53 protein-coding genes, 3 tRNA genes and 2 pseudogenes (1 of these 58 only partly in view) are annotated in these 56,265 nt (G+C 58.9%); 36 read left to right on the top strand and 22 right to left on the bottom strand.

All coding sequences use genetic code 11. From position 1 onward, the window contains the following. Positions 1–35, bottom strand: the start of a protein-coding gene (gene nhaR / locus CAG22_RS15045; RefSeq protein ID WP_085705695.1) for a transcriptional activator NhaR. 859 nt of this gene lie to the left of the window's left edge; only the first 35 of its 894 coding nucleotides appear in the window; its start codon is at positions 33–35; its stop codon lies off the left edge, out of view. 134 nt (positions 36–169) lie between these two features. Between nhaR and CAG22_RS15040 the strand changes: the two genes are divergently transcribed. Then, entirely contained in the window at positions 170–409 is a 240-nt protein-coding gene (locus tag CAG22_RS15040) for a hypothetical protein (RefSeq protein WP_025338519.1), read from the top strand. Between the two features lie 29 nt (positions 410–438). Beyond that, a complete protein-coding gene (locus CAG22_RS15035; protein ID WP_003260907.1) occupies positions 439–1,191 on the top strand; it encodes a TerC family protein in 753 nt (250 codons plus the stop codon). Positions 1,192–1,323: 132 nt separating this feature from the next. Here CAG22_RS15035 and CAG22_RS28520 read toward each other — a convergent pair whose 3' ends face one another. Beyond that, on the bottom strand, positions 1,324–1,500 hold the full coding sequence (locus CAG22_RS28520) for a hypothetical protein (RefSeq protein WP_170929309.1): 177 nt from the start codon (positions 1,498–1,500) through the stop codon (positions 1,324–1,326). Between the two features lie 165 nt (positions 1,501–1,665). Between CAG22_RS28520 and CAG22_RS15030 the strand changes: the two genes are divergently transcribed. Further along, a complete protein-coding gene (locus tag CAG22_RS15030; protein WP_025338520.1) occupies positions 1,666–2,400 on the top strand; it encodes a peptidase C39 family protein in 735 nt (244 codons plus the stop codon). Positions 2,401–2,511: 111 nt separating this feature from the next. Here the strand turns inward: CAG22_RS15030 and CAG22_RS15025 are convergent, their stop codons facing one another. Further along, positions 2,512–3,795: an FAD-binding oxidoreductase gene (locus tag CAG22_RS15025; protein WP_025338521.1), complete on the bottom strand. Its 1,284-nt coding sequence runs from the start codon at positions 3,793–3,795 to the stop codon at positions 2,512–2,514. A gap of 203 nt (positions 3,796–3,998) precedes the next feature. On the opposite strand from CAG22_RS15025, the gene CAG22_RS15020 reads away from it, so the two are divergent. From CAG22_RS15020 to CAG22_RS14990, 7 genes are all read left to right on the top strand, one after another. After that, positions 3,999–4,075, top strand: a tRNA-Val gene (locus CAG22_RS15020). 202 nt (positions 4,076–4,277) lie between these two features. Next, positions 4,278–4,354 (top strand) — tRNA-Val (locus tag CAG22_RS15015). Positions 4,355–4,522: 168 nt separating this feature from the next. Further along, complete coding sequence (locus tag CAG22_RS15010) at positions 4,523–5,893, top strand: oligosaccharide flippase family protein (protein ID WP_085692102.1); 1,371 nt, start codon at positions 4,523–4,525, stop codon at positions 5,891–5,893. Positions 5,894–6,249: 356 nt separating this feature from the next. Beyond that, entirely contained in the window at positions 6,250–7,392 is a 1,143-nt protein-coding gene (locus CAG22_RS15005) for a hypothetical protein (protein WP_085705694.1), read from the top strand. A 33-nt stretch (positions 7,393–7,425) separates the two neighbouring features. Further along, complete coding sequence (locus CAG22_RS15000; RefSeq protein WP_085692100.1) at positions 7,426–8,541, top strand: glycosyltransferase 61 family protein; 1,116 nt, start codon at positions 7,426–7,428, stop codon at positions 8,539–8,541. Positions 8,542–8,667: 126 nt separating this feature from the next. After that, entirely contained in the window at positions 8,668–9,237 is a 570-nt protein-coding gene (locus CAG22_RS14995; RefSeq protein ID WP_025338525.1) for an SPOR domain-containing protein, read from the top strand. A gap of 257 nt (positions 9,238–9,494) precedes the next feature. Further along, on the top strand, positions 9,495–9,920 hold the full coding sequence (locus CAG22_RS14990; protein WP_085592275.1) for an HD domain-containing protein: 426 nt from the start codon (positions 9,495–9,497) through the stop codon (positions 9,918–9,920). A gap of 14 nt (positions 9,921–9,934) precedes the next feature. Here the strand turns inward: CAG22_RS14990 and CAG22_RS14985 are convergent, their stop codons facing one another. Continuing rightward, on the bottom strand, positions 9,935–10,177 hold the full coding sequence (locus CAG22_RS14985; RefSeq protein WP_075044724.1) for a DUF1654 domain-containing protein: 243 nt from the start codon (positions 10,175–10,177) through the stop codon (positions 9,935–9,937). Positions 10,178–10,261: 84 nt separating this feature from the next. Next, positions 10,262–11,179 carry a LysR substrate-binding domain-containing protein gene (locus CAG22_RS14980; protein ID WP_085692099.1) on the bottom strand — a complete coding sequence of 306 codons (918 nt, stop codon included), beginning with the start codon at positions 11,177–11,179 and terminating at the stop codon, positions 10,262–10,264. A 226-nt stretch (positions 11,180–11,405) separates the two neighbouring features. On the opposite strand from CAG22_RS14980, the gene CAG22_RS14975 reads away from it, so the two are divergent. From CAG22_RS14975 to CAG22_RS14945, 5 genes are all read left to right on the top strand, one after another. Continuing rightward, complete coding sequence (locus CAG22_RS14975; protein WP_025338528.1) at positions 11,406–12,692, top strand: dicarboxylate/amino acid:cation symporter; 1,287 nt, start codon at positions 11,406–11,408, stop codon at positions 12,690–12,692. An 11-nt stretch (positions 12,693–12,703) separates the two neighbouring features. Further along, positions 12,704–14,176, top strand: a complete 1,473-nt coding sequence (locus CAG22_RS14970) for an aspartate/glutamate racemase family protein (RefSeq protein WP_085705693.1) — start codon at positions 12,704–12,706, stop codon at positions 14,174–14,176. Positions 14,177–14,634: 458 nt separating this feature from the next. Further along, the gene (locus tag CAG22_RS14960) at positions 14,635–16,017 is read left to right on the top strand and encodes an FAD-binding oxidoreductase (RefSeq protein ID WP_085705691.1); all 1,383 of its coding nucleotides are present in this window, start codon (positions 14,635–14,637) and stop codon (positions 16,015–16,017) included. Positions 16,018–16,031: 14 nt separating this feature from the next. Next, complete coding sequence (locus CAG22_RS14955) at positions 16,032–16,382, top strand: cupin domain-containing protein (RefSeq protein WP_085705690.1); 351 nt, start codon at positions 16,032–16,034, stop codon at positions 16,380–16,382. 177 nt (positions 16,383–16,559) lie between these two features. Beyond that, the gene (locus CAG22_RS14945; RefSeq protein ID WP_085592283.1) at positions 16,560–18,071 is read left to right on the top strand and encodes a CoA-acylating methylmalonate-semialdehyde dehydrogenase; all 1,512 of its coding nucleotides are present in this window, start codon (positions 16,560–16,562) and stop codon (positions 18,069–18,071) included. Between the two features lie 74 nt (positions 18,072–18,145). On the opposite strand, the gene CAG22_RS14940 is transcribed toward CAG22_RS14945, so the two are convergent. Further along, positions 18,146–19,234: an asparaginase gene (locus CAG22_RS14940; RefSeq protein ID WP_075044731.1), complete on the bottom strand. Its 1,089-nt coding sequence runs from the start codon at positions 19,232–19,234 to the stop codon at positions 18,146–18,148. Between the two features lie 404 nt (positions 19,235–19,638). Between CAG22_RS14940 and CAG22_RS14935 the strand changes: the two genes are divergently transcribed. The 7 genes from CAG22_RS14935 (at position 19,639) to CAG22_RS14905 (ending at position 26,666) form a co-directional block, all read left to right on the top strand. Further along, entirely contained in the window at positions 19,639–20,595 is a 957-nt protein-coding gene (locus CAG22_RS14935; protein WP_085592289.1) for a sugar ABC transporter substrate-binding protein, read from the top strand. Between the two features lie 21 nt (positions 20,596–20,616). Then, positions 20,617–22,170 carry a sugar ABC transporter ATP-binding protein gene (locus CAG22_RS14930; protein WP_025338535.1) on the top strand — a complete coding sequence of 518 codons (1,554 nt, stop codon included), beginning with the start codon at positions 20,617–20,619 and terminating at the stop codon, positions 22,168–22,170. Next, positions 22,167–23,162 (top strand): ABC transporter permease, encoded by a 996-nt coding sequence (locus tag CAG22_RS14925; protein WP_085705688.1) that lies wholly within the window; start codon positions 22,167–22,169, stop codon positions 23,160–23,162. The genes CAG22_RS14930 and CAG22_RS14925 overlap by 4 nt, the downstream gene beginning before the upstream one ends. 4 nt (positions 23,163–23,166) lie before the next feature. Next, positions 23,167–24,189, top strand: a complete 1,023-nt coding sequence (locus CAG22_RS14920) for a LacI family DNA-binding transcriptional regulator (RefSeq protein ID WP_075044736.1) — start codon at positions 23,167–23,169, stop codon at positions 24,187–24,189. Between the two features lie 15 nt (positions 24,190–24,204). Next, positions 24,205–25,113, top strand: coding sequence for a ribokinase (gene rbsK / locus CAG22_RS14915; RefSeq protein WP_085705687.1), 909 nt, complete (start codon positions 24,205–24,207; stop codon positions 25,111–25,113). Further along, positions 25,110–25,508, top strand: coding sequence for a D-ribose pyranase (rbsD, locus tag CAG22_RS14910; RefSeq protein WP_085705686.1), 399 nt, complete (start codon positions 25,110–25,112; stop codon positions 25,506–25,508). Before rbsK ends, rbsD begins: the two co-directional genes overlap by 4 nt. A 156-nt stretch (positions 25,509–25,664) precedes the next feature. Then, positions 25,665–26,666, top strand: coding sequence for a nucleoside hydrolase (locus tag CAG22_RS14905; RefSeq protein ID WP_085592297.1), 1,002 nt, complete (start codon positions 25,665–25,667; stop codon positions 26,664–26,666). Here the strand turns inward: CAG22_RS14905 and CAG22_RS14900 are convergent. Further along, a complete protein-coding gene (locus CAG22_RS14900; RefSeq protein WP_003260960.1) occupies positions 26,638–26,850 on the bottom strand; it encodes a hypothetical protein in 213 nt (70 codons plus the stop codon). The genes CAG22_RS14905 and CAG22_RS14900 overlap by 29 nt on opposite strands. A 276-nt stretch (positions 26,851–27,126) precedes the next feature. On the opposite strand from CAG22_RS14900, the gene CAG22_RS14895 reads away from it, so the two are divergent. Next, positions 27,127–27,447, top strand: a complete 321-nt coding sequence (locus tag CAG22_RS14895; RefSeq protein WP_003260961.1) for an I78 family peptidase inhibitor — start codon at positions 27,127–27,129, stop codon at positions 27,445–27,447. Between the two features lie 166 nt (positions 27,448–27,613). On the opposite strand, the gene CAG22_RS14890 is transcribed toward CAG22_RS14895, so the two are convergent. Together CAG22_RS14890 and CAG22_RS14885 are read right to left on the bottom strand one after the other, a co-directional pair. Beyond that, complete coding sequence (locus CAG22_RS14890; protein WP_003250656.1) at positions 27,614–27,826, bottom strand: cold-shock protein; 213 nt, start codon at positions 27,824–27,826, stop codon at positions 27,614–27,616. Positions 27,827–27,988: 162 nt separating this feature from the next. Continuing rightward, entirely contained in the window at positions 27,989–28,294 is a 306-nt protein-coding gene (locus tag CAG22_RS14885; RefSeq protein ID WP_025338540.1) for a hypothetical protein, read from the bottom strand. A gap of 338 nt (positions 28,295–28,632) precedes the next feature. On the opposite strand from CAG22_RS14885, the gene thrS reads away from it, so the two are divergent. From thrS to CAG22_RS14835, 9 genes are all read left to right on the top strand, one after another. Beyond that, positions 28,633–30,555, top strand: a complete 1,923-nt coding sequence (gene thrS / locus CAG22_RS14875) for a threonine--tRNA ligase (protein ID WP_013972004.1) — start codon at positions 28,633–28,635, stop codon at positions 30,553–30,555. Next, positions 30,555–31,106, top strand: coding sequence for a translation initiation factor IF-3 (gene infC, locus CAG22_RS14870; RefSeq protein WP_013972005.1), 552 nt, complete (start codon positions 30,555–30,557; stop codon positions 31,104–31,106). The genes thrS and infC overlap by 1 nt, the downstream gene beginning before the upstream one ends. 61 nt (positions 31,107–31,167) lie before the next feature. Further along, a complete protein-coding gene (gene rpmI / locus CAG22_RS14865; protein ID WP_003250667.1) occupies positions 31,168–31,362 on the top strand; it encodes a 50S ribosomal protein L35 in 195 nt (64 codons plus the stop codon). Between the two features lie 27 nt (positions 31,363–31,389). Next, positions 31,390–31,746 (top strand): 50S ribosomal protein L20, encoded by a 357-nt coding sequence (rplT, locus tag CAG22_RS14860; protein ID WP_003250671.1) that lies wholly within the window; start codon positions 31,390–31,392, stop codon positions 31,744–31,746. 109 nt (positions 31,747–31,855) lie between these two features. Continuing rightward, positions 31,856–32,872, top strand: coding sequence for a phenylalanine--tRNA ligase subunit alpha (pheS, locus tag CAG22_RS14855; RefSeq protein ID WP_013972006.1), 1,017 nt, complete (start codon positions 31,856–31,858; stop codon positions 32,870–32,872). A gap of 31 nt (positions 32,873–32,903) precedes the next feature. Beyond that, a complete protein-coding gene (gene pheT, locus CAG22_RS14850) occupies positions 32,904–35,285 on the top strand; it encodes a phenylalanine--tRNA ligase subunit beta (protein WP_085705685.1) in 2,382 nt (793 codons plus the stop codon). A 4-nt stretch (positions 35,286–35,289) separates the two neighbouring features. Beyond that, positions 35,290–35,592, top strand: a complete 303-nt coding sequence (gene ihfA, locus CAG22_RS14845) for an integration host factor subunit alpha (RefSeq protein ID WP_003250679.1) — start codon at positions 35,290–35,292, stop codon at positions 35,590–35,592. Continuing rightward, entirely contained in the window at positions 35,573–35,929 is a 357-nt protein-coding gene (locus CAG22_RS14840) for a MerR family transcriptional regulator (RefSeq protein WP_003250681.1), read from the top strand. The genes ihfA and CAG22_RS14840 overlap by 20 nt, the downstream gene beginning before the upstream one ends. A gap of 114 nt (positions 35,930–36,043) precedes the next feature. After that, positions 36,044–36,120, top strand: a tRNA-Pro gene (locus CAG22_RS14835). A 46-nt stretch (positions 36,121–36,166) separates the two neighbouring features. Here CAG22_RS14835 and CAG22_RS14830 read toward each other — a convergent pair. The 9 genes and pseudogenes from CAG22_RS14830 to CAG22_RS14795 all read right to left on the bottom strand — a co-directional run bounded on the left by CAG22_RS14830 (position 36,167) and on the right by CAG22_RS14795 (position 48,000). Beyond that, complete coding sequence (locus CAG22_RS14830) at positions 36,167–36,637, bottom strand: hypothetical protein (RefSeq protein ID WP_085705684.1); 471 nt, start codon at positions 36,635–36,637, stop codon at positions 36,167–36,169. Beyond that, the gene (locus tag CAG22_RS27765; RefSeq protein WP_139833466.1) at positions 36,637–37,518 is read right to left on the bottom strand and encodes a hypothetical protein; all 882 of its coding nucleotides are present in this window, start codon (positions 37,516–37,518) and stop codon (positions 36,637–36,639) included. The genes CAG22_RS14830 and CAG22_RS27765 overlap by 1 nt, the downstream gene beginning before the upstream one ends. 346 nt (positions 37,519–37,864) lie before the next feature. Beyond that, a pseudogene (locus tag CAG22_RS28750) lies at positions 37,865–38,259 on the bottom strand (transposase); the annotation flags it as partial. A gap of 599 nt (positions 38,260–38,858) precedes the next feature. Further along, positions 38,859–39,056 (bottom strand): annotated as a pseudogene (locus CAG22_RS28990) (IS5/IS1182 family transposase); the annotation flags it as partial. Positions 39,057–39,195: 139 nt separating this feature from the next. Further along, positions 39,196–41,004: an AIPR family protein gene (locus CAG22_RS14815; RefSeq protein WP_085705682.1), complete on the bottom strand. Its 1,809-nt coding sequence runs from the start codon at positions 41,002–41,004 to the stop codon at positions 39,196–39,198. Then, positions 41,004–42,008 (bottom strand): PD-(D/E)XK motif protein, encoded by a 1,005-nt coding sequence (locus CAG22_RS14810; protein WP_371916856.1) that lies wholly within the window; start codon positions 42,006–42,008, stop codon positions 41,004–41,006. Before CAG22_RS14810 ends, CAG22_RS14815 begins: the two co-directional genes overlap by 1 nt. Then, complete coding sequence (locus CAG22_RS14805; protein ID WP_085705751.1) at positions 42,001–44,832, bottom strand: Z1 domain-containing protein; 2,832 nt, start codon at positions 44,830–44,832, stop codon at positions 42,001–42,003. The genes CAG22_RS14810 and CAG22_RS14805 overlap by 8 nt, the downstream gene beginning before the upstream one ends. Before the next feature lie 17 nt (positions 44,833–44,849). Next, positions 44,850–46,295, bottom strand: a complete 1,446-nt coding sequence (locus tag CAG22_RS14800) for an ATP-binding protein (RefSeq protein WP_085705750.1) — start codon at positions 46,293–46,295, stop codon at positions 44,850–44,852. Positions 46,296–46,347: 52 nt separating this feature from the next. Then, entirely contained in the window at positions 46,348–48,000 is a 1,653-nt protein-coding gene (locus CAG22_RS14795; protein ID WP_085705680.1) for a DNA cytosine methyltransferase, read from the bottom strand. A gap of 29 nt (positions 48,001–48,029) precedes the next feature. On the opposite strand from CAG22_RS14795, the gene CAG22_RS14790 reads away from it, so the two are divergent. Next, on the top strand, positions 48,030–48,461 hold the full coding sequence (locus CAG22_RS14790; RefSeq protein ID WP_085705679.1) for a very short patch repair endonuclease: 432 nt from the start codon (positions 48,030–48,032) through the stop codon (positions 48,459–48,461). A 2-nt stretch (positions 48,462–48,463) separates the two neighbouring features. Here the strand turns inward: CAG22_RS14790 and CAG22_RS14785 are convergent, their stop codons facing one another. Continuing rightward, a complete protein-coding gene (locus tag CAG22_RS14785; RefSeq protein ID WP_085705678.1) occupies positions 48,464–49,537 on the bottom strand; it encodes a hypothetical protein in 1,074 nt (357 codons plus the stop codon). A gap of 322 nt (positions 49,538–49,859) precedes the next feature. Here CAG22_RS14785 and CAG22_RS14780 point away from each other — a divergent pair, with 322 nt between their 5' ends. Beyond that, a complete protein-coding gene (locus CAG22_RS14780) occupies positions 49,860–50,627 on the top strand; it encodes a hypothetical protein (protein WP_085705677.1) in 768 nt (255 codons plus the stop codon). A 114-nt stretch (positions 50,628–50,741) separates the two neighbouring features. Here CAG22_RS14780 and CAG22_RS14775 read toward each other — a convergent pair whose 3' ends face one another. Both CAG22_RS14775 and CAG22_RS28745 read right to left on the bottom strand, forming a co-directional pair. Then, complete coding sequence (locus CAG22_RS14775; protein WP_085705676.1) at positions 50,742–51,005, bottom strand: DUF3077 domain-containing protein; 264 nt, start codon at positions 51,003–51,005, stop codon at positions 50,742–50,744. A 165-nt stretch (positions 51,006–51,170) separates the two neighbouring features. Then, complete coding sequence (locus tag CAG22_RS28745) at positions 51,171–51,413, bottom strand: hypothetical protein (RefSeq protein WP_085705675.1); 243 nt, start codon at positions 51,411–51,413, stop codon at positions 51,171–51,173. Between the two features lie 530 nt (positions 51,414–51,943). On the opposite strand from CAG22_RS28745, the gene CAG22_RS14765 reads away from it, so the two are divergent. Next, positions 51,944–52,612 (top strand): HD domain-containing protein, encoded by a 669-nt coding sequence (locus CAG22_RS14765; protein ID WP_085705674.1) that lies wholly within the window; start codon positions 51,944–51,946, stop codon positions 52,610–52,612. Positions 52,613–53,379: 767 nt separating this feature from the next. Here CAG22_RS14765 and CAG22_RS14760 read toward each other — a convergent pair. Further along, on the bottom strand, positions 53,380–54,417 hold the full coding sequence (locus CAG22_RS14760; RefSeq protein ID WP_085705673.1) for a sensor domain-containing diguanylate cyclase: 1,038 nt from the start codon (positions 54,415–54,417) through the stop codon (positions 53,380–53,382). 213 nt (positions 54,418–54,630) lie between these two features. Between CAG22_RS14760 and glsB the strand changes: the two genes are divergently transcribed. Then, on the top strand, positions 54,631–55,539 hold the full coding sequence (gene glsB / locus CAG22_RS14755) for a glutaminase B (RefSeq protein WP_046614057.1): 909 nt from the start codon (positions 54,631–54,633) through the stop codon (positions 55,537–55,539). Positions 55,540–56,265 lie beyond the last annotated feature (726 nt).

Raw genomic sequence — 56,265 nt, 5'->3', positions numbered from 1 at the left:
GCCCAGAAGTAGTGCAACTGCCGATAGTTGAGCATCGGAATGTTTCCGGAATCGTAAAAACCGAAGTATAACCGCTGAAAATACGAATTTTCCGGATGTGTTGCGCTCTTTAGAATGCGACCCCATCAGGCGCCGTGTGCGCCGCCGGAACATGAAAAGCGAGGAACCCATGCTGCAACTCAAATCCATCGGCACGCCGCTGGTGCTGGCCTTGGCCCTGTTCACCCTGGCCGGTTGCGAGCAGGCCGAGAAATCCGCCCAGCAGATGCTCGACCAGGCCGCACAGTCGGCCAAGCAGGCCATCGACGACACCAACAAGGCCGCACAGCAGGCGTTGAGCGAGGCCATCGGCAGCGAAGGGCACAAGCCCAAGGACGCCGACAAGAAAGAAGACACCCAGGAAATCTGACCCCCAACCGCTGCTGCAGGATTTGAACAATGGAATACTTGCTGGAACTCGTCGCTAGCCCTACCGCCTGGGTTGCCCTGGCTACGCTGGTGGCCATGGAAGTCGTGCTGGGCATCGACAACCTGATCTTCATCTCCATCCTGACCAACAAGCTGCCGGTGGAGTACCGCTCCAAGGCGCGCCGTATCGGTATCAGCATGGCCTTGGTCATGCGCCTGGCCTTGCTCAGCACGGTGGCCTGGATCGTCCAGCTGACCGACCCGGTGTTCGAAGTGTTCGGCAATGCCTTCTCCTGGAAGGACGTGATCCTGATTGCCGGTGGCCTGTTCCTGCTGTGGAAGGCGACCAAGGAAATCCACGAGAACGTCGACCCGCACGGGGCCAAGGAAGAAGCCAAGGTGTCGTCGACGGTTACCCTGGGCTTTGCCGCGGCGATCTTCCAGATCCTGTTGCTGGACATCGTCTTCTCGGTCGACAGCATCATCACCGCCGTGGGCATGACCGAGCACCTGCCGATCATGATCATTGCCGTTATCACTGCCGTGATCGTCATGATGGTGGCCGCCGACCCGTTGGCCAACTTCATCAACGACAACCCGACCGTGGTGATGCTGGCCCTGGGCTTCCTGATCATGATCGGCATGACGCTGATCGCCGAAGGTTTCGGCGCCCATGTACCGAAGGGTTATGTGTACGCAGCCATGGCCTTCTCGACGGCGATCGAGATCCTCAACATCCTGGCCCGTCGGGCGCGGTTGAAGCGCGAAGCGGCTGAAGGTTGATGCAAGAAAAGCGGGGCGCTTGCGCCCCGTTCGCGGGCTTGCCCGCTCCCACAGGTGCCGCGTCAGCCGGATAGCTACGTGGTCCCTGTGGGAGCGGGCAAGCCCACGAAGGGGAGTAGGGAAAATCTGTAGTCAGTGCACCCCGGCATGCCGCCGCGCCCGGCGCACAGGCTGTGGCTTGGCGGGGGCTTGCGGTGGCAGGTGGTAGTGGGAATGACGCCGCACGATACGCAGTACACCCCATAGCATGGCGGCTGCAACGCTCAGCCACATGCCCACCAGCATGAGGATTGCCATGGTCAGGCTCATCTGTGCCTCCATCTCTACGGGCCACGCTCGGTCGCCGACGCTGGCCTTCCAGACACTGCTTTAGTCTAGTCTCTCGCCTGTGACGTTCCATTGACCAAAGGTCTATTGCTTGGTCCGATTTGCTCCTAACCGGTGTCGGACTATACCCGCGCCGCTGTCCGACCTATGATCGGTGGCCAGAGCCGGGCGCTGCCTGCCCGGCGTTGGAGCAAGCGAGTGTCCATGCAGCAACCTTCCTTCAAGACCATCCCTCGTCGGCTGCTGGCGGCCTGCCTGGTAGCGGCCAGCCTGGCCGGTTGTGCCAGCGCACCCTCCGCCAACCTCAAGGGTCTGCCGCAGCGGGTCGAGATCAGCAGCGTGCCGTTCTACCGTGGCAACGCCAACCACAGCGGGGCCATGGCATTGGCGGCGGTGCTGTCGCAACAGGGGGCTCCGATCACGCCGGGGCTGCTGGACAAGCCGCTGAACCTGCCCCAGGGCGCCGAGGCGCTGGACACCGGCATCCCCCGGGTGGCGCGCGACTACGGCATGGTGGTGTATCCGCTGGACAAGCAGCTGGACGCGCTGTTGACCCAGGTGGCGGCGGGCAACCCGGTGCTGCTGCGTTACGAGGATGGTTCGGCCTGGTGGAGCGAGCCACGCTATGCCGTGCTGATCGGCTACGACCGCTACAAGCAGCGGGTGCTGTTGCGTTCAGGCATGCACCGGCGGCAGCTGATGGCGTTCGATGACTTTGCCTCGGCGTGGGCGAAGCTTGGGAGTTGGGCGGTGCTGGTGCAGCCACCGCGGCAACTGCCGGCCCAGGTGGACCGCCAGCGCTGGTTGCAGGCTGCGGATGAACTGGCGCGGGCGGGGCAGGAGATTGCGGCGAAGCAGGCCGTGAGTAGCCTGAACAAATAGCTGTATCTGTACCGGCCCTTTCGCGGGCACGCCCGCTCCCACAGGGGCCGTGCAACCAGCACAAATCCTGTGGGAGCGGGTTTACCCGCGAAGAGGCCAGCCCTGCCTACATCAGAAGCCCAGGCGATCGCGCAGGCTGTAGTACCAGGCACCAATGGCGCTGAACGGCACGCGCAGCATCTGGCCACCCGGGAACGGGTAGTGCGGCAGGCCGGCGAAGGCGTCGAAGCGCTCGGCCTGGCCGCGCATGGCCTCGGCCAGCACCTTGCCCGCCAGGTGGGTGTAGGTCACGCCGTGACCCGAGCAGCCCTGGGAGTAGTAGATGTTGTCGCCGATACGGCCAACCTGCGGCAGGCGCGACAGGGTCAGCAGGAAGTTGCCGGTCCAGGCGTAGTCGATCTTCACGTTCTGCAGCTGCGGGAAGGCCTTGAGCATCTTCGGACGGATGATCGCCTCGATGTTGGCCGGGTCACGCGCGCCGTACACCACGCCACCACCGAAGATCAGGCGCTTGTCGCTGGTCAGGCGGTAGTAGTCGAGCAGGTAGTTGCAGTCCTCGACGCAGTAGTCCTGCGGCAGCAGGGTGCGCGCCAGTTCGTCGCCCAGCGGCTCGGTGGTGATCACCTGGGTGCCGCATGGCATGGACTTGCTGGCCAGTTCCGGCACCAGGTTGCCCAGGTAGGCGTTGCCGGCGACGATGATGAACTTGGCGCGGACCTTGCCCTGCGGGGTATGCACCACCGGGTTGGCGCCACGCTCGATGCGTACGGCCGGGGTTTGTTCATAGATGATGCCGCCCAGCGACTCGACCGCGGCGGCTTCGCCCAGGGCCAGGTTCAGCGGGTGGATGTGGCCGCCGCTCATGTCCAGCATGCCGCCCACATAGTTGTCGCAGGCGACCACTTCGCGGATGCGCTTCTGGTCCATCAGCTCCAGCTGGTTGTGACCGAAGCGTTCCCACAGGCGCTTTTGCGACTCCAGGTGACCCATCTGCTTGCTGGTGAGGGCAGCGAACACGCCACCGTCCTTCAGGTCGCACTGGATGTTGTACTTGGCCACGCGCTCACGAATGATGCGCCCGCCTTCGAAGGCCATCTGGCCCAGCAGCTGGGCCTGCTTGGGGCCGACGGTGCGTTCGATGACGTCGATGTCGCGGCTGTAGCTGTTGACGATCTGGCCACCGTTGCGGCCCGATGCGCCGAAGCCGACCTTGGCCGCTTCGACGATGCTCACCTTGAAGCCGTTCTCCAGCAGGAACAGGGCGCTGGACAGGCCGGTGTAGCCGGCGCCGATGATGCACACATCGGTTTCCACCTCACCCTGCAGCGCCGGACGTGGCGGCACCGGGTTGGCCGAGGCGGCGTAGTAGGACTGGGGGTAGGGGGTGTTAGCCATGCTGCAGGAACCTCGTGTTTTATATTTTTAACGAATGTACCGATGGTATCAATAATAATAAACACCCGCTAGTCGTCCGTTGAAAATCCTTTACTCGGTCCCCGTCAGCGCGCCTTTCTATAAAGAGTTTAAGATTCAGTAGGTTAGCGCGAAAAAAAATGTTGACAGGGTTTTTGGAATGGGTAGAATGCGCACCACACGACAGGCACATAGCTCAGTTGGTTAGAGCACCACCTTGACATGGTGGGGGTCGTTGGTTCGAGTCCAATTGTGCCTACCAAATCGAAGAAGGGGTGATCCGAAAGGGTCACCCCTTTTTTCATTGTGATTTTATGCGGCCAGGGGCTGGTGCGCAGCCCATCCGACCAGTGTCGTGCTCCGGCAAGGCGGCCCCATGTGTAGAAAACTCGAAAGTTTTTGATTTTTCTCAAAAAAACGCTTTACAGGTACGCATTCGATCACTAATATGCGCACCACACGACAGGCACATAGCTCAGTTGGTTAGAGCACCACCTTGACATGGTGGGGGTCGTTGGTTCGAGTCCAATTGTGCCTACCAAACAAAAGTCCCGGTTTCCGGGCATCAAAAGGGCGACCCCAAGGGGTCGCCCTTTTGTTTTTGTCGTGCCCAACGGAGGGCGATTTCACGCGCTGCAGTCTCGTCGGATAACCGCATAGCGAATTGCGACTATAGTGAGTCTCTAGCGATGGGGTCAGAGATGCGGCTATGCCTTCGATTGATGTGTCGCTTCCGTTGAGCCTGCGCAAACGAGCCATGTTGGCCAGTGCGTTGAACCTTCTCGCTGTCTTTGCTTCCCAGGTCATGCGGCTGGGCGGCAATCTGGTTATCACCCGCTTGCTCGTGCCGGAAATGTTCGGCGTGATGGCCATTGCCACCACTGTTGCAGTGGTGCTGCAACTGCTTTCCGATGTTGGACTGCGGCCGAACGTCATTCAGAGCTCGCGCGGCGACGAACCGCTGTTTCTCGATACCGTGTGGACGGTGCAAGTCATCCGTGGGTTTGTGCTGTTCCTTCTGACGTTGCTATTGGCCCTGGGGGCAAAATTCACGCAGTACATCGAACTGTGGCCGGCCCATTCCACCTACGCCGCTCCAGAGCTACCGATGGTGTTGGCGTTGTCTGGGTTCGCCGCGATCATCTATGGCTTCCAGTCGCCCAAGGTCGATGTGGCCATCCGTGTCTTCCAGCAGAAGAAGGTAGTGATCGCCGAACTGATTGCACAGTTTGTCGGTTTGATCGTGATGCTCGTGGCAGGCTATCTCACCCGCTCCATCTGGTCATTGGTGGCGGCGGGGCTGCTGAGCACACTGGTTTTCACCGTACTCAGTCACCTGGTCTTCCAGGGGCCGCGCAACCGCCTGCGATGGGACCCCGCCGCGCTGCGCGAGGTGTTCGATTACGGGCGCTGGATCTTGTTGTCATCCTCCGTAGGGGTGCTGGCGATGCAGGGTGACCGGATCTGGTTCGGCGGAAGTATGTCGGTCGCGGAACTAGGGGTCTATTCCATCGCTGTCGCCATCCTCGGGGCCATTCAGTCGGTGTTGCTGCGGCTGGCGGGGGCAGTCGCCTTGCCGGCCTTCAGTGAGGCAACGAGAAGTGGCGACAAAGAGCGGGTGCGCAGCCTTTACTACCGTTCCAGGGTGCTGTTCGATCTGACCTCGCTGTTCGCTTGCGGTTTTTTGCTGACTGCCAGCCCGCTGTTGATCAGTTGGCTGTACGACGACCGTTATGTCGGCGCCGGCAATACCATGGCCATTCTCTCGCTCTCTCTTTTCACCTTGCGCTTCACACTGGCACACCAGCTCTGGTTGGCCCTGGGGCTGACCAAATACGTGGCGATGGACAACATCATCCGGGTCGTTTCGCTGTTTATCCTGCTGCCGGTCCTCATGGCCATCGGTGGCGTGAGCTATGCCATCTGGGGTGTGGCGCTGCATACCTTCTTCACGCTTTTCCTGATTTTTCCTGTCAACCGCAAACTGGGACTGCTGGACCTCAAGCGCGAGGTTGTAGTCCTGCCTGCCCTGCTGATCGGCGTCTTTTTCGGTGAAATGATAACCAGCCTGTTCACCTGATTGGGCCGTGAAGGCGCAGGCCGGTGGGCGTGTGGTCGGTAGACACATGTGCCGCGAAAGGTTCCAGCGCCTGGGAGGGGAGGCTGCATCAGGCGGCCTCTGAGACCGCATGGTCAGGTATGCCGTTGTTATCTTTCGCCATATCCACAAGTAGAAAAAATGGCGCCATAAAACATACTGTTTTCACTGGCTAATCATTGAATAATCAATGATTAAGCGTGTCTTGACAGATCTTTTTCGCAGATCTTTAATCTTTTGGTATCTGGCAGCCTGAGGCGTTTAATTGCCAAAGGTTATTGCGTGTTTATTTGGCAGCGTTTATTACCTGTTAACTGGATGAGCTCCAAGGGCATGAAATGAGAAAGCACATACGAAAGCTCATAACGCCGTCGATGCGCTTCGAAATAAGAAAGTTCTTGGCTTGGGCCCAGGATATAATGGGGCGCGCGTGTTTGTGGCGCTGGGAGATTACCAGGTTTCAGCTGCAGACAAGTAACGACTACGAAGTCTTATATGTGGGTCGAAAGAGCCGCAAGGAAATGGCCAAGCTGCTCATCGGCGGTAAACCCGAGGCCGACACCAAGTCCGGCGATGGCACGCAACAGCCTGGCGCCGCGTCCCATAGGGTGTTGATCAGCGAGATGCCCAGTGCAGGTGCCCTGTACGTGCCCCATTATCTGAGTGCCATCATCCCCTTGGGGCGTCCGCTGGAAGAGATCGTCGCCCGCTACGACGGTGAACTGCGCCGCAACATCCGCAAGTGTCGGCCACTGTACCGCATGCAGCAGGTGCTGACGGACGAGGAGATTGGCAAGGCCGACCGGGAAATGTTGCAGCCTTATGCCCAGGCGCGGCATGGCCTGTATGCCAAACAGTTCGATTCCCAGGATGTGTTGCGCATCGCCAAGACCGTTGGCCGGCTCGACCTCGTGATGAAAGGCGACGAGGTTGTAGCCTGTCATTTCGGTTGTGTAATAACCCGGGCCGGCAAGCGCTATTGGAGCACGCTTCGCTTTGGCTACCCGGAGGCCGTCTTCAACGACCCAAAACGACTGCGCGAGGTCAACTCGATCACTACCTTCATGGCCCTGGAATGGGCCATCGAGCAGGGTTTCGATTATTACGATATCGGCCAATGTCTGGCACGTCCGGACGATGGGCTTTTGAAATGGAAGCGCCGGCGCGGCGGTGATGTGGATACCTTGGGCAACCAGGCTTACATGTTCGTCCGGCTGCCGAAGACCGGCATCGCCAAGTTTCTCTGGGAATTCCCGTTATTTGCCGTCGAGAACAGCAGGCTCACACTGCATCTGGGTTTGCCGGATGGGCCAAGTGACGACGAAGTTGTCGACCGCTATCGTGAAATGGTCTTCGGTGGATTATTCAAGATATACATTTACTGTGCGAAAGCGCCTGGCGAACTGCTGCTGGAGAACTTGCGTGATCGATATGCTCACTTCCAGTCCCCTCCCATTCTGGAAAAAGTAGTGTGCAACTGAGCGTGAAAGAGAGCCTTTCAATGAGAGCGCTGCATGATGAACGACATTTCGGATGTAGACACGAAGGGATCCGACCATAAAAGCTGGAGCTTGGCCGCATACAAGTACCTCGCAAGAAAGCGGCTGGTACGAAAGCCGTCGGAGAACCTGAAGAACCTTGCGGTCAGGACCTGGGATATCGCCCCGGTCGAGGTCACCCCAGCGCCTCCCGCTTTCTTTCTGCCGAATCAGTTGGAGCGAGTGACCGGCTGGGAAGCGAAACGTTTCTTTCCTTTCGAGCATCCGCGGCGGACCATGGAGGGGCTGGGCAGCGTCGCACAGGCCCCTACCAAGGGCTATCTGATCAAGGACGTCATTCTGATCGATGGCGCACTCTACAAGAACAATGCCAGCTTCTGGCTGTCTGACCGGCCCAACGGGTTGCCGCGAATCGTCGTGGAGCAAGAGATCGAGCGTGGGGCCGCTTATTGTTCACGTTACGGCAACCGTTGGTTTGGAACGTGGCTGGCCGAGGATTGCGTCACATATGCTTTGGCCCGTAACGAAGGCGTGCCGGTCACCACGGCACCCTCCGGCAGGTTCCCGCTTTTTTCCCAGGCTGCGCAGTACGAAGAATGGCTTGGCATGCATCCGCTTCGGCTGCACACGGCCTTTTTTCGAGAGTTGGTGCTGTTCGATGACTTCAGCCACAACACAAACCAGTCCGAGCGATACCGCGCCATGGGCCAAAAGTTGTTGTCGCGGGTAAATTACCAGTCCCACCCGGGGGTTTTCATCTTGCGGGGCGGTGATGGGGATCCGCGCCTGCTGCACAACGAACTGGAGATCGCCGAACATCTGCAAAAACATCGCGGCTTTCGCATCCTTGCCCCTTTGAAGTGCGACCTGGCAACCATCGTGGAAACCTGTGCCGGGGCGAGGGTAGTGGTGGGCGTCGAAGGCAGCCAGCTCATCCACGGTATGAATGTGCTGTCGCCCGGCGCTTCGGTGCTGACGCTGCAGCCACCTGATCGCTTTGTCTGCTTCTACAAGTACCTGACTGATCGCGATCAACAGCATTTCGGCTTTGTGGTCGGGATACCTGATGGCAGCGGCTTCCGCATCGACCTTGATGAGCTCGAACGGACCTTGGATCTGCTGCCGTCATGACGAGGCATGGCATGCCATGACTGCCTGGGGTGCATGGCCACTGGTTGCACGGTGTAACGTATGGTCGCGGTCCTTGCCCGGGGAGGGCGTGCTAGAATCCGCGCCTTCGAATCTGGAGGTACACGCGTGCGCAAACTGGCTGTGGTAATGGCAGTGCTCGCCCTGGCGGGCTGTGAGAACGAGGTCGAAGGCGTGCACAAACAGGTGGCCGAACACCTGCACAACCCCAAGACCGCCAAGTTCGGCAACGTGCGGATCGACACCCAGGGCACCATCTGCGGCCAGGTCCGCGGCAAGGATGATGCCGGGCAGTATGAAGCCTACCGCAGCTACGTGGCGATCAAGCGCGATGGCCAATACGAAATCATCGTCGACGACAGCGGCAACAACCTGCGCATCCGCGAGATGTGTGGCGGCGCCGAGCTGCAGCGTCGCGCCGAGGCCCTGGCTGGCCAGCCGGCCCCGCAAGGCTGGGATGTGGAAGTGATCCAGGGCGCTAACATGGGCGCGCTCAGCGACATGACCGCGCGCCTGATCGAAAAGGGCATCCCATCCTCGGTGGAGTACCGCGACGGCAAGCCGGTGGTGCTGATGGGGCCGTTCCCCAGCCGTGAGGAAGCCGAAGCACGCAAGGCCGAGGTGATGGCCAAGCTGGGTACCGATTCGGTGGTGATCCAGCACGGCGCAGCGCGCTAAACCCGGTTTCTGCAGGCGCGGCCTTTTGTGGGAGCGGCCTTGTGTCGCGAAAGGGCTGCGCAGCGGCCCCAGAATCTTGAACCCTGCACAGATTGCCGGGGCCGCTATGCGGCCCTTTCGCGACACAAGGCCGCTCCCACACGGCTTCCACAAGGCCGCTTGTGCAAGGTCGGCGCGGCACAGTCAAACGCGCGCTAGACATTGTCCGCACAGTTTTGGCTATGCTTGGCAGGAAGAAGCCGAACGGGGAGGGCCTCATGTCTACACTGGAGCGGGCCATTGCCGTGGCCGCCAGGGCGCATGAAGGGCAATACGACAAGGGTGGGGCTGCTTATATCCTCCACCCGCTACGCGTGATGATGCGGGTTTCCACAACCGAACAACGGATTGTCGCGGTGCTTCACGATGTGATCGAAGACACCCCGCTGACCCTGTCCGACCTGGCGCGCGAGGGTTTCGCGCTGAAAATCCTTGCCGCCTTGCTGGCGCTCAGCCGCCGTGAGGGCGAGGCCTACCAGGACTTCGTGGTGCGCCTGGGCGGTGACCCGCTGGCGCGCACCGTCAAGCTGGCCGACCTGGCCGACAACAGCGACCTTTCGCGCATCCCCTGCCCAGGCCCCACCGACCTGGAGCGGCTGGCGCGTTACCGCGAAGCCAGCGCCTACCTGCAGGCGTTGGCCTGAGGTTGAATACGCGGTCAGTCTTCCTTCGGCACAGTCCAGAAAATCTGCACACCGCCATCGTCGCGGTGGGCGAGGGTGACGTTATCGTTTTCGGCGATTTCCTCGAGCAGGGTTTCCCAGTCTTCCGGGGCTTCCTGTTCCAGGCGAAAGATCAGCGCCGCGCGGCTGCGCTGGGCAGTGGGGCTGTTGATGATCTTCTGGATGCGCATACCCAGTTGTTCATAGCTGCTCGGGGTGGCGGAGGCGGTGCTGGACACAAGTGTTTCCTTGTTTTTGCTGTATGCACATACAGTATTTCACTGTAAGTAATTTCGCAACAGCTTGTCAGGCGAAAACTGTGCTCAAGCCTTGGCCGATCCGTGCGCAGCGTTATCCAGGGTATTCCACAGGCTTCTCATTGTAGGGTTCTGATTCAACAGCGAGCAGTACGAGCGGATCTCCAGGCGCGTGCTCCATTCGGCGCCTCCAGCCTGTACGAGCAACCCTCTTTCCAGCTCGTCATTCACCGCACTGTGGGGCAGCCAGGCTACCCCATAGCCCTCGACAGCCATGCGAACCAGCAGCATCGCCATATCGGCCTCATAGCAGCGTTCCAGAGGGGCGACTTCAGGTGCGTTGCGAATGACGACGTCTGCCACCTTCCCCAGGAATGTCGTGGCCGTGTACGCCAGGTGCGGAATAGGCTTCTTGCCTGCGCAAAGCCGGAACATCGGCTTGCCCTGCGCGTCGGGCGCACACACGGGGATGAATGCATCATGGCCGAGCGCCAGGCTACCGAAGCGCTCAGGGTCCAGGGAGATGGGGGTGAGCGGATGATGGTAGACAATCATCAGGTCGCAGCTGCCTTCTTCAAGGGCGATGACGGCGTCATTGATGTTGGCCGCCACTACCCGGGCATTGAAGCGCTCGTTCTGCTGCTGGAACTGGCTGAGCCATTTCGGCAGGAACGTCATGGACAGGCTGTGGGCTGCCGTGATCTGGATCGAGCGCCCAGGCATCCGTTTCACATCCCTCAGGTCGGCGCGCAATGCCATCAATGCGGCGAGCGCCTGGCGGGCTTCAGCGCAGAAGGTCTGGCCGGCGGGCGTGAGCTGTACCGGGTAGGTGGCACGATCAACCAGTTCGACACCCACCCACTCTTCGAGCGAGCGGATTCTCCTGGAGAGCGCGGACTGTGTAACGCATCGCACCTCGGCGGCGCGAGAAAAATTCTTCCACTCGGCGATCGCCAAGAGGTCGTCCAGCCACTTGATTTGCATCGCTGATCTCCTTCGCCAGGCGCTCAGTGTAAGCGTGTTCGCACAAGCCTCGACAGCGATGCCTATAAACTATTCCGAAAACGCATAGGGTCAGCCCTATTACTCATCAACTTGTTTTTTCGCGGCGATAAACTTGTCTCCAGCACTCACCTAGCGAGTTGCTGTTCCTGTCTTTATTCCAATCCTGCCAAGTAGAAGAAATAGAAAATAACTTGAGGAAAACATCGTGAAAAACAATAAGCTTCCGCGCCGAATTGCGATAGGTATCGCCTTGGGCGTAGTCGTCGGCTGGGCATGTCATCATTTCGCAGGCAGCGAACAGGACGCCAGGCAGATAGCAGCCTACTTCTCCATGGTGACGGACATCTTTCTGCGTCTGATCAAAATGATCATTGCGCCGCTGGTGTTCGCCACACTTGTCGGCGGGATCGCAAGCATGGGCAATTCACGTTCGGTCGGCCGCATCGGCTTTCGTGCCATGGCCTGGTTCGTCTGCGCTTCGGCCATTTCACTGGCGATCGGCATGGCGCTGGTCAACCTGTTCGAACCAGGCGCTGGCATCAACTTGCAGGTCGCGCAGCACGCTGATGCCGTTACAGCCCCGGTGAATACGGGGGACTTCAGCCTCAAGGTATTTATCAGTCATGTATTCCCTCGCAGTATTGCCGAGGCCATGGCTAATAATGAAATACTTCAAATTGTGGTCTTCTCTTTGTTCTTCGGCTTCGCTCTGGCTGGCGTCAACCGAGCTGGCCATACAAAGATTGTGGACTGCATCGATGAACTTGCGAAAGTGATGTTTCGCATCACTGACTATGTCATGGCATTTGCACCGATCGGGGTTTTTGCAGCGATCGCTTCGGCAATCACTACTCAAGGCCTGGGGCTGCTGGTCGACTATGGCAAGCTCATTGTCGAGTTCTACCTGGGCATCCTGCTGCTGTGGGCAGTGCTGTTCGGTGCGGGTTACTTGTGCCTGGGCAAGTCTGTTTTCACGCTCGGCAAACTGATTCGCGAGCCTGTGCTGCTGGCGTTCTCCACGGCCAGCAGCGAGGCGGCCTACCCGAAAACGATGGAAGCGCTCGAGAAGTTCGGTGCGCCGAAACGCGTGTCCAGCTTCGTCCTGCCGTTGGGCTACTCGTTCAACCTCGACGGTTCGATGATGTACCAGGCGTTCGCCATCATGTTCATCGCCCAGGCATACAACATCGACCTCAGTTTCACCCAGCAGGTGTTGATCCTTTTGACACTGATGATTACCAGCAAGGGCATGGCGGGCGTGGCGCGGGCGTCGGTGGTGGTGGTCGCTGCGACCTTGCCGATGTTCAACCTGCCTGAGGCTGGCCTGCTGTTGATCATCGGTATCGATCAGTTCCTCGACATGGCGCGTACCGCTACCAACGTCGTGGGCAACAGCATTGCCACGGCGGTGATCGCCAGATCAGAGCCACAGACCGAGCCGGAAGCGGCAAGCGGGGCGTCCACCCTCGACCGCCCGGTATCGGCCGCCTGAGGAGTTTGCTCATGAAGTCGAAGAAGGCAGCAGGTCCACAAGCTTTTGCCCACACGATCGGGATTGTCGGCGGGCTTGGTTCGCTCGCGGGGGGCGACCTTTTCTACAAGCTTGTGAAGTCGCGGGCGGTGCTGGAGGACCAGGGGCGTTTTCATTTCCTGCTCGAGCAACATCCCTTCAAGGATGTGCTGCTGCCTCTGGACGCAAGCGCAAGCATGACCTCGCGAAAGTTCTACGTTTTCGAGGTGTGCAGGTCATTCGAAGCGAGCGGTGTGGATGCGATCATGCTGCCTTGCTTTGCCAGCCAGACGTTCCGCGCACAGATCCAGGAAGAGCTGGGGATTCCGGTACTGGACATGATGGAAGCCTTGGTGCGACACATCCGTCAGGTCGCGGAGCCAGGCAGTACACTCGGTGTGCTTGCTTCGGATTATGTGCGCCATTCCGGGCTCTTCGAACAAGCGTTGGGCCGCCAGTACGATGTGGTGTACCCCGACGCGCAAGCGCAGGTCGCGCTGATGGAGGCCATGTATGGCGTCAACGGCATCAAGGATGGGCACCTGGATGGCATGCCTCTGGAGTCCGTGTACCAGGCATGCCTGTCAGTGCAGGCACAGGGTGCCACCTTGGTCGTGCCGGGTATGACCGAGCTTTCGCTGGTGTGCGCCGACCTGCAGCGCCGTGGCATTGCCGCACTGGATATCAATGAGCTCTACGCCACGTTTGCGACCCAAGGCTCAAGTGCGCCCCGTGAACTGCCTTTCAAGCTGGGTATCGTGGGTGGTGTCGGCCCTGCAGCGACGGTGGATTTCATGGGCAAGGTGGTTGCCGGTACGCCTGCGGGCCGGGATCAGGACCATATCAAGATGGTGGTCGAGCAGAACCCGCAAATTCCGGACCGCACGGCCAGCCTGCTGAATGATGAAACCGACCCGACGATGGCCATGTACGCGACCTGCAAGCGCCTGGAAAGCGCCGGTGCCAACGCAATTGCAATCCCGTGCAATACCGCTCACGCGTTTGTTGAACGCATCCAGGAGCACCTGCGCGTGCCAATCGTCAACATGCTCACCGAGACGATCGACTGGATAAGGCAAACATACGGCCGCGACAAGACGGTCGGCCTGCTGGCGACGTCAGGCACCGTCGCCAGCCAGGTCTATCACCAGGCAGCGAGCCGCGCCGGGCTTGAGATTGTTGTGCCGGCGCCGGATTACCAGAAGCTGGTCATGGAGGCCATTTACGGTGAGCGGGGCATCAAGGCTGGTTTCACTGAAGGACTGTGTCGGGACCAGTTGTTGATTGCGGCCGAGCATCTCTCGGAAGTGGGGGCGACGGTGCTGATTCTGGGCTGTACGGAACTGCCGCTGGTGCTCAGCCACTGTGATGCTTATGAACTGAGTGGCAGGACGGTTGCCCTGGTGGACCCCACGATGATTTTGGCACGCAGATGTGTCGCGTTGGCTGGGGGGGCAGGTAGTTAACAGCATTCTCATACGTTGCACGTTCCCTGTGGGAGCGGGTTTCACCCGCGAATGGGCCGGTGCCGGGTGTCTGGCGGGTACCTGGGCTTTGTTGAAATCAAGCTGCAGCCGTGATTGAGCTCGAGGGCCTCTTCGCGGGTGAACCCGCTCCCACAGGTTCAGCGCCAACTCGAAGCCCGCGCCGTCTCTGTGGGAGCGGGCGCGCCCGCGAAGCAGGCGACGCGGTGGATGGCACCGGCTTTGCCGGTGTTCGCGGGCATGCCCGCTCCCACAGGTACCGCGCAACTGCAAATGCTGATGATCGTTCATACATTTGTATGGCTGATGGCTCCGTCTATTGAAAATGGTCGATACCACCCCCCGCCAACCCCGCATAACCTCAGGCCAACACGCACTGGTCAGTACTGACTAAACGAAGCCTCTACACCAGTCGCAAACGCCAACGGGAAGCCACCAGCATGTCAGCGAAATCCGATTTGTCCCTGTTACCCAACAAACCGCTATGGTTTGCCCCGAGCGCGCCACGGGCCCGGCTGGACGGCGTGGCCGATGCCGATGTGGTGATCGTCGGTGCCGGGTACACGGGGTTGTGGACCGCCTACTACCTGCTCAAGAGCGACCCGTCGCTGCACGTGGTACTGCTGGAAAAGAACGCCGTCGGCTTCGGCGCATCGGGCCGTAACGGCGGTTGGGCCTCGGCGATCTTCCCGATTTCCCTGCACCGGGTGGAGCAACTGTATTCCCACCATGCGGCCTTGCACCTGCAGGCTGCGATGAACGCAACGGTCGACGAGATCGGCCGGGTGCTGGCGCTGGAAGGGGTCGATGCCGACTATGCCAAGCAGGGCTTCCTCTCCCTGGCCCGCAGCGCCCCGCAGATGGCGCGGGCGCGTGCGGCCGTGGAATCTTCGGCGCGCTTCGGGCTGCCTGGCCAGTGGCAAGTGCTGGAGGCAGCCGAAGCCCAGGCCCGGACCGGCGCCCAAGGCACCCTTGGCGGCCTCTACACCGAACACTGCGCGCTCATCCACCCCGGCAAGCTGGTGCGTGGCCTGGCCAAGCTGGTCGAAAGCCTGGGCGCGACAATTTACGAGCAGTCGGCGGTCACCCAGATGGCCCCGGGCGTGGTGCACACCGAACACGGTTCGGTACGTGCCGGCATGACCGTGCGGGCCACCGAAGCATTCACTTCGCAACAGCCGGGCAAGTCGCGTTTCGTCATCCCGCTGTATTCGCTGGTGCTGGCCACCGAGCCGTTGCCGCGAGAGCTGCTGGCCCGGCTCAACCTCGACCACCGCCTGGCGTTCAACGACATGCGCCACCTGCGCGTATACGGCCAGGTCACTGCCGAAGGCCGGCTGGTGTTCGGTGGCCGGGGCGCGCCCTACAAATGGGGCTCGAGCATGCCCGAGCAGGCCGACCTGGTGGACAGTATCCACGGCAAGATCCACGACACCCTGCTCGAATTCTTCCCGGCCCTGCGCGACGCCCGCATCACCCACCGCTGGGGTGGCGCGCTGGGTGTTTCCCGCGACTGGTGCCCGACCGTCAGCATCGACCGCAACCAGCGCATGGCCTGGGCCGGCAACTACGTCGGTGATGGCGTGGCCACCAGCAACCTGGCCGGGCGCATTCTGCGCAACCTGATTCTCGAGCGTGATGAAGACATCAACACGCTGCCCCTGGTCAACCACCGCTCGCCATCCTGGGAGCCAGAACCGCTGCGCTGGTTCGGCATCAACAGCGGCCTGGCTGCCGCGTCGCTCAGTGATCTGGAAGAGCGCTACACCCACAAACCTTCACGTGCCGCGATGCTGCTGGAAAAGCTCACCGGCGCCCATTGACAAGGAGAAACCCCATGCCTTCGTTCACCATCATCAAGCACGCCGATATCAAGGCACTGCCACTGAACCCTGCCGGTCAGCGTGCCGGCGCCGACCAGGGGGACCCGCAGATCGCCATCAGCAAGCAGGCCCCGGAAGCGGTCGGCAACCTTGGTGTGTGGGAGTGCCAGCCGGGTGGCTGGCCGGTGGTCGACCGCCCTGACACCGAGTTCACCTACATCATCTCCGGCAAGGCGCTGCTCACCGACGACAGCACCCGGGAGGTGGTGGAAGTGACCGGCGGCGACCTGATCATCCTGCCGCCAGGCTGGACCGGCCGCTGGGACGTGCTGGAAACCGTGCGCAAGGTCTATGCCATCTACTGACGCAACACTGGCCCTTTGTACCTTGCTCGGCATTTGAAAGCTGGCGCGATCCCTGTGGGAGCGGGCTTGCCCGCGAACACGGGCGAAGCCCGTGCCATTCACCGCGGTGCCTGATTCGCGGGCACGCCCGCTCCCACAGGGGCAGGCGCTCTACCAATGAATTACGGGAAAAATACAATGACCCAAACCATCATGAACTGGATCTCCGGCGCTCAGGCCGAGACCACCAGCGGCCAGCAACTGCCGGTCTACAACCCGGCCACCGGCGTGGTCACCGGCCAGGTGCAGCTTTCTGCGCAAAAGGACGTTGACGCCGCCGTCGCGTCGGCCAAGGCCGCTTTCCCGGCCTGGAGCAACCTCTCGCCACTGCGCCGTTCGCGGGTGCTGAACAAGTTCCTGGCGTTGCTCAACGAGCACCGCGACGACCTGGCCCGCATGATTACCGCCGAGCACGGCAAGGTGTTCACCGATGCCCAGGGCGAGGTGATGCGCGGCATCGAGATCGTCGAGTTCGCCTGCGGCGCACCGCAGCTGCTGAAAACCGACTTCACCGACCAGGTCAGCACCAACATCGACAACTGGACCCTGCGCCAGCCGCTGGGCGTGGTCACCGGCATCACCCCGTTCAACTTCCCGGTGATGGTGCCGATGTGGATGTTCCCGGTCGCCCTGGCCACCGGCAACACCTTCGTGCTCAAGCCCAGCCCGCTGGACCCGAGCCCGAGCCTGTTCATCGCCGAGCTGTTGAAGCAGGCCGGCCTGCCGGACGGCGTGTTCAACGTGGTGCAGGGCGACAAGGACGCGGTCAACGCGCTGATCGAGCACCCGGATGTGCAGGCGGTGTCGTTCGTCGGCTCCACGCCGATCGCCAACCACATCTACGAAACCGGTGCCCGCCACGGCAAGCGCGTGCAGGCGCTGGGCGGGGCGAAGAACCACCTGGTGGTGATGCCCGACGCCGACATCGATCAGGTGGTCGATGCCCTGATCGGTGCCGCCTATGGCTCGGCTGGCGAGCGTTGCATGGCTATCAGCGTGGCGGTGTTTGTCGGTGACGATACTGCCGAGAAGGTCATGCCCAAGCTGATCGAGCGTACCCGCGAGTTGAAAGTGCTGAACGGTACCAACCTCGAAGCCGAGATGGGCCCGATCGTCACCCGCGCGGCGCTGGAGCGCATCACCGGCTACATCGAGCAAGGCGTGAAGGAGGGCGCGAAGCTGCTGGTCGATGGCCGCAACTTCAACGGCCAGACGGCTGGCGAAGGTTGTGGTGACGGTTTCTGGCTGGGCGGCACGCTGTTCGACAACGTCACCCCGGACATGCGCATCTACAAGGAAGAGATCTTCGGCCCGGTACTGGCCTGCCTGCGGGTGAAGGACTTTGCCGAAGCGGTCGACCTGATCAACGCCCACGAGTTTGGCAATGGCGTGAGCCTGTACACCCGCGACGGCCACATCGCCCGCGAGTTCGGCCGTCGCATTCAGGTGGGCATGGTCGGTATCAACGTGCCGATCCCGGTGCCGATGGCCTGGCATGGCTTTGGTGGCTGGAAGAAGAGCCTGTTCGGTGACATGCATGCCTACGGTGAGGAAGGGGTGCGCTTCTACACCAAACAGAAGAGCATCATGCAGCGCTGGCCGCAGGCGATTGCCAAGGGGGCGGAGTTTGCGATGCCGACCAGCCACTGAGGCCTTCGGCTAGCTGACAGCAAACGGCCCCGCCCACGCAGCGGGGCTGTTTGCATTTCAGGGGGTACTAGTGATCAGTACTCCCAGAAGATCCGCTGCAGCTCCTTGCTGTCCTGGGTCTTGGTCATCGCCACCATCGCCAGGATCCGCGCCTTTTGCGGGTTCAGGTCATGGGCCACGACCCAGTCGTTCTTGTCATCCGGCTGTTCGGCGTTGCGCAGCACGAAACCACCTTGGTTGACGTGCGACGAGCGAATGATCTGCACGCCGTTCTTGCGCAGTTCCTGCAGCGCCGGCACTACCCGCGACGACACCGAACCGTTGCCGGTACCGGCATGGATCAGTGCCTTGGCACCATTCTGCGCCAACGCCTTGTAGGCGGTGTCGGTGACGTTGCCATAGCCATAGGCGATGTCCACCTGCGGCAGGCTGCTGATCTGCTTGATGTCGAACTCGGAGTTGACCGTGTGGCGCTTGGCCGGCAGGCGGAACCAGTAGGACTTGCCTTCCACCACCATGCCCATCGGGCCCCAGGCGCTCTTGAAGGCTTCGGTCTTGATGTTGAGCGCCTTGCTCACATCGCGGCCGGACTGGATCTCGTCATTCATGGTCACCAGCACGCCCTTGCCGCGCGACTGCTTGTCGCTGGCCACAGCCACTGCGTTGTACAGGTTGAGCATGCCGTCGGCGGACATGGCGGTGCCCGGGCGCATCGAACCGACGACCACGATCGGCTTGTCGGTCTTTTCCACCAGGTTGAGGAAGTAGGCGGTTTCTTCCAGGGTGTCGGTGCCGTGGGTGATGACGATACCGTCCACATCCTTGCTTTCGGCAAGTTCGGCAACGCGTTTGCCCAACTTGAGCAGGTCGTCGTTGGAGATGCTCTCAGAGGCGATCTGCATGACCTGCTCGCCGCGCACGTTGGCCACGTTGGCCAGTTCCGGTACGCCGGCGATCAGCTTGTCGACGCCCACCTTGGCGGCCTGGTAGGTGGCGCTGTTGGCGGCGCTGGCGCCAGCACCGGCAATGGTGCCGCCGGTGGCGAGAATGACCACGTTGGCCAGCTTCTGCTGGGTTTCGGCTTCTTTGGCCGAAACGGTGGTTGGCAGCACCAGCAGCAGGGCGAGTGCGCTGGGGGCGAAGGTTTTCAGTGCGGCATTCATCGTTATTGTTCTCTCTCTTCCTAATGAGATGGTTGTTTTGTCGCACAGGGTGCAAGGCAGGTTTCGTACCAGGCATGTGCGCGCTGCCTGTAGGAGCGGCCTTGTGTCGCGATGGGGCGCGTAGCGGCCCCAGATTCACGGGCGAATACACAAATTGCCGGGGCTGCTGCGCAGCCCATCGCGACACAAGGCCGCTCCTACATGAAGGTGCGTTCCATTCGAGATTCCGAACAAACGTAGGAAAGGACGTTCGGCTTTTCGGAAAAAATCCGGATAAACTGCCCCAGGCTCGACTTGACCTTCCACAGCCAAACGGATTTGACAAACCCCGGTCCTGTTTCCATAGTTAGGCAACGCAAACGTTTGCGATCCGACAAAAAACACAAGATCCGGAGTCATCGTCCATGAAACTGCCGTTCCCCGGTCGTCTGCTGGCCCTCGCGGTCATTTCCTCGCTGTCCCTGGCCCTGCCGTTCTCGGCCGCCCACGCCGAAGACAAGCCCAAGGTCGCCCTGGTCATGAAGTCGCTGGCCAACGAGTTCTTCCGCACCATGGAAGACGGCGCCAAGGACTACCAGAAAGCCCATGCCGATGAATTCGAGCTGATCGCCAACGGCATCAAGAACGAGACCGACACCGGCGAGCAGATCCGCATCGTCGAGCAGATGGTCAACGCGGGCGCCAAGGCTCTGGTCATTGCCCCGGCCGACTCCAAGGCGCTGGTATCGGCGGTGAAGAAGGCCATGGACCAGGGCGTGGTGGTGATCAACATCGACAACCGCCTGGACCCTGAACTGCTCAAGAGCAAAGGCATCAGCGTGCCCTTCGTGGGCCCCGACAACCGCAAGGGCGCGCGCCTGGTTGGCGACTACCTGGCCAACGAGAAGCTCAAGGCCGGCGACCAGGTCGGCATCATCGAAGGCGTGCCGACCACCACCAACGCCCAGCAGCGTACCGCCGGCTTCAAGGACGCCATGGAGGCCGCGCAGATCAAGATTGTCTCGGTGCAGAGCGGCAATTGGGAAATCGACAAAGGCAACGCCGTCGCCGCCTCCATGCTCAACGAATACCCCGACCTGAAAGCCTTGCTGGCCGGTAACGACAGCATGGCCCTGGGCGCCGTGTCGGCCGTGCGTGCTGCTGGCAAAGCCGGCCAGGTGCAAGTGGTGGGCTACGACAACATCAACGCCATCAAGCCGATGCTCGCCGATGGCCGCGTGCTCGCCACCCTCGACCAGGCGGCCAGCCAGCAGGCGGTGTATGGCATCCAGGCGGCGCTGAAAATGGTCAAGGGCGAGAAGCCTGACGTGGATGCCGACAACGTCATCCAGACCCCGGTCCAACTCATCACCAAGCCCTGATCGCTGGCAGGAGAAACGGCCATGCCTGCATCGGCCAATGAAGTGGTGCTCGCCGCCAGCGGCCTGGGCAAGACCTACGCCCAGCCCGTGCTCGGCGAGGTCAGCCTGAACCTGCGGGCCGGCGAAGTGCTGGCGCTGACCGGTGAGAACGGCGCCGGCAAGAGCACCCTGTCCAAGCTCATCAGTGGCCTGGAAACGCCCACCACCGGGCACATGCACTACCGCGGCCAGGCCTACGCGCCTGGCAGCCGCAGCGAGGCCGAGCGCCTCGGCGTGCGCATGGTCATGCAGGAGCTGAACCTGCTGCCCACGCTGACCGTGGCGGAAAACCTGTTCCTCGACAACCTGCCCGGCCGCTTTGGCTGGATCAGCCAAAAGCGCCTGCGCCAACTGGCCACGGCCGCCATGGCCCAGGTCGGCCTCGACGCCATCGACCCGGACACCCCGGTCGGCGAGCTGGGCATCGGCCACCAGCAGATGGTCGAAATCGCCCGCAACCTGATCGGCGATTGTCATGTGCTGATCTTCGACGAGCCCACCGCCATGCTCACCGCGCGCGAGGTGGAGCTGCTGTTCACCCAGATCGAGCGCCTGCGCCAACGTGGCGTGGCCATCGTCTACATCTCCCATCGCCTGGAAGAACTGCAGCGCGTGGCCCAGCGCATCGTCGTGCTGCGCGACGGCAAACTGGTGTGCGACGAGCCGATACAGCGCTACAGCAGCGCCGAACTGGTCAACCTGATGGTCGGCCGCGAGCTGGGCGAGCATATCGACCTGGGCAGGCGGCAGATCGGCGCGCCGCTGCTCAAGGTCGACAAGCTCAGCCGTGCCGACAAGGTGCGTGAAGTGTCGTTCGAGGTCAGGGCAGGGGAGATCTTCGGTATCTCCGGCCTGATCGGTGCCGGCCGTACCGAGCTGTTGCGCCTGATCTACGGCGCCGACCGTGCCGACAGCGGCAGCATTGCCCTCGGCCAGCCACCGCAGGTGGTCACCATCGACTCGCCCAAGGCTGCCGTGCAGGCCGGTATCGCGCTGATCACCGAAGACCGCAAAGGCGAGGGCCTGCTGCTGACGCAGTCGATCAGCGCCAATATCGCCCTGGGCAACCTCGGCGCGGTATCACGGGCCGGGGTGCTCGATGGCGAAGCCGAAGCGGCCTTGGCCGAGCGCCAGATCCAGGCCATGCGCATTCGCAGTGCCGGCCCGCAGCAGGTGGTGGGCGAGCTGTCTGGCGGCAACCAGCAGAAGGTGGTGATCGGCCGCTGGCTGGAGCGCGATTGCCAGGTGCTGCTGTTCGACGAGCCCACCCGTGGCATCGACGTCGGCGCCAAGTTCGACATCTATGGCCTGCTGGCCGAGCTGGCGCGCCAGGGCAAGGCCCTGGTGGTGGTGTCCAGCGACCTGCGCGAGCTGATGCTGATCTGCGACCGCATCGCCGTGCTGTCGGCCGGTCGCCTGATCGACACCTTCGAGCGTGACCATTGGAGCCAGGACCAGCTGCTGGCCGCGGCCTTTGCCGGTTATCAGAAACGTGACGCACTGCTGCATGACGCAGCTCCCAGGATGGATGCATGAAAACCACCCCGCTCGACAGCCAAGGCGCCGCACCGGTGCGCCCCAGTGGCACCTATCTTGGCCTGGGTACCTACCTGGGCCTGGCCGGCGCCTTGCTGGCGATGATCGTGCTGTTCTCGTTCCTCAGCAGCCACTTCTGGTCGTACAACACCTTCAGTACCCTGGCCAACCAGATCCCCGACCTGATGGTGCTGGCGGTGGGCATGACCTTCGTGCTGATCATCGGCGGCATCGACCTGTCGGTGGGCTCGGTGCTGGCGCTGGCGGCCTCGACGGTCAGCGTGGCGATCCTCGGCTGGGGTTGGGGCGTGCTGCCTTCGGCCCTGCTGGGCATGGCCGTGGCCGCGCTGGCCGGCAGCATCACCGGCGGCGTCACTGTGGCCTGGCGCATTCCGTCGTTCATCGTTTCGCTCGGGGTGCTGGAAATGGCCCGCGGCCTGGCCTACCAGTTCACCGACTCGCGCACCGCCTATATCGGCGATGCCTATGCCTGGTTCTCCAACCCCATCGCATTCGGCATCTCGCCGGCGTTCATCATCGCCTTGCTGGTGATCGTGCTGGCCCAGTTGGTGCTGACCCGCACGGTGTTCGGCCGCTACCTGATCGGCATCGGCACCAACGAAGAGGCTGTGCGCCTGGCCGGCATCGACCCGCGCCCGTACAAGGTGCTGGTGTTCGCCCTGATGGGCTTGCTTGCCGGCCTGGCTGCGCTGTTCCAGATCTCGCGGCTGGAAGCCGCCGACCCCAATGCCGGCTCCGGCCTGGAGCTGCAGGTGATCGCCGCCGTGGTGATTGGCGGCACCAGCCTGATGGGCGGGCGTGGCTCGGTCATCAGCACCTTCTTTGGCGTACTGATCATTTCGGTGCTGGCCGCAGGGCTGGCGCAGATCGGTGCCAGCGAGCCGACCAAACGCATTATCACCGGGGCGGTGATCGTCATCGCCGTGGTGCTCGACACTTACCGTAGCCGGCGTGCAGGCCGGCGGAACTGAAAACATGGCAACCATCAAAGACGTCGCGGCACTGGCGGGCATTTCCTACACCACCGTGTCCCATGTGCTGAACAAGACCCGGCCGGTCAGCGAGCAGGTACGGCTGAAAGTCGAAGCCGCCATCGCCGAACTCGACTACGTGCCCAGCGCCGTGGCCCGCTCGCTGAAAGCACGCAGCACGGCCACCATCGGCTTGCTGGTGCCCAACAGCGTCAACCCGTACTTCGCCGAACTGGCGCGGGGCATCGAAGACGCCTGCGAACGCAACGGCTACTGCGTGATCCTGTGCAACTCCGACGACAACCCGCAAAAGCAGCGCAGCTATCTGCGTGTACTGCTGGAAAAGCGCATCGACGGCCTGGTGGTGGCTTCGGTAGGCCAGGACAGCGACCTGCTGCAAAGCCTGACTGGCGTGCGCACGCCAATGGTGATCGTCGACCGCGAACTGGATGGCGTCGATGCCGACCTGGTGCGCATCGACCACGAGCAGGGCGCCTACCTGGCCACCCGCCACCTGTTGGAGCTTGGCCACCGCGACATCGCCTACATCGGCGGCCCTGCCGAGACCGGGGTCACCCAGCTGCGCCTGAGCGGCTTCCGTCGCGCCATGGCCGAGGCCGGTGCAGCGGTGCTGGGCGACCGCGTGCTGCACTGCGACTTCACCAGCCCGGGTGGCCATGCGGTGGCAACCCGGTTGCTGGAGGGCAAGCGGCCCACGGCGATCTTCGCCGGCAACGACATGATCGGCTTCGGCGTGCTGCGTGCCGCGGCCGAACGCAATATCAACGTACCCGGCGAGCTGTCGGTGATCGGCTTCGATGACATCGAACTCAGCCGCTATGTGTACCCGCCGTTGACCACGGTGGGCCAGTCGATCCGCGAGTTGGGCGAGAGCGCCGCGTCGCTGTTGCTGGCGCGTATCGGCACACCCCGGCAGGGCGCGGCGGAGCAACGCATCGTCGCCCCGCGCATCGTGCTGCGCGAGTCCACCGGGCCGCGCCCGGACCTGTTCAACGATTACCGCTAACGCTAAGGAAATGTCATGAGTGCCAAGGTCGTGGTAGTCGGTAGCCTCAACATGGACCTGGTGGCCCGCGCCCAGCGCCTGCCCCGGGCCGGCGAAACACTCCCCGGCGAAAGCTTTTTCACCGTGCCGGGCGGCAAGGGGGCCAACCAGGCGGTGGCCGTGGCGCGCTTGGGCGGCAGCGTGGCGATGATCGGCAACGTCGGCGACGATGATTATGGCCGGCAACTGCACCGGGCCTTGTATGTGGAAGGCATCGACTGCCAGGGCGTCAGCACCTGCCAGGGCGTGTCCAGCGGTGTGGCGCTGATCACCGTGGATGCCGCCAGCCAGAACTGCATCGTCATCATCCCCGGTGGCAACGGCCTGCTGACGCCGCAGTCGGTGCAGCGGTTCGATGCGCTGCTGCAGGCGGCCGAGGTGATCATCTGCCAGCTGGAAGTACCGGTCGACACCGTGGCCTGGACCCTGGCCAGGGGGCATGAACTGGGCAAGCGGGTGATCCTGAACCCGGCGCCGGCGACCGGCCCCTTGCCGGCGGACTGGTTCGCCCACATCGACTACCTGACGCCCAACGAAAGCGAGGCCGAAGCCCTGACCGGCGTGGCGGTGGCTGATCTGGACAGTGCCCGGCGCGCCGGCGAGCGCTTGCTGCAACTGGGCGCGGGCAAAGTGATCATTACCCTGGGCGCGCAAGGGGCCTTGCTGGTCACTCGTCAGGGCCATCAGCACTTCCCCGCGCCGGTGGTGCAGCCGCTGGACACCACGGCAGCCGGCGATACCTTCATCGGCGGCTTTGCCGCTGGCCTGGTGCGCGGCCTGGAGGAGGGCGAAGCCATCGCCTTCGGCCAGCGCGCCGCGGCCCTGTCGGTTACCCGCGCCGGTGCCCAGCCGTCGATTCCCTACCTGGTGGAGCTTGCGCCATGAAGAAGACCCCGCTGCTGAACGTTGCCCTGTCGCGGACCATTGCCGGCATGGGGCATGGCGACATCCTGGTGATCGGCGATGCCGGGCTGCCGGTGCCGCCGGGTGTCGAACTGATCGACTTGGCCGTCATGCCCGGCCTGCCGGATTTCGCCAGCGTGTTGCGGGTTGTGCTGAGCGAATTGCAGGTAGAGCGCCACGTGCTGGCCGAAGAGATGCAGAAAGTAGTGCCACCGGCGCTGGTCGAGATCGAGCGGCTGAAGGGCAAGCTGGGCAAGCGCGAATGGCTGAGCCATGAAGATTTCAAGGAGTTGTCACGCAGTGCCCGTGCGGTAGTGCGCACCGGCGAGTGCCAGCCCTACAGCAACATCGCGCTGATTTCCGGCGTGACTTTCTGAAGGTGGGGGCTGCGCCCCCGAATCGCCGGCAAGCCAGCTCCCACAGGTACTGCGCAATGCTTGAGGCCGATGCAGTACCTGTGGGAGCTGGCTTGCCGGCGATTGGGCCGCAAAGCGGCCCCAGAAACCACCACCCAGGCAACAGGAGTGCCACCCATGCTCAAACCCCTGCTACAAGGAATCGCCCTCATGGCCGCAGCCACCACCCTCCAGGCCGCCCCCATCGACCTGATCATCGACACCGACCCCGGCGCCGACGACGTGGTCGCGCTGTTCCTGGCCATGGCCTCGCCCGACGAGCTCAACATCCGCGCCATCACCACCGTGGCCGGCAACGTGCGCCTGGAAAAAACCTCGCGCAACGCCCGCCTGGCCCGCGAATGGGCCGGCCGCGAAGACATCCCGGTGTATGCCGGCGCCGCTCGCCCGCTGGTGCGCAAGCCGATCTACGCCGCCGACGTGCACGGCGAAGAAGGCCTTACCGGCATCCAGGTCCACGAACCGAAAGCGCCGCTGGCCCAGGGCAATGCCGTGCAATACCTGGTCGACACTCTGGGCGCCGCCAAGCCCCACAGCATCACCATCGCCATGCTCGGCCCACAAACCAACCTGGCCCTGGCGCTGATCCAGCGCCCGGACATCGCCAAAGGCATCAAGCAAGTGGTGGTCATGGGCGGTGCCCATTTCAACGGCGGCAACATCACCCCGGCGGCGGAATTCAACCTCTATGCCGACCCACATGCCGCCGAAGTGGTGCTGGCCAGCGGCGTGCAACTGACCTACCTGCCGCTGGACGTCACCCACAAACTGCTGACCAGCGACGCCCGCCTCAAGCAACTGGCGGCGGTGAACAACCAGGCCAGCAAACGGGTGGTGGATATCCTCAACGCCTACATCACCCACGACATGGACCTGTACGGCATGCCCGGCGGCCCGGTGCACGACGCCAGCGTCATCGCCTACCTGCTCAAGCCCGAGCTGTTCAGCGGCCGGCGCATCCATATGAGCATCGACAGCCGCGAAGGCCCCAGCTTCGGCCAGACCCTTGCCGACTGGTACGGCGTGCTAAAGCAGCCAGCCAACGTGATGTGGGTGGAGGAGGGCGATGCCCAGGGCCTGTTCGACCTGCTCAGCGCCCGTTTGGCGCGATTGGAATAGCCGTGTGCGGCGCGTAGCGCTCGAACACCTGGTCGAAGAAGCTGCGTGCCGCCTCGGCGCCGCGATCGCGCACCAGCAGGTCGATGGCAATCAGCAGCAACTCCTCCGGCGTGCCAGGGCTGTACGCGCTCTGGCCTTCGGCCCATTTGACCTTGATATCGGCTTCGATGCTGTGGCTGCTCATGAAAGGCTCTCGCTTGGGGCCCGGGACGAAGGGGCGAACACCTGACCCTGGTGTTCGATGGAGGCGGGGTGCGCTCCACTTCTTGCACTAAATCATGACTTTGCGTCAGTGACCTTGCGGCTTAAGCATATGGCAAACGCAGCGGGTTGTGCAAAATCCGGTCACGATTGCGTTTTCGCCTCGGCTGGCGAGTTCAGGCAGACTTGACCGGTTTTGCAACAAAAGATGAGCGGAGCTGTCGGATCAGACAGTTCCCGGACCGATTTAGGAGGCTTCATGTTCCGTACCCGTGCTTACCTGGCAACCCTGGCGGTGGCTGCTGTCCTGGCTGGTTGCAGCACTGGTGGCAATTCTGCTGGTGGCGCTGCGCCAGCCACGCCGGCAGGCAACGATGGCCGCTGCGAAGCTAGCGGCGCCGATTTCGCCATTGGCAAGCCCGCCAGCGCCGAGCTGCTGGAGCAGGCGCGCAAGGCCAGTGGCTCGCAGATGGCCCGCATTCTCAAGCCGCACGACGTGGTTACCCTTGAGTACCGCTCCGAGCGCTTGAACCTGAACGTGGACGAGCAGGGCAAGGTGGTTCGCGTCAATTGCGGTTGACCTTACTGGCCTCATCGCTGGCAAGCCAGCTCCCACAGGTGCGACGCCGCTGGTGAGGCCTGTGCTGGACCTGTGGGAGCTGGCTTGCCGGCGATGAGGCCGGTAAAGGCAACAGATGCCATAAAAAAACCCGCCACAAGGGCGGGTTTTTTTACAGCTATCCGAATTACTCCGGACGAACCTGTGCAGCCTGCATGCCCTTCTGGCCGCGCTCGGCGACGAAGGAAACAGTCTGGCCTTCTTTCAGGCTCTTGAAGCCGTCAGATTCGATGGCCTTGAAGTGAACGAACAGGTCGTCGCCGCCGCCTGCTGGGGTGATGAAGCCGTAGCCTTTCTCATCATTGAACCATTTGACGGTGCCTTGTTGGCGATTGGACATGGGTGAATCTCCAGAACATTTAGTTTTTTCAGTGGTGCAATGCGGCCGAGGCTACGGAGCACGGGACACATCATAGTCTAATTCTGCGCATCTAGCGCCTTTTACCTTCGCAGGATATTGATCCAGCTCAAAGAATCGCTGGTCTGCTCCGGCTTTAAGGTTTCAGCTCTTCGGTGCGCAGGCCTGTTTCACGACCGTCTGGGCCTTCTGCATCAGCTTGGCGTCCACGCCATCGTTGCTGTCGAGGTCGGCAATCTCCGCGTCGGTGAAATTCTTTTTGATGGTTTGCGCGCCACAGTCGCAGTGTTTTTTCGCGGTCGCAGCGTCAACGCCTTGGCCTTGTGCCACTTGTGTGCACTGGCTCATGTAGGCGGCTTCCTTCCCGGCCGGGAAGTTGCCGGCGTTCGCAGCCATGGGCAGCAGCAGGGCCCCAGCGGCCGCCAGGGCCAGAAGAGACGGAACTCGCATAACCAGTTACTCCTTGGGTTAAGGTCTCATCAAGAGTAGGTTGCTTCCCAAGGTCTGATAGGAATTTTTCCGCGTTAGTTCACCGCTGCGGCGTAATTTCCAAATATTTCTGCCTGGCATGCAACCCGCGTGCTAGCATGCCCGGCTTGCAGCTGACAACTTGCAGCCTGCAGCTATCTTTTTTCTTTCCAGTCACTCTGGTTCGTCCCTGGCAAGCCGAAAGGCTTCTGCCACTGTGAGGCAGGCTTCCCGTTGCGGGAAGGCAGGTCGGATCTTGTACTGGCTCATCCCAACCCACGTGACCTTTGGTAGGGGTCACCACTAGGAGAGGAGGCGCCATGCCCGTTATTACTCTTCCCGATGGCAGTCAACGTTCGTTCGATCATGCCGTATCCGTAGCCGAAGTCGCCGCTTCCATCGGCGCCGGCCTGGCCAAGGCCACCGTGGCCGGCAAGGTCGACGGCAAACTGGTCGATGCCTGCGACCTGATCAGCAACGACGCCACCCTGCAGATCATCACCCCTAAAGATGAAGAGGGACTGGAGATCATCCGTCACTCGTGCGCCCACCTGGTCGGCCACGCGGTGAAACAGCTGTATCCGACCGCCAAGATGGTGATCGGCCCGGTCATCGACGAAGGCTTCTACTACGACATCGCCTACGAGCGCCCCTTCACCCCTGAAGACATGGCCGCCATCGAAAAGCGCATGATGGAGCTGATCGACAAGGACTACGACGTCATCAAGAAGGTGACCCCGCGCGCCGAAGTCATCGACGTGTTCAAGGCCCGTGGCGAAGACTACAAGCTGCGCCTGGTCGAAGACATGCCGGACGAGCAGGCCATGGGCCTGTACTACCACGAAGAATACGTCGACATGTGCCGCGGCCCGCACGTGCCGAACACCCGCTTCCTCAAGGCATTCAAGCTGACCAAGCTGTCCGGCGCCTACTGGCGCGGCGATGCCAAGAACGAGCAGCTGCAACGCGTGTACGGCACCGCCTGGGCCGACAAGAAGCAGCTGGCTGCGTACATCCAGCGCATCGAAGAAGCCGAAAAACGCGACCACCGCAAGATCGGCAAGCAGCTCGACCTGTTCCACCTGCAGGAAGAAGCCCCGGGCATGGTGTTCTGGCACGCCAACGGCTGGACCGTGTACCAGGTACTCGAGCAGTACATGCGCCAGGTCCAGCGCGTCAACGGCTACCAGGAAATCAAGACCCCGCAGGTTGTCGACCGCATTCTCTGGGAGCGTTCCGGCCACTGGTCCAACTACGCCGAGAACATGTTCACCACTTCGTCGGAAAGCCGTGACTACGCGGTCAAGCCGATGAACTGCCCGTGCCACGTGCAGGTGTTCAACCAGGGCCTGAAGAGCTACCGCGACCTGCCGCTGCGCCTGGCCGAGTTCGGTGCCTGCCACCGTAACGAGCCGTCCGGCGCCCTGCACGGCATCATGCGCGTGCGTGGCTTCGTGCAGGACGACGCGCACATCTTCTGCACCGAAGAACAGGTGAAGAAAGAAGCCGCCGACTTCATCAAGCTGACCCTGGACGTGTACAAGGACTTCGGCTTCACCGACATCGCCATGAAGCTGTCGACCCGCCCGGCCAAGCGCGTGGGTTCCGAAGAGCTGTGGGACCGTGCCGAAGGCGCACTGGCCGACGCCTTGAACGAATCGGGCCTGGAGTGGGAATACCAGCCGGGCGAGGGCGCCTTCTACGGCCCGAAGATCGAGTTCACCCTGCGCGACTGCCTCGGCCGTAACTGGCAGTGCGGTACCCTGCAGTACGACCCGAACCTGCCAGAACGCCTGGATGCCAGCTACATCGCCGAAGATAACAGCCGAGTTCGCCCGGTCATGCTGCACCGCGCCATCCTCGGTTCGTTCGAGCGCTTCATCGGCATGCTGATCGAGCACTACGCCGGCGTGTTCCCGGCCTGGCTGGCCCCAACCCAGGCCGTGATCATGAACATCACCGACAAGCAGGCCGATTTCGCCCTCGAGGTGGAAAATACCCTGAACGGTAGCGGTTTCCGTGCCAAGTCGGACTTGAGAAATGAGAAGATCGGCTTTAAAATCCGCGAGCATACTTTGCTCAAGGTCCCGTACCTTTTGGTTATAGGGGATCGCGAAGTCGAAACGCAGACCGTCGCCGTACGCACCCGTGAAGGCAAAGACCTCGGCTCCATGCCGGTGGCTGAATTCACGCAGCTGCTCAACAGCGCTGTCGCCCAGCGCGGTCGCCTAGAATCGGAGTAATGACTATTAAGCGTGAAATGAGAAACGATAAACGAACTGCACCGAAAGCCCCGATCAACGAGAATATCTCGGCACGCGAGGTTCGGTTAATTGGCGCTGACGGCGAGCAGATTGGCATCGTCTCGATTGATGAAGCGCTTCGTATCGCTGATGAAGCGAAGCTGGATCTGGTGGAAATCTCTGCAGACGCGCAACCGCCCGTCTGCAAGGTGATGGACTACGGCAAGCACCTCTTCGAGAAGAAGAAGCAGGCCAACGAAGCCAAGAAAAACCAGAAGCAGATCCAGATCAAAGAAATCAAGTTTCGTCCAGGGACGGAAGAAGGGGATTACCAGGTAAAACTACGCAACCTGGTACGTTTCCTTACCGATGGGGACAAGGCCAAGATCTCTCTGAGATTCCGCGGCCGTGAGATGGCCCACCAGGAGCTGGGCATGGAGCTGTTGAAGCGGGTCGAAGCCGACCTCGCCGAATACGGCTCCGTTGAGCAGCATCCGAAGATGGAAGGACGCCAGCTTATGATGGTCATCGCCCCCAAAAAGAAGAAGTAATCTCCCGGGCACGGCAGGCCTGATGATTATTGTGTAATTTTATCGAATGCGGAGTTCCAACATGCCAAAAATGAAAACCAAGAGCGGTGCTGCGAAGCGCTTCCTGAAGACCGCTTCCGGCTTCAAGCACAAGCACGCTTTCAAGAGCCACATCCTGACCAAAATGTCGACCAAGCGTAAGCGTCAACTGCGCGGTGCCAGCCTGCTGCACCCGTCTGACGTGGCAAAAGTCGAGCGCATGCTGCGCGTACGTTAATTCTGGTTTAGATAGAGGAAGTTACTCATGGCTCGTGTTAAGCGTGGCGTCATCGCTCGTAAGCGTCACAAGAAAATTCTGAAACTGGCTAAAGGCTACTACGGTGCACGCTCGCGCGTATTCCGCGTTGCCAAGCAGGCTGTCATCAAGGCAGGTCAATATGCCTACCGTGACCGTCGTCAGAAGAAGCGTCAGTTCCGCGCACTGTGGATCGCTCGTATCAACGCCGGTGCCCGCACCAACGGTCTGTCCTACAGCCGTCTGATTGCTGGCCTGAAAAAGGCTTCGATCGAAATCGACCGTAAGGTTCTGGCCGATCTGGCAGTGAACGAAAAAGCGGCGTTTGCTGCGATTGTCGAGAAAGCTAAAGCCGTTCTGGCTTAAGTACCCGCGACAATCACCCGGCGGCGCTAGCGCCGTCGGGCATTGAACGTCATCGATAGGGGAAGAGCCTTCAAAGCTCTTCCCCTATTTTCGTATCTGGAGTCTGTACATGGAAAACCTGGATGCGTTGGTCTCCCAAGCCCTAGAGGCCGTGGAGCGCGCTGAAGACATCAATACCCTGGAACAGATCCGGGTGAATTATCTCGGCAAGAAAGGCGAGCTGACCCAGGTGATGAAGACCCTGGGCAACCTGCCAGCCGAAGAGCGGCCGAAAGTCGGCGCGCTGATCAACGACGCCAAAGAGCGCGTCACCGTTGTGCTCAATGCCCGCAAGGCCGCCTTCGAAGAAGCCGAGCTCAGCGCTCGCCTGGCTGCCGAATGCATTGACGTCACCCTGCCAGGCCGCGGCCAGGCCACCGGTGGCCTGCACCCGATCACCCGTACACTCGAGCGCATCGAGCAGTTCTTCACCCACATCGGCTACGGCATTGCCGAAGGCCCAGAGGTGGAAGACGACTACCACAACTTCGAAGCGCTCAACATCCCTGGCCACCACCCGGCCCGGGCGATGCACGACACCTTCTACTTCAATGCCAACATGCTGCTGCGTACCCACACCTCGCCGGTGCAGGTGCGGACCATGGAGTCCACCCAGCCGCCAATCCGCATTGTCTGCCCGGGCCGCGTGTACCGCTGCGACTCGGATATCACCCACTCGCCGATGTTCCACCAGGTCGAAGGCCTGCTGATCGATCGCGATATCAACTTCGCCGACCTCAAGGGCACCATCGAAGAATTCCTGCGCGTGTTCTTCGAAAAAGAACTGGCGGTACGTTTCCGCCCATCGTTCTTCCCCTTCACCGAGCCGTCCGCCGAAGTCGACATCCAGTGCGTGATGTGTTCCGGCAAAGGCTGCCGCGTGTGCAAGCAGACCGGCTGGCTGGAAGTGATGGGCTGCGGCATGGTGCACCCGAACGTGCTGCGCATGTCCGGCATCGACCCTGAAGAGTTCCAGGGCTTCGCCTTCGGCATGGGCGCCGAGCGCCTGGCCATGCTGCGCTACGGCGTCAACGATTTGCGTCTGTTCTTCGATAACGACCTGCGGTTCCTTGCCCAATTCCGCTAGGCCCAATCGACGCACATTCTAGGAGAACAGCATGAAATTCAGTGAACAGTGGCTGCGCGGTTGGGTAAACCCGCAAGTCTCCCGTGACGAACTGGTCGCCCGCCTGTCCATGGCCGGCCTCGAAGTCGACAGCGTTACCCCCGCTGCCGGCCAGTTCAGCGGCATCGTCGTGGGCGAAATCCTCGCCACCGAACAACACCCGGACGCCGACAAGCTGCGCGTGTGCCAGGTAAGCAACGGCCAGGAAACCTTCCAGGTCGTGTGCGGCGCCCCTAACGCCCGCCCGGGCATCAAGATCCCGTTCGCCATGATCGGCGCCGAACTGCCAGGCGACTTCAAGATCAAGAAGGCCAAGCTGCGCGGCGTCGAGTCCTTCGGCATGCTGTGCTCGGCTGCCGAGCTGCAGATCAGCGAAGAGAACGACGGCCTGCTGGAACTGGCGGCTGACGCCCCGGTTGGCGAAGACATTCGCCAGTACCTGAGCCTGGACGACGCCAGCATCGAAATCGGCCTCACCCCTAACCGCGGCGACTGCCTGTCCATCGCCGGCCTGGCCCGCGACGTCAGCGCCCTGTACGACACCCCGGTTACCCGCCCGGTAGTGCCAGCCGTACCGGCTGCCCACGACGAAGTGCGCCCGGTCGAAGTCAGCGCCCCGGCTGCCTGCCCGCGCTACCTGGGCCGCGTCATCCGCAACGTCGATCTGAGCAAGCCGACCCCACTGTGGATGGTCGAACGCCTGCGCCGCAGCGACGTGCGCAGCATCGACGCCGCCGTCGACATCACCAACTACGTGATGCTCGAACTCGGCCAGCCGATGCACGCCTTCGACCTGGCAGAAATCAACGGCGGCATCCGCGTACGCATGGCCGAAGAGGGCGAGAAGCTCGTCCTGCTCGACGGCCAGGAAGTTGCCCTGCGCGCCGACACTCTGGTCATCGCCGACCACACCCGCGCCCTGGCCATCGCCGGCGTCATGGGTGGCGAGCACAGCGGTGTGAACACCGAAAAAACCCGCGACCTATTCCTCGAAAGCGCCTTCTTCGAGCCAATCTCCGTCGCCGGTAAAGCCCGTTCCTACGGCCTTCACACCGACGCCTCGCACCGCTACGAGCGCGGCGTAGACTCGCAGCTGGCCCGCGAAGCCATGGAGCGTGCCACCCAGCTGCTGCTGGACATCGTCGGCGGCGAAGCCGGCCCGGTTGTCGAAGCCGTCAGCGAACAGCACCTGCCGCAAGTGGCCCCGGTTACCCTGCGCGCCGAACGCATCACCCAGATGCTCGGCATGGAAATGGACCCAGCCCAGATCGAGCAACTGCTCAACGCCCTGGAACTGACCACCACCAAGAGCGGGGAAGGGCAGTGGACAGTCAACGTCCCAAGCCACCGCTTCGACATCAGCCTGGAAGTGGACCTGATCGAAGAGCTGGCCCGCCTGTACGGCTACAACAACCTGCCGGTTCGCTACCCGCAAGCCCGCCTGGCCCCCCAGGGCAAGCCGGAAACCCGCGGTGACCTGCCGACCCTGCGCCGCCTGCTGGTTGCCCGCGGCTACCAGGAAGCCATCACCTACAGCTTCATCGACCCGAAACTGTTCGAACTGTTCAGCCCGGGCGTAGAGCCGCTGCTGCTGGCCAACCCCATCTCCAGCGACATGGCCGCCATGCGCGCGTCCCTGTGGCCGGGCCTGGTCAAGGCACTGCAGCACAACCTGAACCGCCAGCAAGACCGCGTGCGCCTGTTCGAAAGCGGCCTGCGTTTCGTCGGCCAGCTCGGCGACCTGAAGCAGCAGCCGATGATCGCCGGCGTTGTCACCGGCAGCCGCCTGCCAGAAGGCTGGGCCAACGGCCGCGACGGCGTCGACTTCTTCGACGTGAAGGCCGACGTGGAAGCCCTGCTGGGCTACTCCGGCGCCTTGAGCGACTTCACCTTCAGTGCCGGCAAGCACCCAGCCTTGCACCCAGGCCAGACTGCCGCCATCGAGCGTGATGGCAAACTGGTCGGCTACCTCGGCGCCATCCACCCAGAGCTGGCAAAAGCCCTGGACCTGGACCGCCCGGTGTTCCTGTTCGAGCTGGTGCTGGGCGACGTGGTCGAAGGCCGCCTGCCGAAATTCAGCGAGCTGTCCAAGTTCCCGGAAACCCGCCGCGACCTGGCTTTGATTGCAGGACGTGATGTAGCTTCTAGCTCGGTGCTTGAAGTAATTCGTGACAATGCAGGCGAATGGCTCACAGACCTCAGGCTGTTTGATGTCTACCAAGGTAAAGGCATTGATCCTGATAGAAAAAGCCTTGCCGTCGGCTTGACCTGGCAGCATCCATCGCGCACTCTTAACGACGATGAGGTGAACACTACCCTGCAAAACATCCTCACCTCGCTCGAACAAAGGTTGAACACCACGTTAAGGAAATAACGGCATGGGTGCTCTGACGAAAGCTGAGATGGCCGAAAGGCTGTACGAGGAGCTGGGGCTTAACAAGCGTGAGGCCAAGGAGCTGGTCGAGCTGTTTTTTGAAGAAATTCGGCACGCACTTGAAGAGAACGAGCAGGTCAAGCTGTCCGGTTTCGGCAACTTCGACCTTCGCGACAAACGCCAGCGGCCGGGCCGCAACCCCAAGACAGGGGAAGAAATCCCGATCACCGCACGGCGCGTCGTCACCTTTCGTCCAGGGCAGAAGTTGAAGGCCCGGGTTGAGGCCTATGCTGGAACCAAGCCATAACGACGAACTGCCCCCCATACCGGGCAAAAGGTACTTCACCATTGGTGAGGTGAGTGAGCTTTGTGCGGTCAAGCCGCACGTGCTGCGGTATTGGGAGCAGGAGTTCGATCAGCTCAATCCCGTGAAGCGGCGGGGGAACCGGCGGTATTATCAGCGGCAGGATGTGCTGATGATTCGCCAGATTCGCGCGCTGCTTTATGACCAGGGGTTCACCATTGGCGGGGCTCGATTGAGGCTCTCCAGTGATGAGGCCAAGGATGAGTCGAGCCAGTACAAGCAGCTGATTCGGCAGATGATTGTCGAGTTGGAGGATGTGTTGGTCGTGTTGAAGAAGTGAGCTGGTTTGCTGGTGAATGGAAAATTTTTTGAGAAAAAGCTTTCATTTATCAGGAGGTTAGGGTACATTCCTCAACGTTCTTGGTAGCATTGAGAACATGCTTCAAAGCCCAGTCGGGGCGTAGCGCAGCCCGGTAGCGCACTTGCATGGGGTGCAAGGGGTCGAGTGTTCGAATCACTCCGTCCCGACCATTATTGAAACGAAAAAGCCCAGTCGGTGACGACTGGGCTTTTTCGTTTATAAGTTTGCAGATGCTAGCTTTTCTTTAATGGTAAAGCGAGCTGTATAGACGCTGCTCGCGACAATTAACAGGCCACATAATCCTGTAGTGAAGAGAGTGAAACCCAGATCCGACTTTGTTCCTTTCTGAGTGAGCCATGGAATAATCGCCAATAAGGTGAACAGGCCGCAGTATAGGAGGGATACTGATATATGTGCTTTCAGCTTCCAGTAACTTGGCCAAGTGACAAGTAGTTTTGCTGATTTTTCATCTTCAAACACCATCTGTCGTAACTCGTTTAGGAGCCAGCCTGAGAGTCCAATTGGTGCAAGTATAATAAACTTTTCAAGCTCTTCATTGATGCTCAATGATTGGGTGGCGAGTCCTATGTATGGTTTGGCGAAAAGGAAAATTAAGGTTGCGGAAAGGAGTAGTGCGGCCTCAGCGCTGATTAAAATGACCTTTAGAATATAGTATAATTTTTCCATCAATGCCTCATGTCTCGTTCTTTGCTGATTTTCTGAAATACATTGTGAGCCAAGGCTGCAAGTTCTTCTGGGTTGGGGCTTTTAGTGAATAGAAAACTTTTCTGTGTGTCCGTCGTCTTTATTACTATCTCGTAACCATTTTCGAGCCCGACAGCCTTGCCCACTCCGTATCCATCTGCGGCCATAAGTAGAGCGGAATCTGTTAAGGTTGGGATGGCTTCGGGTTGATAATCTGGGTTTTCTATAATTTGCCCAATGTGTGTCGTTATATCGGTGTCGAGACCGCCTTTTTTATCAGACGTTTCTTTGATCGAGACCTCTGAGGCGTTGCGGTGTTTTATGTAGTCGTGCAGTTCACCCCAAAGTCTTCCGAATAGAGGGTTCGGCGGAAATACTTTTGCAGAGATCTCTGTGAAAGTATCAATGGATTTCAATTTGGCATAAAAAGCTTTGTAATCTGATACAGGGTCTATATGGCATTTTGCAAAGAAGTTTTCGTGAGCAGCCTCAATGACCGACTGGAAGCGTCGAGGGAATACGTCTTCTTGAATACCGTTCCAGACGTGAAGATAAGCTATTCCAGAAAAATCAGGAAGATATACAAATGGTGAGCTAGCTTCTAGAAGGTTTCTTGCATTTGCTTTCACCTGTTGCCTTGACCCTTCATCGACGACCGTAACCTTGCCGTCTTTGGCGTACTTAGTTAGGTTTCCGAAAATGTACGGTTGGGAGGAAGTGCGTCCATCTCTCACATCTGTGATGGTCCAGTCAAACTTGCCAATTTCAACTACCGGAGCATCAATTATCGATGCTTGCAAGCTCTGTTGAGTAACGTTGCCTAGCTTAATAACTCGCCCCAGATAGTAACGTCCCTTTCTCATTTTCCTTGCCTTGTATGCGTGAGCTGTGTGCTTCGGTCATTGGGTAGGAGCTAGTAATCTTGCTCGCCCTTTGATCGATAGAAATATTATTGATAAGCCTTCTGGCAATCATGTGCCCATCTGTGATGGCCCTTTGCCCTCGACATTACCGCGATTTTTGTAAAATTTAAAGGGCTAAGGTAAGCATAAGCCTGATCCGTCTTTCATTTTTCATTATTGAACCGGATGCTATCTTTATGACTCTAGATACGTGCCTCGACTCGACCGTTGTGTCGGCAGGCGCATCAAATTGTCTCTTGACGTATGCGATCCGTGAGCCTCACCTACCGCAAGGAGGGCGCCAAGGTTACCGTGGCATCTCTGAGGGGCGGTTCCACGGCAGTATGCTTGTGGCAGTCGCTCCAATACGTGGCGCAGTCGCGTATAAAGCGCAGTTTCAACTAGGCTGTAGATCTGGACACTGACGGCAGCAGCTTGGGTGTGTCGCTGAACAGCCAAGCTAGGGATTGGATAGCAAACGGCTTAATCGAGCGTTCGGCGACGCTGTTGTCGATCGGCAATAAACCGGCCTCAACGTAGTGCGCCAGTCGGCTCCAGTTATTGACCAGATACTGCATGCTCTGCCCAGTATACTTGCGGGGTCACTGGGACTGCTCCTGTCCAGATAGCTTTTCAACTGCATCAGGATTGGCAGGCTTTGCGCCTGTCGTCTGTAAAATGCTGCTCGTCACTGGCGTTTTTATCAGTGGCATCGGGTGAGGTTTTGAAACGCTTAGACTCCCGGCGTTTGAGTCAGAGGAGAAACAGTTGCGTTCCCAATAGAGGATCTTCACGCGGTTGAGCGGCTTGTAGAGGAGCACGAAAAGTATCGGGTCGGACACGGCCACCTTGAAGTCCGCTCGACCAGGGCAGCACGCCCATCGATGGATTTTCGATAGTTGATTGGCTTGGAACGCAGATAGAATTTTTCGACTTGGTGTCGGGTCGCATCATGCCAGGAGGGCTCCAGAGAAAATCGGGAGCACAGCATCGGGAATCAGGTAAGCGCTTTGAGTGGGGTTCATGGAGCGCTTACGACTATAGGGGAGCTTTCAGCTTTACGGCAGTTACGGCTCAGGCTAAATTGATGGCAAGATGCTGTCATTGACACAGCGAGATTGGTCATTGGCGCACCGGTGTGGGTAATGCGGTCTCGCTGGACCTCAAAATGCTTCATTGAAGGCGGAAGGTATGGATTTTTTTCGACGTTGTTGCACCTAAGCCAAGCTTAGATTTGCGCGTCATCGAGCGCATCGGGCGGCCACGTTGGCTCGATTAAATGCTGACTTCATCCAACAGGGATAGCTGATATCGCTGGCTTGACGGCCAGAGGGGAGGAAGCGCAACGGTGTCCCGTTGGCGTCGCGGAGCAGTGGATTTGTTGTCAGGCCACCACAACTGCGACCTAGAGCGTGATCGGCAGGCCCGTCAGGCCCCGTTTTCTCCGGCGCCAAGTGAGGCTCGGGTTGCGCGTACACAGTAGTTGAGTCGATCATCCAGGATTGCACATTTCGGGATTTCGTACAGAGCTTAGGAAGCGATGCCGTTGAACCTTGGTCGGGTCCAACAGCACGCAAAGAAAACTGCATGGATAGCTGACGCAACAATTACTTCGATGAAACGTGCTGTAGATGCTTCTTAGTGTATTTCTGGGATATTGTCATCCGGGCTTGTATATTTGAGAGATTTGATTTCCTCCCAGCATTCGGCTTTTTTTGCCCATTCGGATATCATTCTCCCTCCGGCGCCTTTATGTAGAGCTCTGTCCACTTCCTTGGCCCAGATGACTATCTGATCTTCAAGTGCTGGGGAGATTCGTTGCTCCTGCCATACTAGATCAAACCTGAATCTTGTTCCGAGCTTGAGCCCAAGCAGTGAAACTGTGTAAGCGGTGATGTTTGCTTGGAATGCAGGAAATACTGGGCGTATGATGCGTTGTGCTGCTTTGAAAATAATGGCTTTAGCAATCATCTCTTTATAGTTTTCAGGGGTTGGCAAAGTGTCTTCGCCAGCTTCCTCTCGTTCTGAAAGGTCGTCCATGAAAGCTTGGAAGTTCTTTTGCGACCCAAGGCTGACAATATTGGGCTTCTGACCCCATGCGAATATATATTTGGCGAGGTCAGGCTTGGTCAGTTTTCGCGTCGCCGGAATTTCGGACTGCAGCTTCTTTTTTTGCGCTGGAGTGGCTGCATCTTTCTCCAGCATCACTTTGTAGCTGCCAGCTGAGCGTTCGTAGAACCATCTACCTATGCCGTCCGGGCAGAAAGTCCGCATCGACATTTTTTCTAGCTCGCGATGGAAGGGCTTGTTTGCGGAAAGGTCGGACTGTTTAACTACGTTTTGGCTATTCGCAAAACGAGAGATTTTTGCAATCAGTTCATCAGAATCGCTATTTTCAGAGCGCAATACGATAATTTTCGCAGGCACCCTGACATGGTCGAGATCCAGCGCGGGCTGCTTTCGTTTGGCAAAATATATGGAGGCAGTAGTCTGGCCACCGTTAACAATTTGCATGCCTTTGAGCGACGAAATGCCAACAGATCCATCACTAGTTCGCCCCAACTCGCTGGCAGTAGCTACAATCACGATGCCATTGTTATAAGCCATGAAGCGGTCGGGGGTATCTCGCAGAGTGTCCCGAATGCCTTTGTTGACTCCTTTTGCCCCGACTCCCAAGAAAGAGCGAACGTTAGCCTCAAGAATGCGCGGTCCATACTTCTCGTAAAGCGCTCTGAGTGCGTTGCCTGGTACTGCCGTCAGGGCGTAGTCATATTCATCATTGGCAGATCCGGGTACCCAGACGCTTGGCAATGGACCTCCGCACAAGTCTGGGAAATTGACAACAAGCTCATCTCTGGAGTGACCTTGCTGCAGGTGGTTGAAGAGGCGTTGAATATCCATTACCTCTATTCGAACTTGCTTGTTTTCTACCTCGTGAGGTGCGTAATCTCGAGTCTTGACTCGTGCATCCGTGATTATAAAAACTCTGATACTATCGAGGTTCGCGAAAATACGCTCAACTTCAGCAACTAATGCGTAAACATTATTGGTTTCGTCCAGTTGCTTGGAAAGCTGATTGTTTGCGCAAAACCTCAAGAATTGAATGCCTTGAGACGCTGCTCGGGCGACTTCCTGGTCGGCGAGCAGTTCAACTTGGTCCGACCCCTTGTATAAACTTACAAAAAGGTCCAGTCGGTCTGGATTGCCTGCTTCATCTGTGGTGTCCGATACAGAATAGCCGCTGAGCTTGACTTTGTGTCTGCCGACCTTGGCCTCGTAATGACAAACATTGGTGTCAAACGTGATGCCTTGGTCGCTCAAATGGTTCATTACCTGCTCGGTAAACAGTTCTTCCGCAGAGACAGGAATTTTACCAGGTACAAAATCCTTGCTTAGCTCATCTCTGATAGCTGTCTGTGTGTCTTGCAGGAATTCCGCCAATTCCATCAAATTACTCCAAGCTTTTCAAGGACTTCTGGCAACGACAGCTTTTCGGTCGCTATCAAGGAGAGGTCGATTTCGTATTGCGCCCAGCAAATAGCTGCGGGCGTGTTAAAAGGGATCAATCTTGGGAAGTTAAAGTCCACAAGCAGCATTCTCAGCTCAATCGGCAGAAATTTTCTGGAGTAATATTCAGAATGCATATCCAAGTAGCCCGCATCATGCAGCGCTTTTTCAAATAGAGTCAAAGCTGCCAGATCGAGTTGCAGTGTAGTTCGAATATTCGCTATGTACTCCGTCAGCGTTTTCCCTTGATCACTGATGCCCAGACGAATTCCTGCAAGATAAAGGGGGGGGCTGCGAGAATCGTCAAGCTGATCCAGTGAGGCAATTCGTACTGGAAATCCCTCTTTGCCAATTGTGGATTTTACTTCTATTGAACCAATGCCGAGAATAAAATCATGAAGGCCATCCGCGGGCCCTTTCCAACCATCTATAACAGAATGAGTGGGTATGCCTGATTCGATGAGCTGGTTGATAAAACATAGTTCTCCGATCAGTCCTTGCTCGGCTTCGCTGCTCAAGCCCTCCTGCCCTTTACGCATGAACTCCTGCCAGCCTCTGACTCGCCCCATGAGGCGTTGGTAAAGCAAGTCCTCACTGCTATCTCTGGTTGCAGCCAAGAGCTCAGTGATGTCAGCGACTACCGCAGCAAACAAGTCAACGCATCCCGAAGGCTGCTTCACTATTGCAAGCCACTGGCGGCCACCAGATGACTCGCCCAAATTGGCACGTTCCATCCGGAAGCCTTGTCCTTTTGGAAGTAGCGATGTTCGGGCCAATTTAGCGTTAGCGAAACCTATCAATATCGCTTCATGGCCGCTCGGTGAGTGTCGTGCCAACTTGATCAGGCAGGTGCCGGTCTGAAAAAGATCGATGGATCGCCAGCCAGGAATCGTAAGCTCACCTTGCAAGGCTCTCCATATCGTCAAGACCCTGCTGCTATTCACTACCACCGTATTCCTGCTCCCAAAGAAGATTTGCAACTACGTATGGTACTGATTGGTTTTTTGTGCTTGAGGGAAAACTGATCGCAAATGCAACGACTGGTGTTTCGACATTTTCAACTTTGCTGGCTTTTGGATCCAGAATGTAAATCATGAGCACGCCGCGTTCTGGGTGGGCAGTCACTCCGCCCTTGCCGAGCCCCCGCACCTGACGAATGTATGGGCCACTTGGGATTTCCGGGCGCTCTTGTCCACGGGCCCGCGCCGGATCAGGTTTCCAAGCCTCCTGCGTCAGTCGCAGGGCAGCATTCCATGAACTTTCATCGAGATCGATAGCCTCATCCTGAGGAGACAAGATTCGGCCTATGGAGTATTTGTCCTCTGCTGCTGGCGCTTTGTTTGTCCGCCTCATTCGGTTAATAGGGTGACCAGGAATGTCTTCAACTGCTTTTTCGCCCCCGCCAATGATTGCAACAGTCCAAGCGTTCAGCTCACCTGACAAGCTCATTTTTTCGATAAAATCGGCCAGAATATCGCTACGTACTTTTCGGGAGTCAGGATGGGTCTGATAGGATCGAAGGAAGTCGACAACATGTTGAGCAGATACATTATTCCAGCTCACACCTTTCCATCTGTCTTGGCGGCCGTTGCGCTCTTGTGGCGGAATATCTCCGGGTTTGCCAAGCGCCTTGGAGAGAGAGGCAAGTGCATTCAAGTTTGACGTCAGCTTATCTTTGTCCTTGAAGAAACTTACTGTTTCAAGTAGCTGACCGCTGAACGAAAGGTATAGCGTCTTGGCTGTCCGCATTTTGAGTGGGGAGGTGACCATCAAAACTGGGTGTGATCTTACCTTCAGTCCATAATCCCGCGGTGTAAGCCCACTCTCCATCATATAGTCAAATTCTGCTCGCAGTTCTTCCGCTGCATCGGCGATATGCTCGAACCATTCGACAAGATCCGGTGTTGTATAGAGCCGGCAGAGGTCCAGGTAACCCGGACGATATCCGAACCATCGCCCCATCTGCATTAGAGTGTCGTACATCTTGGAGGCGCGCAGGAAATAACTTACACACAACCCTTCAAGAGTCAATCCACGAGCTAGCTTGTCACCGCCCACAGCAATGACCTTCAGCCCATCCGTGCTCTCGACATAGTCCAAGGCATCCTTGGCTGTGCCATTGATCATTCTTATCTTTATATCGTCCAGCACGCTGGGCAGCAATCTTTCGATCTCGTCCCAATCCGGGATAGTGCGGTACATGTCCTCGGAGGTCTGGTTTGCAATTCTTTGGCTCGTTGCAAGGAAATCATTATCCCAAAGTTTGCGAAGGTCAGAAATGAATGTTTCATGATCGATCTTGCGCATGACGCGCTGCTTTTGAAGCGACACGTAATCTTCGATCTGTCGATGGACGTGCTGCTGGACCAAGTTGAATCGTGTAACGTGAACCAACATTGACGAGTGTTCGTTTTGTTGCCCGCGCAGCTGGCGAATACAGCATGTCAAAATGAACGCCTGAATGGCCTCGACTAGTGACGCAGGCATATCTTCTTCAGGAACATAGGCACTTTTGTGCCCGACTGGCATCCAGCCGCTGCGACCATCCTCAGAGCAGTGATCCTCCACAGTGCGTACTAGGTCGAGCGCACCATCGCGACCATTTTCGCCAGCCAGACCAAAGACGCGAGACGGTCCGATATAGTTCGATGGGGCAGAAAGGTTGGTTATGAACGCCGATGGGAACAAATCGGGCCCTTCGCGCTTCGTAGTCCCATGCTCGTGAATGTAAATATTGGCAAAGGGAGTTGCGGTGTACCCGACATAAGCCTTCCTTGCAAATGAATGTAGAATTTGCCGGATAAGTTTGTTGATCGCTGTGGGCTCATGTTCGAGATCAGGTTTGCCATCGTCGCCAATGACGTGCTCACCGGTATCCACCGAGGCATGATCTGCCTCATCATCAATGATGAGCAGAGGTAGATGAGTTACCAAAGGTCTGCCGGTTTCCGGATCAACGGAGCGCGCGACATGGCTGTGAAGCCACTTGAGTAATCTTGTAAGAACGGATTTGTTCTTTTTGACTACAAATAGCCAAGGCTTGTGTTCAGGCGAAACACCAAGGTTGTTCACAAATCTCAGGTTGAAGTCGCCGTTGTCTGCCCGGTTTGTCACATATTGGGGGCGCTGCTCGTGCGAACCGTCAATCAATCCCACGCCGATGAGGCGATGGCTGCCATTTTTGGTCGCCGCTGTTTCGTAGCCTAGGAAGCCTTCATCCAAGCGCATCTGGGTTTGCGAGCGCAAATTGTTGTGGAGCCCGGCAAGCACGATGATGATCTTGTAACCTGCGTCTGCAGCTTTGCAGATCAGACCAGTATAATTGGCAGTCTTGCCTGACTGCACATGGCCGACCACCATGCCGCGCCTGTCCCAGGTCCCGTCGCGTTTAGGGTCCTCAAGCATGGAGAGCGTCTGATCCGTTGTCTTATCCAGCCCCTCCATTGCCTTCCATGGAAGTTTACGTTCCTGCCATTCGCGATACCTCTGCCAGTACCGCCAATTTTGTTTACGCTCGGCTGTTAGCCACGGGACATGGCCTTCCATGTTGACCAAGGAAGCATCATCGCCAACCCAGATACTGAAACGGCTGATAAGCTCTTCGGTGACGGCGTCGCGGTCCAGGCCGATGCCGCGCTTCGGCATGATGCTAAGGACCTTGTCGATATGTTCGGAGATCAACTCCGGAGTGATCAGGGTCTTTTCATCCAATTCGCCCAGCATGGTCTGGACGACCTGAATCACAATCCACTTGTTTTCCTCGGACATGAGGGGGTCTAGCTCCATTAGATATTGTCGGGAAGGGAATCCACCAACGAAGGAAAGGCATGGAAAGGCTCAGTAATACGCAACTGGGCTTTTGCCGAGGCAGGAGAATAGCCTTTTTTCTTTACAAAGCTTCGATACATGATGTTTAGAACTTCATAAACCTCTTCGGGAGGTGTCTGATCGAATCCGGTAGCAGGGGTATCCTTGCTTTCTGCAGTGTCGATCCATATGCGTTGAACAGGCACAGTTTCCTCGATTACACGCAGCATCGCCTTGATCTGCGGCAGCAGCATGCCAGCGTCATCCAAAACTGCCCGAACCGCTGGGTGTTCGCTGTCGACCCGATAGCGCACACCGCTGGAAAGGTGCTCGACCCTCCAAGCTTCGATCAACTGTCTGTTGCCCATCAGCGTAGGTTTCCCACGGTGAGCAAATGCTCGTCTGGCACGGCTCCTTGTTTCCTCTGCGAGGCCGGTAAGCCAAGATCGAAGATATACAGGTGGTCGTGCAGTAGATTTGCGAATATCAATCTTCCAATCCGCATCAGCGGAGTTGGGAATATCAAGACGAATGCGTGCAAGCCTGTGCGCCTCGTCTTTCGTCCATGATCGACCGGAGCCTAATCCGAGCCAGCTGCCTGCCACGAGAAGTCTTTCGTTTCGGTAGACATAGAATCCTTGCTGTGCAGTCCATCCCTCTGGGCCTGACAGATTATCGAATTCGAACGGAGTGAGCCTGTCCTTGTGGGGTAACACGTGACATTCAGCCTCTATTCCAAATGCGGAATGATGTCGAAAGGGCGGGGGGTTGAACGGTTTGGCCGGGTGGCCGCTCATGAAAGGGTCCCATGGTTTTACAGGGCGATCATTGAGCAGAATCCTCAGTCGAGGTTTGCTTCCTTCCAGATAGCGGTGAAACACCATCCCCAGGTGCTGTTCCACCTTGTCGGCCAAGTTGAGGAAGTCTTTGACGGTACTCCCTTTGGTCACAATTCTATCCAGCAGCTCCCAGAGTACCAACGTGCCGGATGATTGCTTCGATAGCATGGAAATATTCGCTTCGGACCCCGGGTGGGGGCCTTCCAGAAGATGCCATCCATCATCTGCACTGCTCGCAAGAAAATCGAGATCCCACCGCAGGCAGTGCACTCCTTCTACGGCTTTAGTTGCTACGGTCAGGCGTCTGCATTGGGAAAATGAGGCCGTCTTGAGTCCCATTCCGAAGCGGCCGAGATCCGCCGAGGTGCGCTCCTCCAGTGGGTTACGCTCCCCGAGTCTCATTGCTCGATCAAGCTCTGACTCTGTCATGCCCCTACCGTTGTCCAGGCAAGAAATCAGGCTCGCCTCATCTGCCCAATCAAACTTCAGTCGAACTTCGTTAGCTCCAGCAGCAATGCTGTTATCGATGATGTCTGCTAGCGCCGTTTGAACGTTATATCCTAGCCCACGAAGCGCTTCGACCATCGCACTGGCTTTGGGGGGGGCGCTGCGGGTCTTGAAAGGGGATGGCTCCACATCAACTCTCCGTTTCGAACATGCGGAACTGCTTGATTGGCAGCTTTACCGGATTTCCCGAGCTCTTGCCATTTTTCAGAATTCTTGCAACGACATCGGCAATTTGCCGCGCCAGAAGTGGTGGCACCGCATTACCGACCTGGTGAAACTGCTGCGTTCGGTTACCTAGGAAAAAATAGTTATCCGGGAATGTCTGCAGTCGCGCGGCTTCGCGAACAGTCAGGCTGCGGCATTGCTTGGCATCGTAATGGATGAAATAGTGGCCATCCTTTGCGATGTGGCTGGTGATCGTTGTCGATGGAATTCCAGCCCGCTGTACTCTGAAGCGATCGCTGAACTTCCCTGTCTTCCAGTTTTTGTGGTCAGGTTCAAGACCTGGCAAATCGAAGTCCTGATGACCCTTGGGGGAGCCCTTCTTGACATCGGCAAAGACCGCTGCATAGACGTAGCGACGAAGGTCGGAGCTCATGTGCCCCCGGGCTTCGTGATTGAGCCAGAAGCGAAGTCGAGGATCGTGAAGCCATGCATCGAGATGAGTTCCGGTTTCGCCACTCCATTCCGGGCGTTTCAGCATTCGCAGGCCACCATTTGTCCAGCCGTTGCTGCTAAAACTGTCAGCCATTATGCCAAGTCGGCGCGCCAGCATGACGCCGCTTGCAGTGTCATGGTTCTTGTCATTGCATGATCCGGCCAGCTCTGCGAGATGTTGCTTGACCACGTCAGCCCAGAGCTCAGGAGAATCTGCCTGGCGAGTCAATGTACTGCGCAGGGGAGGCAGATTTCCGATGACTTGGTCAATGCTGGGAGGCGCGGTCTCGAGCAGCTTGTGATCAGCTACTGCGCCCAGATACTCCTCGGAAACACCTAGCAGAATCACTCGATGTCGGGCTTGAGGTATTCCGAACCTCTCTGCATGGATGATGTAATTTGCAGGGGATACGCTGTCCGGATCCGCTCCGCTTTCGTAGATGTCATCAGTGACAAGCGAGCAAATGCGATACTTGGGCCCAGTAGTGCTTTCACCGAAGGCGGCGTCCGGATCTGCCAGATCGCGCAAGATCTGCGGAAACATCTGATTGCCACCCACCGTCGATGACAGGATGCCTTTGACGTTTTCCATCACGAAAATGGCGGGTCGTTTGCGCTGAATGATCCTCAGATACTCTCTGTACAGGAAGTGCCTGTGATCATTTTCTGCTCTGTAATCGGATTTGGCCTGGTTTCGGGCACGCCCCATGATTGAATATGCTTGGCAAGGCGGGCCGCCAATCAGGACCCACGGCTTGGACTCATCGAGGCGATGCTCCAAAAGACCATCCAGTTTGTTGTTGCCTTCTGGAGTTCCCAGTTCGATTTGCTGTGCTTCATTGTCAGCGTGTTTCCAGGCGGAATGGCTGCGTCTGGTGTAAGGATTCTCCACATCTGCGGTCTCGCAGAAGTGATAATAGTCCTCAAGAGCTTCCGGGAATTCGCGCTTGAGAAGTCTGTAGAACGCCCGAAGTCGGAGTGTCGATCTTGCGGATGTCTCCATTTCGGCTGAAACCTTGATTTCAAAGGTTTCAGCGCCATCGCTCAGGTGAGAGGAAAAACCTTCTCCAAGGCCTCCAGGCCCTGCAAACAGATCCACCACCTGGATGGGATAGGTACGACTCATGAATTCACGCTGCTGTAAAAGGGAGATGAATGGATATCGTTGACACGGCAACCCGATCTCGCATGATGGCTGGTATCAAGGGGCGAAACACACGACCTGAGATGATCGTACGGCGCTTCCTCCATGCCAACGGTTACCGATTTCGGCTTCATCGCCGGGACCTTCCGGGAAGCCCGGATATTGTACTCCCCAGATTCAGAACCTGTATATTTGTCCATGGATGTTTCTGGCACCGCCATGATGGCTGTCGTTACGCCACTACCCCCAAGACTCGCGCAGACTTCTGGCAAGCGAAATTCACCCAGAATGTCGAAAGAGACGGTCGTGCCAGGCGTGCGCTCAGAGCAGATGGATGGAAAGTGCTCACAATCTGGGAGTGCGAGCTTAGAAGCCCGGCCAGAATTCTCGGGCATGTGTTGGAGTTCCTCCGAGTCCAAGGGGAGGAGCTTGACAATCTCTGACGTCACTCGAGGTTGCCGTCCATGGCGGCCAGAACATCCTGGACCCACGTATGGCATGCCCAGCCACCTGACTTGGTTTTTTCAACATAGCGGCTCAGCGTTCCTGTAAGGAGGGCGTTGATCATTCCGCGCGGAATGCCGGTGAACTCCTCGGCATGTGAGCTTTTGTCATCAGGGTTGTCGGCAAAATACCTTAGTACCTCAAGGGCTGCCTCGCCTAGCCCAGCAGTTTTCTCGACAATGAACGCCAAGTGTGGTGAGGGTAGCGCCGAGCTTCTTGCAGCAACGGCAGGCGCGGACGCCCGAGGTCCAGGATTATTTTCCAGGAGCAACGGAGACTCGGTTTCAGCATCACTGAGAACGTCCCTGTCAGCTGTGGTAGGGGCGATAATCCTCCAGTCGTCAGCAGCGGGTAGCTCGCCCAGGCTTTCGATGCGAAGCCCAGTTTCTAACGCTACATGAGAGCCGATCAGCTTTTGTGTTTTTGTAGCAAGGTCGCGCAGCTCGGAGTCGTCTGCCTCGGTTGCATTCCACCCAAGCTCAGGCTGCCAGTCGAATGACCAGTCTTCATCCCCTGCTATTGCGTCTGGCAGCTCTCCGAAATTGACGTCCGCCGAGTCGAAAAATGAAGCGTCCTCTACCTCAGCATGATTGTGCTCGGAGGTGGAAGGAGTTAGGTCGGCATGTGACCGGCACTGATGATGCAGCTCAAGGAAGTCCATGAGAACTTCCTTTGCAACAAGCTTGAGTCCCAGCTGCGCGAGCGTTGCTATGGATATCACGGTAGCATCAGGCACTTCTGGAAAACTGGACCGCAGCAGAGCTGTACAGTCAGTCAGACCTACGGTCAGAGGTTTTTCGATGAGGTCTAGGAACGGCCTGAGGTCAGCAAGCAGCGCTGCATTCTCCAAAGTCGCAGGCATTTCAGGTAATGCATCGACATGGATGCAACCATCTTCAACGGGCCATTCTCTCCGTCGGTACCAAACGAAGAATTCCCCATCGACGTTCTTATGCGTCCGCGTTATTCGGTCAATCTCACGACCGGCCATCATGACCCGCACCGTCAATTCCATATCCAACTGCCTGAAACAAGAAAGTTTGCGCTGTGGTGGCGTTGTGCCAATAATGCCAACGATAGCTTTCCGAGTACAGCGGTTCGCTCTCGTGAGCGATCAAAGGCAACCGCTGGAGGGCGGTCATGGCAGGTCAGAAATGAGCTTTGGCATCAAATGTCTGAGTAGTGCTCCATCCGTGCTGTCCAGCGTCGGGCTATCCATACCAAGGACAATCAGGTGCCTGTGGTGCAGGGGCGGGGAAGTGTGGGGCTTGCGTTGATCAGACCTACCTCGAACGCCCCACGAAAAACTCGAAATCACTTTTTTCGTAGGAACATGGATGCCAATCGATCAAAAAAAACAACTTCAATCCATCAGCCAGGCTCAGGCTCTGATCTCCGATTGGATCATTCCCGATGCTACTAGCCAGCACAATCAACTTTCACAGTTGTTGAGTCTTTTGGAGGCGACTGATATCACCAGTCAAGGGCAACCCTCTCTGGAGATTGATTCGAGCTTGTTGCCACCAGCCCAGAAGGTTGCCTATGACCTGCTGCGCAAATACAAGGTCCTTATTGACCCGAGTACGCTGAGCGAGTCGGCAATAGCTCGGCTTAGAGCGCGAAAAAACTATCCTCGTGGGGATGAGAAGTCGACGCTGCGAGAGTGGGGGGATGCAGTGCTCGGTTATGGGGAGCAAGTGAATTTCTTTCTGCCATGCGAGCTCCGACGAAATACCCAGTTGGGTACCGTGCAGCGGATGACTCGCAGGGCCGGTGACTTGATAGGTGCCCTCGTGGCGTCCGTACAGCCAAAGGCTGTGGGAGTTGCTTGTGGGGAGCAAGGTGAGGGGCTCGCGACTTCGTCAGCCAGTCAGGAAGAGGAGCGCAAATCAGCTTTTCAGGCGGAAAGGGATGTGATCATGGACGCAGACTACGGTGGGCTGCAGTTGCTGGAATCGCTGAAGCAGCAGGCAGAGCAGCGCTGGTCTCCGGTAATTCAAGCTTGCATCAACGAAGTCGCCCAATCTGGGGGCATGGGGAGCGAGTCGGAAATGATGATCCGCTTGTTGGACCGTCTCGATCATTTCAATCGGCGCAATGTATAGCTTTGTTTCTCGTAGTATGACTATTCACTTGAAGGTCTCGGAATGGGAGGTTGAGATGCCTCCGGCGCTGGGCTTTGCCCAACTCTCGAAGGCGGTGCTGAGATAGTTGACTCTTCAGCGCATCATGCCCAACTCGGCATCATCCATCAGCGCCTTAGCCAATGCGCAGAGGTAATGCGAAGCCCAGATCAGCTGGGGTTTATCTTCCATCAAGCCGTCCAGGGTCATATCCCGTGCGTAGCCCATAAGCTCCGAGGCTTGTTCGCGGGCGCTCTGGCAGGGGATTCCTGCTTCGATGCGGAACAGCGGATGTGTCTGGTTTTCACCTTGGTAGAAGGTGGTTTTGCCGACGGTGAATTTGGCTTCTTCTGTGGACATTGTTTTATCTCCCCGAAATCTCTAGTGCTTGGTTTGGCCTCATCGCCGGCAAGCCAGCTCCCACAGGTACTGCACAGGTCTCGAGATCTGTGGTGCAGCTTAGATCTATGTGGGAACCCGGCTTGCCGGCAATAGGGGCAGCCCGAGCGACACATCAATGAAGCCTTAGTGCAAGGTCCTAGGCTCAGTGGGCATCTGCACCTGGACTATTGCGGACTCAAGCAAAGCTCGCAGCGTCTCCAGCTCGTGCATCGAGGCCATCATAAGAATCGACGCAGGCGATTTGGGCTGCAGCAGCATTGCCTGATGCACGACGGTCGCCGCGCATAGCGCGTAGTCCGTGGCCTGGATCAGGGTATCTTCGAGGGATTGGAGAGTGTGGGGTGGATCAGGAACTATTTTAAGCATCGTACTGTGTTCTCGGTGGGGCCACCGCCAGCCCGCTGTCAAACGGAAAGGTGGCAGCTGTGCATGGGTTGACAGACCGGCGAACACAGAAACCGGCGCACGCGAGCGTGCCCCATGCACAACCGCCATAAACGGGTATGCACTGTGTATCGTCGCGGCCTGTCAAAGCCGGTCGTTGATATGCAACGACGGACCGAGACTAGAACGCTGAAAAAACGACCGCAACGAAAAACAGGCGCAGGGAGTATCTTTGGGAAATGGCCTACAAGGAAGGGGTTAATTCTGACTTTTTTGCCCGTTCACCTTCACAGCCTGCAACGCTGGCTGCTCTGTTAACGGTTTGTGGCTCTCAAAAAGCTTTCCACTCACGAATCCCTGTATCCAGTTATGTCGCGATGCCAACCAACGGTCCAGCATGGACTTTCGCCACTCGAGCCTTGAAACTGACCCGCTCGCATCTGGACCAAGGCAGGTCACGGGCCAGCCCCCTGCAACGGACGCCAAGTAACAGCCCATGGAATGCACCGAAGATGACTATCGAAGCTTTTGCCCTTTTCCAGCGCTTTGCCACTGACCTGCTGAAGTATCTACCAGCTGACCAGCCAGATGGCTCCCACGACCTGTCCCATATCCATCGCGTATGGGTCAACGCGCAACGGATACAGCGCGTAGAAGGCGGCGACCTGGAAGTGCTGCTCGCAGCGACTGTGCTGCATGATTGTGTCGCAGTAGAAAAGAACTCGCCCTTGCGTGGGCAGGCGTCAACGCTGTCCGCACAAAGGGCGGCGTCAATCCTGGCTGATATGGGCTGGCCCTTGCAGCGCATCGAACAGGTGGCGCATGCAGTCAAAACCCACAGCTACTCGGCTGGCTTCGAACCACTCACCCTTGAGGCCAGGATTCTTCAGGACAGCGATCGCCTGGACGCCATAGGTGCAGTGGGTATCGCCCGGTGCTTTTACGTTTCCGGGCGAATGGGGTCGGCGCTGTACGATTTCGAGAACCCCACTGCGTGGGGGAGGGAGTATCAGGACAAGGCGTATACGGTCGAGCACTTTCATACCAAGCTGCTCAAGCTTGCGTCAGGGTTTAAAACTGCTGAAGGGGCTCGGCTGGCTGCTGAACGTCATGCTCGGCTTGAAGTGTTTCTTGCGGATTTCATGGATGAGATCGGGGCTGGCGGGGCAGGGGTGAAGTGACGGGGCTTGGGACGATTGGCAGGTTTTTTGGGCGTGAGTCAGATGTATTGGGACTGCCCACGACTGGATCGATTTTGTGGGTGGCTTTGGGGAAGTAGCCAGGCCCTGAGGCGGGTAGCTGTGGTGTCATGGGCCTGAGTGTTCTGTTTGGGCGGGGAAGAATTTAGCGTGGGCATGGCACCGGCTGCGCCGGTGTTCGCGGCTGAAGCCGCTCCCACAGGGGGGCTGCTAATTCAGGGAGATATTTGCAGTTTTTGAGGGCGGGTTTGTTCGTGAAGACCTTGTCGGCGATGCCATTCGCTGTGTTGGAGTCCTCGTGGGTATGTTGGACCGCGGCGGCGCCGGTCCCTTAGAGGCTGGGGCCGTGCTTACCGGTTGAGCTATCTGTGCGGCAACGCACCTCTGGGCTGGGCCTTCTTGTAGTAGGTTCTGCTGATCGATGAGTTGTGTGCAGTTTTTTTGAGCGGGTTTACAGTGGATGGCACGGGCTGCGCCCGTGTTCGCGGGCGCGCCCGCTCCCACAGGGATCGCGCCATCTTTTAGATTTTGAGCAAGGCATTTGCTGCCACAGGGATCGCGGCAACATTTAGAGTTTTTGCAAGGCAGTTGCTTTCACTGGGGACGCGCAGGGTTTGAGTGCTGTGTTTGCGGTTTTTAGATGATCCAGCTTTGGCGGCAAGGGCATGCCGAGCGGGGCGGGCTCTGGGGAATGAACAGCCGGGCTGACGTGCGAGAAGAGATGCCGTACAGCCCGGATCGTGCTCGTCTCAGAGAGGCGGCACTACATAGATAACCCGATCACGCCCATTCTGTTTGGCGGTATAGAGCCCCTTGTCAGCGCGTTCCAGTGCGTCATCCAGCGTTTCACCTTTGGCGAACAGGGTGCACCCTATGCTTAGGGTTACCTTCAACTGACCACAGGGCAACTGCATCGGGCTGGCACCCACCTGTTCGCGAATCCGCTCAGCAATCCGCGTCAGTTCTTCGCTGTCTTTAACATGCAAAATAGCGACGAACTCCTCACCCCCATGGCGCACCAGCAGGTCATCGGGGCGAAGTGCTGCGCGCAGGCGGCGGGCAGATTCGCAAAGCACTTTGTCACCGCCTCCATGGCCGTACTTGTCGTTGATGGATTTGAAGTGATCCAGGTCGGCATAAACCGCACCCAGTTGTGAGCCGTTCAACTCTGCCAATCGCCGTTCATGGTCTTCAAACGCCGACAGCGCGCCGCGGTTCCATAGTTGCGTCAAAGGGTCGAGCAGGGCTTTGCGTTGCTCGCGATCCATTTCAAGCCGCAGATCGCGGTTTACCTGGGCCAAGGTACGCAGTTGCAGATATCCCTCGGCGAGCGTGGCCAGGTCCCTGAAATTCGCTTGTTGAGCCTCGCTGAGCACGCGCGGGTGGGGATCGAACATGCACAGCGTGCCGATGGCTTTGCCGTTACCTGCACGCAAGGGGTGGCCGGCGTAAAAGCGGATGTAGGGCGGGTTGAGCACCAGCGGGTTGTCGATGAATCGCCCGTCGCACTTGGCGTCGGGCACCATCAGGGTACCCTCGCCGAGAATGGCGTAGCCGCAAAAGGAAATACTGCGCGTCGTCTCGCTTGCCTCAAGCCCTATGCGGGCCTTGAACCACTGTCGGTCCTGGTCGATCAGGCTGATAAGCACAGTATCCACATGGGCCAGGTCCTGGGTAAGCCGCACCAGGGTATCGAGGTAATGCTCGGCTGGTGTATCGACCAGGTTCATGTCATCGAGCGTGCGCTGGCGAAGCGCTTCGTCTGCGGGTAAAGGGCAAGCTGGCATCGTTGGTCCTCCATTACCTGGTTGGCTGCTGTTGCACCTGGCGGGGGCGCGTTTTCTATACCGTCGAAACAAGCACAGCATAGGTTATAGCGTGGAGCCTTGGACTGCAGGTGCGGCTGGCCATTTCTTACCGAGAGTGTGATTTCTTTCGCTCGATAATCGTCAAGATTGCTACCCCTTCGCCGTCGTCTGGGGACTGATACAGGGCCTTTCATGCAAACGCTGTTGAACGAGATTCTCGAAGAAGTACGTCCCTTGATCGGCAAGGGCAAAGTGGCTGACTACATTCCTGCGCTGGCCGATGTGCCAGCGAACCAGCTGGGCATCGCGGTCTATGGCAACGATGGCAGCTATTACTGCGCAGGCGACGCCCTGGTGCCGTTCTCGGTGCAGAGTATTTCCAAGGTGTTCAGCCTGGTGCAGGCGATTGGGCACTCGGGGGAGGCCATTTGGGAGCGGCTTGGCCATGAGCCTTCCGGCCAGCCGTTCAACTCGCTGGTGCAGCTGGAGTTCGAGCGTGGTCGGCCGCGTAATCCTTTTATCAATGCGGGGGCGTTGGTGATCTGCGATATCAACCAGTCGCGCTTCGCTGCACCCACGTTGTCGATGCGCGATTTCGTGCGGCGGCTATCGGGCAATCCCCATATCGCGATTGATGCCCGCGTTGCCGACTCGGAGTATCAATTCCGTGCGCGTAACGCGGCCATGGCTTACCTGATGCAGTCGTTCGGCAACTTCCATAACGAGGTGGAGACGGTGCTGCGCAGTTATTTCAGTTATTGCGCGCTGCAAATGAACTGCCTGGACCTAGCCCGGGCGTTCTGTTTCCTGGCCAATGATGGGTTCTGCAAGCACAGCGGTGAGCAGATTCTGACCCGGCGCCAGACCCAGCAGGTGAACTCGATCATGGCCACTAGCGGGCTGTATGACGAAGCAGGGAATTTCGCCTATCGGGTGGGGTTGCCGGGCAAGAGTGGCGTGGGGGGCGGGATTGTGGCGATCGTGCCGGGGCAATTCACCGTGTGCGTGTGGTCGCCGGAGTTGAATGCGGCGGGTAACTCCCTGGCGGGGATGGCGGCGCTTGAGTTGCTGAGCTCGCGGATTGGGTGGTCGGTGTTCTGATCGGCGGACTCGCTTGTTGTGCGATGTGGCGGTGTGGCGGTTTGACTTACCTGTGAAGAATCCAACGCGGTGTATGGCACCGGCTGCGCGGTGTTCGCGGGTGAACCCGCTCCCACAGGTACTGTGGCTGCGTTGAGGGTTGTGGTGATCCTGTGGGAGCGGGCGTGCCCGCGAAGAATGCGACGCGGTGTATGGCACCGGCTGCGCCGGTGTTCGCGGGTGAACCCGCTCCCACAGGTACTGTGGCTGCTTTGAAGGCTGTGGTGATCCTGTGGGAGCGGGCGTGCCCGCGAAGAATCCAGCGCGGTGCATGGCACCGGCTGTGCCGGTGTTCGCGGGCATGCCCGCTCCCACAGGTACTGTGGTTGCGTTGAAGGTTGTGGTGAGCCTGTGGGAGCGGGTTTACCCGCGAAGAATGCAACGCGGTGTATGGCACCGGCTGTGCCGGTGTTCGCGGGCATGCCCGCTCCCACAGGTACTGCGGCTGCGTTGAAGGCTGTGGTGAGCCTGTGGGAGCGGGTTTACCCGCGAAGAATGCGACGCGGTGTATGGCACCGGCTGCGCCGGTGTTCGCGGGCATGCCCGCTCCCACAGGTACTGCGGCTGCGTTGAAGGCTGTGGCGATCCTGGACTGCCCCCAAGAAGTTGGACACCAATCCAACCCGTGGGGGATCTATGGGTAAATACACAGAGCAGTTCAAGCTCACGGCTATCACCGCTTACCTA

The organism is Pseudomonas sp. B8(2017), from assembly GCF_002113575.1.
Classification (GTDB): domain Bacteria; phylum Pseudomonadota; class Gammaproteobacteria; order Pseudomonadales; family Pseudomonadaceae; genus Aquipseudomonas; species Aquipseudomonas putida_Z.
The sequence above is the reverse complement of the archived record's forward strand: the minus strand, read 5'-3'. Positions and strand labels throughout refer to the sequence as shown.

Excerpts from the sequence above, each read along its gene's own strand:
- rpmI (WP_003250667.1), top strand. The coding sequence starts at position 31,168 with ATGCCAAAAATGAAAACCAAGAGCGGTGCTGCGAAGCGCTTCCTGAAG.
- infC (WP_013972005.1), top strand. The coding sequence starts at position 30,555 with ATGACTATTAAGCGTGAAATGAGAAACGATAAACGAACTGCACCGAAA.
- CAG22_RS14800 (WP_085705750.1), bottom strand. The coding sequence starts at position 46,295 with ATGGTCGAAGCGCTTCGTGGGCTAGGATATAACGTTCAAACGGCGCTA.
- CAG22_RS15040 (WP_025338519.1), top strand. The coding sequence starts at position 170 with ATGCTGCAACTCAAATCCATCGGCACGCCGCTGGTGCTGGCCTTGGCC.
- CAG22_RS14990 (WP_085592275.1), top strand. The coding sequence starts at position 9,495 with ATGTCTACACTGGAGCGGGCCATTGCCGTGGCCGCCAGGGCGCATGAA.
- CAG22_RS15025 (WP_025338521.1), bottom strand. The coding sequence starts at position 3,795 with ATGGCTAACACCCCCTACCCCCAGTCCTACTACGCCGCCTCGGCCAAC.
- CAG22_RS28745 (WP_085705675.1), bottom strand. The coding sequence starts at position 51,413 with ATGCTTAAAATAGTTCCTGATCCACCCCACACTCTCCAATCCCTCGAA.
- CAG22_RS15010 (WP_085692102.1), top strand. The coding sequence starts at position 4,523 with ATGCCTTCGATTGATGTGTCGCTTCCGTTGAGCCTGCGCAAACGAGCC.
- CAG22_RS14890 (WP_003250656.1), bottom strand. The coding sequence starts at position 27,826 with ATGTCCAATCGCCAACAAGGCACCGTCAAATGGTTCAATGATGAGAAA.
- thrS (WP_013972004.1), top strand. The coding sequence starts at position 28,633 with ATGCCCGTTATTACTCTTCCCGATGGCAGTCAACGTTCGTTCGATCAT.
- ihfA (WP_003250679.1), top strand. The coding sequence starts at position 35,290 with ATGGGTGCTCTGACGAAAGCTGAGATGGCCGAAAGGCTGTACGAGGAG.
- CAG22_RS14935 (WP_085592289.1), top strand. The coding sequence starts at position 19,639 with ATGAAACTGCCGTTCCCCGGTCGTCTGCTGGCCCTCGCGGTCATTTCC.
- CAG22_RS14900 (WP_003260960.1), bottom strand. The coding sequence starts at position 26,850 with ATGAGCAGCCACAGCATCGAAGCCGATATCAAGGTCAAATGGGCCGAA.
- CAG22_RS14795 (WP_085705680.1), bottom strand. The coding sequence starts at position 48,000 with ATGAGTCGTACCTATCCCATCCAGGTGGTGGATCTGTTTGCAGGGCCT.
- CAG22_RS14840 (WP_003250681.1), top strand. The coding sequence starts at position 35,573 with ATGCTGGAACCAAGCCATAACGACGAACTGCCCCCCATACCGGGCAAA.
- glsB (WP_046614057.1), top strand. The coding sequence starts at position 54,631 with ATGCAAACGCTGTTGAACGAGATTCTCGAAGAAGTACGTCCCTTGATC.
- CAG22_RS14885 (WP_025338540.1), bottom strand. The coding sequence starts at position 28,294 with ATGCGAGTTCCGTCTCTTCTGGCCCTGGCGGCCGCTGGGGCCCTGCTG.
- CAG22_RS14930 (WP_025338535.1), top strand. The coding sequence starts at position 20,617 with ATGCCTGCATCGGCCAATGAAGTGGTGCTCGCCGCCAGCGGCCTGGGC.
- CAG22_RS15030 (WP_025338520.1), top strand. The coding sequence starts at position 1,666 with ATGATCGGTGGCCAGAGCCGGGCGCTGCCTGCCCGGCGTTGGAGCAAG.
- CAG22_RS14920 (WP_075044736.1), top strand. The coding sequence starts at position 23,167 with ATGGCAACCATCAAAGACGTCGCGGCACTGGCGGGCATTTCCTACACC.
- CAG22_RS14805 (WP_085705751.1), bottom strand. The coding sequence starts at position 44,832 with ATGTCCGAGGAAAACAAGTGGATTGTGATTCAGGTCGTCCAGACCATG.
- CAG22_RS14830 (WP_085705684.1), bottom strand. The coding sequence starts at position 36,637 with ATGGAAAAATTATACTATATTCTAAAGGTCATTTTAATCAGCGCTGAG.
- CAG22_RS14790 (WP_085705679.1), top strand. The coding sequence starts at position 48,030 with ATGGATATCGTTGACACGGCAACCCGATCTCGCATGATGGCTGGTATC.
- CAG22_RS14895 (WP_003260961.1), top strand. The coding sequence starts at position 27,127 with ATGTTCCGTACCCGTGCTTACCTGGCAACCCTGGCGGTGGCTGCTGTC.
- CAG22_RS15000 (WP_085692100.1), top strand. The coding sequence starts at position 7,426 with ATGATGAACGACATTTCGGATGTAGACACGAAGGGATCCGACCATAAA.
- CAG22_RS14970 (WP_085705693.1), top strand. The coding sequence starts at position 12,704 with ATGAAGTCGAAGAAGGCAGCAGGTCCACAAGCTTTTGCCCACACGATC.
- CAG22_RS14940 (WP_075044731.1), bottom strand. The coding sequence starts at position 19,234 with ATGAATGCCGCACTGAAAACCTTCGCCCCCAGCGCACTCGCCCTGCTG.
- rbsK (WP_085705687.1), top strand. The coding sequence starts at position 24,205 with ATGAGTGCCAAGGTCGTGGTAGTCGGTAGCCTCAACATGGACCTGGTG.
- CAG22_RS15035 (WP_003260907.1), top strand. The coding sequence starts at position 439 with ATGGAATACTTGCTGGAACTCGTCGCTAGCCCTACCGCCTGGGTTGCC.
- CAG22_RS14780 (WP_085705677.1), top strand. The coding sequence starts at position 49,860 with ATGCCAATCGATCAAAAAAAACAACTTCAATCCATCAGCCAGGCTCAG.
- CAG22_RS28520 (WP_170929309.1), bottom strand. The coding sequence starts at position 1,500 with ATGAGCCTGACCATGGCAATCCTCATGCTGGTGGGCATGTGGCTGAGC.
- CAG22_RS14760 (WP_085705673.1), bottom strand. The coding sequence starts at position 54,417 with ATGCCAGCTTGCCCTTTACCCGCAGACGAAGCGCTTCGCCAGCGCACG.
- CAG22_RS14775 (WP_085705676.1), bottom strand. The coding sequence starts at position 51,005 with ATGTCCACAGAAGAAGCCAAATTCACCGTCGGCAAAACCACCTTCTAC.
- CAG22_RS14785 (WP_085705678.1), bottom strand. The coding sequence starts at position 49,537 with ATGGAATTGACGGTGCGGGTCATGATGGCCGGTCGTGAGATTGACCGA.
- CAG22_RS14945 (WP_085592283.1), top strand. The coding sequence starts at position 16,560 with ATGACCCAAACCATCATGAACTGGATCTCCGGCGCTCAGGCCGAGACC.
- pheS (WP_013972006.1), top strand. The coding sequence starts at position 31,856 with ATGGAAAACCTGGATGCGTTGGTCTCCCAAGCCCTAGAGGCCGTGGAG.
- CAG22_RS14925 (WP_085705688.1), top strand. The coding sequence starts at position 22,167 with ATGAAAACCACCCCGCTCGACAGCCAAGGCGCCGCACCGGTGCGCCCC.
- CAG22_RS27765 (WP_139833466.1), bottom strand. The coding sequence starts at position 37,518 with ATGAGAAAGGGACGTTACTATCTGGGGCGAGTTATTAAGCTAGGCAAC.
- rbsD (WP_085705686.1), top strand. The coding sequence starts at position 25,110 with ATGAAGAAGACCCCGCTGCTGAACGTTGCCCTGTCGCGGACCATTGCC.
- CAG22_RS14960 (WP_085705691.1), top strand. The coding sequence starts at position 14,635 with ATGTCAGCGAAATCCGATTTGTCCCTGTTACCCAACAAACCGCTATGG.
- CAG22_RS14980 (WP_085692099.1), bottom strand. The coding sequence starts at position 11,179 with ATGCAAATCAAGTGGCTGGACGACCTCTTGGCGATCGCCGAGTGGAAG.
- CAG22_RS14955 (WP_085705690.1), top strand. The coding sequence starts at position 16,032 with ATGCCTTCGTTCACCATCATCAAGCACGCCGATATCAAGGCACTGCCA.
- CAG22_RS14765 (WP_085705674.1), top strand. The coding sequence starts at position 51,944 with ATGACTATCGAAGCTTTTGCCCTTTTCCAGCGCTTTGCCACTGACCTG.
- rplT (WP_003250671.1), top strand. The coding sequence starts at position 31,390 with ATGGCTCGTGTTAAGCGTGGCGTCATCGCTCGTAAGCGTCACAAGAAA.
- CAG22_RS14905 (WP_085592297.1), top strand. The coding sequence starts at position 25,665 with ATGCTCAAACCCCTGCTACAAGGAATCGCCCTCATGGCCGCAGCCACC.
- CAG22_RS14815 (WP_085705682.1), bottom strand. The coding sequence starts at position 41,004 with ATGGAATTGGCGGAATTCCTGCAAGACACACAGACAGCTATCAGAGAT.
- CAG22_RS15005 (WP_085705694.1), top strand. The coding sequence starts at position 6,250 with ATGAGAAAGCACATACGAAAGCTCATAACGCCGTCGATGCGCTTCGAA.
- pheT (WP_085705685.1), top strand. The coding sequence starts at position 32,904 with ATGAAATTCAGTGAACAGTGGCTGCGCGGTTGGGTAAACCCGCAAGTC.